Source organism: Brevibacillus sp. AF8, from assembly GCF_021270385.1.
GTDB lineage: Bacteria > Bacillota > Bacilli > Brevibacillales > Brevibacillaceae > Brevibacillus.
Map to the genome: position 1 here is coordinate 1 of NZ_JAGQDN010000020.1, position 57,102 is coordinate 57,102.

At 46.0% G+C, this 57,102-nt stretch carries 60 protein-coding genes, 2 tRNA genes, 1 other RNA gene and 1 other annotated feature (1 of these 64 only partly in view); of the genes, 47 read left to right on the forward strand and 16 right to left on the reverse strand.

The annotated features are described in order from the left end of the window. Positions 1–157 precede the first annotated feature (157 nt). Complete coding sequence (locus KB186_RS21710) at positions 158–1,171, reverse strand: YaaC family protein (protein ID WP_232774355.1); 1,014 nt, start codon at positions 1,169–1,171, stop codon at positions 158–160. Between the two features lie 166 nt (positions 1,172–1,337). On the opposite strand from KB186_RS21710, the gene guaB reads away from it, so the two are divergent. The 22 genes from guaB (at position 1,338) to KB186_RS21815 (ending at position 26,054) form a co-directional block, all read left to right on the forward strand. Next, positions 1,338–2,798, forward strand: coding sequence for an IMP dehydrogenase (guaB, locus tag KB186_RS21715; RefSeq protein WP_173612165.1), 1,461 nt, complete (start codon positions 1,338–1,340; stop codon positions 2,796–2,798). A 188-nt stretch (positions 2,799–2,986) separates the two neighbouring features. Beyond that, positions 2,987–4,303 (forward strand): D-alanyl-D-alanine carboxypeptidase family protein, encoded by a 1,317-nt coding sequence (locus KB186_RS21720; RefSeq protein WP_173612164.1) that lies wholly within the window; start codon positions 2,987–2,989, stop codon positions 4,301–4,303. A gap of 106 nt (positions 4,304–4,409) precedes the next feature. Then, positions 4,410–5,294: a pyridoxal 5'-phosphate synthase lyase subunit PdxS gene (gene pdxS, locus KB186_RS21725; protein ID WP_012683798.1), complete on the forward strand. Its 885-nt coding sequence runs from the start codon at positions 4,410–4,412 to the stop codon at positions 5,292–5,294. Positions 5,295–5,304: 10 nt separating this feature from the next. Further along, a complete protein-coding gene (pdxT, locus tag KB186_RS21730) occupies positions 5,305–5,880 on the forward strand; it encodes a pyridoxal 5'-phosphate synthase glutaminase subunit PdxT (protein WP_232774356.1) in 576 nt (191 codons plus the stop codon). Between the two features lie 126 nt (positions 5,881–6,006). Next, positions 6,007–6,232: a binding site (T-box leader), on the forward strand. Positions 6,233–6,286: 54 nt separating this feature from the next. Further along, positions 6,287–7,567 carry a serine--tRNA ligase gene (serS, locus tag KB186_RS21735; RefSeq protein WP_106785127.1) on the forward strand — a complete coding sequence of 427 codons (1,281 nt, stop codon included), beginning with the start codon at positions 6,287–6,289 and terminating at the stop codon, positions 7,565–7,567. Positions 7,568–7,758: 191 nt separating this feature from the next. Next, positions 7,759–7,926 (forward strand): hypothetical protein, encoded by a 168-nt coding sequence (locus tag KB186_RS21740; RefSeq protein WP_232774357.1) that lies wholly within the window; start codon positions 7,759–7,761, stop codon positions 7,924–7,926. A gap of 60 nt (positions 7,927–7,986) precedes the next feature. Continuing rightward, a complete protein-coding gene (gene aceB / locus KB186_RS21745; RefSeq protein WP_173612161.1) occupies positions 7,987–9,594 on the forward strand; it encodes a malate synthase A in 1,608 nt (535 codons plus the stop codon). A 27-nt stretch (positions 9,595–9,621) separates the two neighbouring features. Then, positions 9,622–10,911, forward strand: coding sequence for an isocitrate lyase (aceA, locus tag KB186_RS21750; protein ID WP_173612160.1), 1,290 nt, complete (start codon positions 9,622–9,624; stop codon positions 10,909–10,911). A 191-nt stretch (positions 10,912–11,102) separates the two neighbouring features. After that, entirely contained in the window at positions 11,103–12,200 is a 1,098-nt protein-coding gene (locus KB186_RS21755) for an ABC transporter substrate-binding protein (protein ID WP_219663364.1), read from the forward strand. Continuing rightward, on the forward strand, positions 12,190–13,023 hold the full coding sequence (locus tag KB186_RS21760; protein ID WP_232774358.1) for an alkaline phosphatase family protein: 834 nt from the start codon (positions 12,190–12,192) through the stop codon (positions 13,021–13,023). Before KB186_RS21755 ends, KB186_RS21760 begins: the two co-directional genes overlap by 11 nt. 36 nt (positions 13,024–13,059) lie before the next feature. Continuing rightward, positions 13,060–13,905, forward strand: a complete 846-nt coding sequence (locus KB186_RS21765; protein ID WP_232774359.1) for an ABC transporter permease — start codon at positions 13,060–13,062, stop codon at positions 13,903–13,905. Further along, on the forward strand, positions 13,902–14,690 hold the full coding sequence (locus tag KB186_RS21770; protein WP_221868201.1) for an ABC transporter permease: 789 nt from the start codon (positions 13,902–13,904) through the stop codon (positions 14,688–14,690). The genes KB186_RS21765 and KB186_RS21770 overlap by 4 nt, the downstream gene beginning before the upstream one ends. Further along, positions 14,690–15,709 (forward strand): ABC transporter ATP-binding protein, encoded by a 1,020-nt coding sequence (locus KB186_RS21775; protein WP_232774360.1) that lies wholly within the window; start codon positions 14,690–14,692, stop codon positions 15,707–15,709. Before KB186_RS21770 ends, KB186_RS21775 begins: the two co-directional genes overlap by 1 nt. Beyond that, positions 15,693–16,493: a DeoR/GlpR family DNA-binding transcription regulator gene (locus KB186_RS21780; RefSeq protein ID WP_232774361.1), complete on the forward strand. Its 801-nt coding sequence runs from the start codon at positions 15,693–15,695 to the stop codon at positions 16,491–16,493. Before KB186_RS21775 ends, KB186_RS21780 begins: the two co-directional genes overlap by 17 nt. After that, the gene (locus KB186_RS21785; protein ID WP_173612153.1) at positions 16,487–17,491 is read left to right on the forward strand and encodes a histidinol phosphate phosphatase domain-containing protein; all 1,005 of its coding nucleotides are present in this window, start codon (positions 16,487–16,489) and stop codon (positions 17,489–17,491) included. Before KB186_RS21780 ends, KB186_RS21785 begins: the two co-directional genes overlap by 7 nt. 212 nt (positions 17,492–17,703) lie before the next feature. After that, complete coding sequence (locus KB186_RS21790) at positions 17,704–19,221, forward strand: YcdB/YcdC domain-containing protein (protein ID WP_221868204.1); 1,518 nt, start codon at positions 17,704–17,706, stop codon at positions 19,219–19,221. 53 nt (positions 19,222–19,274) lie between these two features. Beyond that, positions 19,275–19,811, forward strand: coding sequence for an RNA polymerase sigma factor (locus tag KB186_RS21795; protein WP_173612151.1), 537 nt, complete (start codon positions 19,275–19,277; stop codon positions 19,809–19,811). After that, positions 19,798–21,450, forward strand: coding sequence for a YcdB/YcdC domain-containing protein (locus KB186_RS21800; protein ID WP_232774362.1), 1,653 nt, complete (start codon positions 19,798–19,800; stop codon positions 21,448–21,450). The genes KB186_RS21795 and KB186_RS21800 overlap by 14 nt, the downstream gene beginning before the upstream one ends. 98 nt (positions 21,451–21,548) lie before the next feature. After that, positions 21,549–21,625, forward strand: a tRNA-Arg gene (locus tag KB186_RS21805). A 623-nt stretch (positions 21,626–22,248) separates the two neighbouring features. Next, complete coding sequence (locus KB186_RS28490; protein ID WP_370646712.1) at positions 22,249–22,587, forward strand: tyrosine-type recombinase/integrase; 339 nt, start codon at positions 22,249–22,251, stop codon at positions 22,585–22,587. Positions 22,588–23,241: 654 nt separating this feature from the next. Next, positions 23,242–25,125 (forward strand): GmrSD restriction endonuclease domain-containing protein, encoded by a 1,884-nt coding sequence (locus KB186_RS21810; RefSeq protein ID WP_232774363.1) that lies wholly within the window; start codon positions 23,242–23,244, stop codon positions 25,123–25,125. A 389-nt stretch (positions 25,126–25,514) separates the two neighbouring features. Then, positions 25,515–26,054, forward strand: coding sequence for a hypothetical protein (locus KB186_RS21815; protein WP_370646710.1), 540 nt, complete (start codon positions 25,515–25,517; stop codon positions 26,052–26,054). Between the two features lie 38 nt (positions 26,055–26,092). On the opposite strand, the gene KB186_RS21820 is transcribed toward KB186_RS21815, so the two are convergent. Then, positions 26,093–26,518 carry a DUF7832 domain-containing protein gene (locus KB186_RS21820; protein ID WP_173612147.1) on the reverse strand — a complete coding sequence of 142 codons (426 nt, stop codon included), beginning with the start codon at positions 26,516–26,518 and terminating at the stop codon, positions 26,093–26,095. A 187-nt stretch (positions 26,519–26,705) separates the two neighbouring features. Here KB186_RS21820 and KB186_RS21825 point away from each other — a divergent pair, with 187 nt between their 5' ends. The 3 genes from KB186_RS21825 (at position 26,706) to KB186_RS21835 (ending at position 30,094) form a co-directional block, all read left to right on the forward strand. Continuing rightward, a complete protein-coding gene (locus KB186_RS21825; RefSeq protein ID WP_232774364.1) occupies positions 26,706–28,343 on the forward strand; it encodes a hypothetical protein in 1,638 nt (545 codons plus the stop codon). 21 nt (positions 28,344–28,364) lie between these two features. Next, the gene (locus KB186_RS21830) at positions 28,365–28,772 is read left to right on the forward strand and encodes a RidA family protein (RefSeq protein ID WP_232774365.1); all 408 of its coding nucleotides are present in this window, start codon (positions 28,365–28,367) and stop codon (positions 28,770–28,772) included. A gap of 140 nt (positions 28,773–28,912) precedes the next feature. After that, a complete protein-coding gene (locus KB186_RS21835) occupies positions 28,913–30,094 on the forward strand; it encodes a NupC/NupG family nucleoside CNT transporter (protein ID WP_221868209.1) in 1,182 nt (393 codons plus the stop codon). Positions 30,095–30,164: 70 nt separating this feature from the next. On the opposite strand, the gene KB186_RS21840 is transcribed toward KB186_RS21835, so the two are convergent. After that, complete coding sequence (locus KB186_RS21840; protein WP_173612073.1) at positions 30,165–30,344, reverse strand: hypothetical protein; 180 nt, start codon at positions 30,342–30,344, stop codon at positions 30,165–30,167. Positions 30,345–30,434: 90 nt separating this feature from the next. On the opposite strand from KB186_RS21840, the gene KB186_RS21845 reads away from it, so the two are divergent. After that, complete coding sequence (locus tag KB186_RS21845; RefSeq protein ID WP_173612144.1) at positions 30,435–31,043, forward strand: hypothetical protein; 609 nt, start codon at positions 30,435–30,437, stop codon at positions 31,041–31,043. A gap of 67 nt (positions 31,044–31,110) precedes the next feature. Here KB186_RS21845 and KB186_RS21850 read toward each other — a convergent pair whose 3' ends face one another. After that, positions 31,111–31,521, reverse strand: a complete 411-nt coding sequence (locus KB186_RS21850) for a DoxX family protein (protein WP_173612143.1) — start codon at positions 31,519–31,521, stop codon at positions 31,111–31,113. Between the two features lie 196 nt (positions 31,522–31,717). Here KB186_RS21850 and KB186_RS21855 point away from each other — a divergent pair, with 196 nt between their 5' ends. Continuing rightward, positions 31,718–32,065: a winged helix-turn-helix transcriptional regulator gene (locus tag KB186_RS21855; protein ID WP_106656985.1), complete on the forward strand. Its 348-nt coding sequence runs from the start codon at positions 31,718–31,720 to the stop codon at positions 32,063–32,065. 100 nt (positions 32,066–32,165) lie between these two features. On the opposite strand, the gene KB186_RS21860 is transcribed toward KB186_RS21855, so the two are convergent. Continuing rightward, positions 32,166–32,522 (reverse strand): helix-turn-helix domain-containing protein, encoded by a 357-nt coding sequence (locus KB186_RS21860; protein WP_229087872.1) that lies wholly within the window; start codon positions 32,520–32,522, stop codon positions 32,166–32,168. A gap of 166 nt (positions 32,523–32,688) precedes the next feature. Here KB186_RS21860 and KB186_RS21865 point away from each other — a divergent pair, with 166 nt between their 5' ends. Together KB186_RS21865 and KB186_RS21870 are read left to right on the forward strand one after the other, a co-directional pair. Then, positions 32,689–32,901, forward strand: a complete 213-nt coding sequence (locus KB186_RS21865) for a helix-turn-helix domain-containing protein (RefSeq protein WP_173612140.1) — start codon at positions 32,689–32,691, stop codon at positions 32,899–32,901. Between the two features lie 24 nt (positions 32,902–32,925). Next, positions 32,926–33,177, forward strand: a complete 252-nt coding sequence (locus KB186_RS21870) for a hypothetical protein (RefSeq protein WP_221868211.1) — start codon at positions 32,926–32,928, stop codon at positions 33,175–33,177. A gap of 18 nt (positions 33,178–33,195) precedes the next feature. Here KB186_RS21870 and nagE read toward each other — a convergent pair whose 3' ends face one another. From nagE to KB186_RS21900, 6 genes are all read right to left on the reverse strand, one after another. Next, on the reverse strand, positions 33,196–34,635 hold the full coding sequence (nagE, locus tag KB186_RS21875; protein WP_173612139.1) for an N-acetylglucosamine-specific PTS transporter subunit IIBC: 1,440 nt from the start codon (positions 34,633–34,635) through the stop codon (positions 33,196–33,198). Between the two features lie 152 nt (positions 34,636–34,787). Then, positions 34,788–36,500, reverse strand: coding sequence for a phosphoenolpyruvate--protein phosphotransferase (ptsP, locus tag KB186_RS21880; RefSeq protein WP_232774366.1), 1,713 nt, complete (start codon positions 36,498–36,500; stop codon positions 34,788–34,790). A 40-nt stretch (positions 36,501–36,540) separates the two neighbouring features. Continuing rightward, the gene (locus tag KB186_RS21885; protein WP_221868213.1) at positions 36,541–36,798 is read right to left on the reverse strand and encodes an HPr family phosphocarrier protein; all 258 of its coding nucleotides are present in this window, start codon (positions 36,796–36,798) and stop codon (positions 36,541–36,543) included. Positions 36,799–36,834: 36 nt separating this feature from the next. Then, positions 36,835–37,332, reverse strand: coding sequence for a PTS sugar transporter subunit IIA (locus KB186_RS21890; protein WP_173612137.1), 498 nt, complete (start codon positions 37,330–37,332; stop codon positions 36,835–36,837). 129 nt (positions 37,333–37,461) lie between these two features. Next, entirely contained in the window at positions 37,462–38,319 is an 858-nt protein-coding gene (gene glcT / locus KB186_RS21895) for a glucose PTS transporter transcription antiterminator GlcT (RefSeq protein WP_173612136.1), read from the reverse strand. A gap of 367 nt (positions 38,320–38,686) precedes the next feature. Further along, on the reverse strand, positions 38,687–39,184 hold the full coding sequence (locus KB186_RS21900) for a ribonuclease H-like YkuK family protein (protein ID WP_056496045.1): 498 nt from the start codon (positions 39,182–39,184) through the stop codon (positions 38,687–38,689). Positions 39,185–39,368: 184 nt separating this feature from the next. On the opposite strand from KB186_RS21900, the gene tadA reads away from it, so the two are divergent. Next, positions 39,369–39,851: a tRNA adenosine(34) deaminase TadA gene (tadA, locus tag KB186_RS21905; protein ID WP_173612134.1), complete on the forward strand. Its 483-nt coding sequence runs from the start codon at positions 39,369–39,371 to the stop codon at positions 39,849–39,851. A gap of 39 nt (positions 39,852–39,890) precedes the next feature. Here the strand turns inward: tadA and KB186_RS21910 are convergent, their stop codons facing one another. Beyond that, positions 39,891–40,610, reverse strand: coding sequence for a pseudouridine synthase (locus tag KB186_RS21910; RefSeq protein WP_048035529.1), 720 nt, complete (start codon positions 40,608–40,610; stop codon positions 39,891–39,893). 159 nt (positions 40,611–40,769) lie between these two features. On the opposite strand from KB186_RS21910, the gene KB186_RS21915 reads away from it, so the two are divergent. Both KB186_RS21915 and KB186_RS21920 read left to right on the forward strand, forming a co-directional pair. After that, positions 40,770–40,858 (forward strand) — tRNA-Ser (locus tag KB186_RS21915). Between the two features lie 430 nt (positions 40,859–41,288). Then, positions 41,289–43,037: a methyl-accepting chemotaxis protein gene (locus KB186_RS21920; protein ID WP_221868214.1), complete on the forward strand. Its 1,749-nt coding sequence runs from the start codon at positions 41,289–41,291 to the stop codon at positions 43,035–43,037. A 63-nt stretch (positions 43,038–43,100) separates the two neighbouring features. On the opposite strand, the gene KB186_RS21925 is transcribed toward KB186_RS21920, so the two are convergent. Continuing rightward, the gene (locus KB186_RS21925) at positions 43,101–43,544 is read right to left on the reverse strand and encodes a GNAT family N-acetyltransferase (RefSeq protein WP_232774367.1); all 444 of its coding nucleotides are present in this window, start codon (positions 43,542–43,544) and stop codon (positions 43,101–43,103) included. Between the two features lie 168 nt (positions 43,545–43,712). On the opposite strand from KB186_RS21925, the gene KB186_RS21930 reads away from it, so the two are divergent. Further along, entirely contained in the window at positions 43,713–44,243 is a 531-nt protein-coding gene (locus KB186_RS21930) for an RNA polymerase sigma factor (protein ID WP_221868216.1), read from the forward strand. Then, complete coding sequence (locus KB186_RS21935) at positions 44,227–45,528, forward strand: penicillin-binding transpeptidase domain-containing protein (protein WP_232774368.1); 1,302 nt, start codon at positions 44,227–44,229, stop codon at positions 45,526–45,528. Before KB186_RS21930 ends, KB186_RS21935 begins: the two co-directional genes overlap by 17 nt. An 80-nt stretch (positions 45,529–45,608) precedes the next feature. Here the strand turns inward: KB186_RS21935 and KB186_RS21940 are convergent, their stop codons facing one another. Continuing rightward, positions 45,609–46,037, reverse strand: coding sequence for a DUF4275 family protein (locus tag KB186_RS21940; protein ID WP_173612129.1), 429 nt, complete (start codon positions 46,035–46,037; stop codon positions 45,609–45,611). A 176-nt stretch (positions 46,038–46,213) separates the two neighbouring features. Between KB186_RS21940 and KB186_RS21945 the strand changes: the two genes are divergently transcribed. The 8 genes from KB186_RS21945 to KB186_RS21980 all read left to right on the forward strand — a co-directional run bounded on the left by KB186_RS21945 (position 46,214) and on the right by KB186_RS21980 (position 51,535). Next, a complete protein-coding gene (locus KB186_RS21945; protein ID WP_232774369.1) occupies positions 46,214–46,795 on the forward strand; it encodes a sulfurtransferase TusA family protein in 582 nt (193 codons plus the stop codon). A gap of 13 nt (positions 46,796–46,808) precedes the next feature. Beyond that, positions 46,809–47,960 (forward strand): MBL fold metallo-hydrolase, encoded by a 1,152-nt coding sequence (locus KB186_RS21950; protein WP_232774370.1) that lies wholly within the window; start codon positions 46,809–46,811, stop codon positions 47,958–47,960. A gap of 62 nt (positions 47,961–48,022) precedes the next feature. Continuing rightward, on the forward strand, positions 48,023–48,247 hold the full coding sequence (locus KB186_RS21955) for a sulfurtransferase TusA family protein (protein WP_173612126.1): 225 nt from the start codon (positions 48,023–48,025) through the stop codon (positions 48,245–48,247). Positions 48,248–48,586: 339 nt separating this feature from the next. Further along, positions 48,587–49,375: a sulfite exporter TauE/SafE family protein gene (locus tag KB186_RS21960; RefSeq protein WP_232774371.1), complete on the forward strand. Its 789-nt coding sequence runs from the start codon at positions 48,587–48,589 to the stop codon at positions 49,373–49,375. Between the two features lie 84 nt (positions 49,376–49,459). After that, positions 49,460–49,942 (forward strand): DsrE/DsrF/DrsH-like family protein, encoded by a 483-nt coding sequence (locus KB186_RS21965; RefSeq protein ID WP_232774372.1) that lies wholly within the window; start codon positions 49,460–49,462, stop codon positions 49,940–49,942. Positions 49,943–50,031: 89 nt separating this feature from the next. Next, positions 50,032–50,298: a metal-sensitive transcriptional regulator gene (locus tag KB186_RS21970; protein ID WP_173612124.1), complete on the forward strand. Its 267-nt coding sequence runs from the start codon at positions 50,032–50,034 to the stop codon at positions 50,296–50,298. A gap of 24 nt (positions 50,299–50,322) precedes the next feature. Beyond that, positions 50,323–50,712 carry a rhodanese-like domain-containing protein gene (locus KB186_RS21975; protein WP_221868221.1) on the forward strand — a complete coding sequence of 130 codons (390 nt, stop codon included), beginning with the start codon at positions 50,323–50,325 and terminating at the stop codon, positions 50,710–50,712. A 190-nt stretch (positions 50,713–50,902) separates the two neighbouring features. Continuing rightward, positions 50,903–51,535 carry an NAD(P)-dependent oxidoreductase gene (locus KB186_RS21980; protein ID WP_232774373.1) on the forward strand — a complete coding sequence of 211 codons (633 nt, stop codon included), beginning with the start codon at positions 50,903–50,905 and terminating at the stop codon, positions 51,533–51,535. Between the two features lie 81 nt (positions 51,536–51,616). Here KB186_RS21980 and KB186_RS21985 read toward each other — a convergent pair whose 3' ends face one another. Further along, complete coding sequence (locus tag KB186_RS21985) at positions 51,617–51,925, reverse strand: DUF4870 domain-containing protein (protein WP_221868222.1); 309 nt, start codon at positions 51,923–51,925, stop codon at positions 51,617–51,619. Positions 51,926–52,162: 237 nt separating this feature from the next. On the opposite strand from KB186_RS21985, the gene KB186_RS21990 reads away from it, so the two are divergent. Both KB186_RS21990 and KB186_RS21995 read left to right on the forward strand, forming a co-directional pair. Next, a complete protein-coding gene (locus KB186_RS21990; protein WP_221868223.1) occupies positions 52,163–52,762 on the forward strand; it encodes a class I SAM-dependent methyltransferase in 600 nt (199 codons plus the stop codon). A gap of 12 nt (positions 52,763–52,774) precedes the next feature. After that, positions 52,775–53,434, forward strand: a complete 660-nt coding sequence (locus tag KB186_RS21995; protein ID WP_173612119.1) for a DedA family protein — start codon at positions 52,775–52,777, stop codon at positions 53,432–53,434. Between the two features lie 119 nt (positions 53,435–53,553). On the opposite strand, the gene KB186_RS22000 is transcribed toward KB186_RS21995, so the two are convergent. Further along, positions 53,554–54,444, reverse strand: coding sequence for an EamA family transporter (locus tag KB186_RS22000; protein ID WP_232774374.1), 891 nt, complete (start codon positions 54,442–54,444; stop codon positions 53,554–53,556). Positions 54,445–54,657: 213 nt separating this feature from the next. Here KB186_RS22000 and KB186_RS22005 point away from each other — a divergent pair, with 213 nt between their 5' ends. The 3 genes from KB186_RS22005 to KB186_RS22015 form a co-directional block, all read left to right on the forward strand. Further along, complete coding sequence (locus KB186_RS22005; protein WP_173612117.1) at positions 54,658–56,421, forward strand: HD-GYP domain-containing protein; 1,764 nt, start codon at positions 54,658–54,660, stop codon at positions 56,419–56,421. Between the two features lie 55 nt (positions 56,422–56,476). After that, an RNA gene (gene ffs / locus KB186_RS22010) (signal recognition particle sRNA large type) lies at positions 56,477–56,741 on the forward strand. A 238-nt stretch (positions 56,742–56,979) separates the two neighbouring features. Continuing rightward, positions 56,980–57,102: the start of a PAS domain-containing sensor histidine kinase gene (locus KB186_RS22015; protein WP_173612116.1), read on the forward strand. The gene runs 1,311 nt beyond the window's last position; only the first 123 of its 1,434 coding nucleotides appear in the window; it begins with the start codon at positions 56,980–56,982; its stop codon lies off the right edge, out of view.

Genomic DNA, 57,102 nt, shown 5'->3' on the forward strand with positions numbered 1-57,102 from the left:
GCGCGGTAACGCGTGGAGCTGACGAATACTAATCGGTCGAGGACTTATCCACACACTTAGCAATCATGCAGATCCAGTTTTCAGGGAATAAAAGAGAACCTTCTTGCTGATGATGGCAGGAAGGTTTTTTGGTGTAGATAAAGCAGTGACATGAAATTTAATACGGATCGGAGGGAAAAGGGGGAAGGGGCATCCGGTGATTTCGGTAAAATTGCTTTCGAATAACCGAGGGAAAGGTATCCATATGATGTTCCAAAAAATGTTCCACCACATATCGCTCAACAAGTCCGTGAGACATCGTTAGCTCTCCCCACCACTCCGTTTCATAGCGGCAAAGCATGCCGAGTACATAAAGCAGCAAGTAATGAATCGCCCATTCAGGAAGAGGTAGAGAAGAAGCCGAACCATTCCAAAAGAACAGGACGTTCTGATGTAAACGAAATAACGGGTGTTGATCCAGTTCAGACAGGGCACACTGAGGAAGGGTCAGTTCCTTTCTGATTTTATTATTTCCCCAGGAGAGCTTTTCCAAGATGCATGAAGATGGAGCCAGCCTGTGAATGTACTGGATGAAGGTCTCAGTTGAATAGGATAATGGCCCTTCGGTTTTTTCAGGAAAGGTAATGCGAATCAAATCATCCTGACTTATATGCTCAATCTTTGGCGTTATCCAGTTACGTGGTTGATCCGTAGCAATTCCGTAACTATCGCTCACGCTAGGGATGGATGAAAATAAATCATGGACTGAATAGCGCTCTTGTAACGGCGCAAGCTGGAACACGTGAGTTAATTGCGCAAAAAACCCCTCCTTTTGTGGACGAACCTCGTCCTCCATTAGGATATAGGCGTTTCTTTTAAGCTTTCTGGTCGTGACACCATGTTGCAGAACACGACTGTTTTGGGGATAATACGGATCACGAGTCAATAACATCGCCTTCAACAAGTGAGAGCAACCATAAAACAGCAGCAATGGCTGGATGGACAAGTCGGCAACAGCGGAAGTGGAATAAAAATGTCTGGCTTGTCTCCAGAGATAAAGGAAACGCGAGCTTTGTTGAAAGGCTAGTCGCTCGGCATGCTCAGTACCCATGTCATGATAGCAGGAAGCCAAATATTTACGTGCAGTTGGTTCGGTCTCAAAATAGCGTAATGTTTTCCAAGCGTTATCCATGTTACCCACCTTTGGTAATTTTCGTAATATGGTTATGTTTCCCTAAATATTTTTTGATTTATCTGTATAATCGATTCTATAACCGAACGATATACTCATTTCTTGACAGTAAATTAAGCCGTTTGTTAAACTGTCTTAAACAATTCGCCGAGAGGAGCTTTCAACTGTGCGGGAAGATAAATTTGTTAAAGAGGGCTTAACGTTTGATGATGTATTGCTCATTCCAGCAAAATCTGAAGTTTTGCCAAGGGATGTTGATCTGCGAGTACAATTGAGTGAGAATGTGAAGCTGAATATTCCTCTGATCAGTGCTGGGATGGACACCGTAACGGAGTCTGGACTTGCAATCGCCATGGCTCGCCAAGGTGGTATCGGGATTATCCATAAAAACATGTCCATCGAGCAACAAGCAAGCGAGGTAGATCGTGTAAAACGCTCTGAAAGTGGCGTTATTACCAATCCATTCTCTTTGACTCAAGAACATACCGTAGAAGAAGCGAATGCTCTCATGGGTAAATATCGTATCTCCGGTGTTCCGATTGTCGATGCGAATCAAAAACTGATCGGGATTCTTACCAACCGCGATCTGCGCTTTGTGCATGACTTCTCCATCAAGATCAAAGACGTGATGACCAAAGAAAACCTGGTGACGGCTCCTGTCGGTACTACACTGCAACAGGCAGAATTGATTTTGCAACAACATAAAATCGAAAAGCTCCCGTTGGTGGATGAGAACAACATCCTGCGTGGACTCATTACGATTAAAGATATTGAAAAAGCAATCCAATACCCAAATGCAGCAAAAGATAACCAAGGCCGCTTGCTGTGTGGTGCTGCTGTTGGGGTATCAGCAGACACGTTTGAGCGTGCCGCAGCACTTGTACAAGCTGGCGTAGACGTTTTGGTAATCGATACGGCTCATGGGCATTCCAAAGGCGTAATTGAAACGGTAAAAGCAGTTCGCAAAGAATACCCAACGCTCACCATCGTCGCAGGAAACGTTGCAACTGGACAAGCTACTCGCGATCTGATCGAAGCTGGCGCATCTGTGGTGAAGGTTGGTATCGGTCCTGGATCCATTTGTACAACTCGTGTTGTAGCAGGTATCGGGGTTCCGCAAATTACAGCGATCCATGATTGTGCACAGGTAGCACGAGAGTACAATATTCCAATTATTGCCGACGGAGGCATTAAATACTCCGGTGATTTGCCAAAAGCAATTGGTGCAGGTGCTTCAGTGATCATGATTGGAAGCCTGTTCGCTGGTACAGAAGAAAGCCCGGGCGAATTCGAGATTTTCCAAGGGCGTCGTTTCAAGGTATATCGCGGAATGGGATCGATTGGCGCGATGAAAGCCGGCAGTAAGGACCGTTACTTCCAAGAGAACGCACAAAAGCTCGTTCCGGAAGGGATAGAAGGCCGTGTTCCTTACAAAGGCCCATTGGCGGATGTCACGTATCAGTTGATTGGTGGACTGCGTGCAGGTATGGGATACTGCGGAGCGAAGACCATCGAAGATTTGATTCAAAACTCCCAGTTCGTTCGCATTACCGGTGCTGGCTTGCGTGAGAGCCACCCACACGATGTACAAATTACAAAAGAATCACCTAACTACTCGATTTCTTAAGCGAAAAAGTGGTAAAGAAGACCTACGTCCCCTTTCTTTTATAAAGAGAGGGGATTTTTACTAGCCACTAACATGTGGAAATAGGAGGAATCTCGCTTCAAGCCACCCTGCAACCTATGGTACACTTACAATTGTGTGCTTGTTTCATGAAAAAAGAAATCGACAGAAATAGGAGAGTGAGAGATTACATGAAGCGAAAGACATGGACAAAGCGATTGACAGGTCTGTTCCTTTCTGTCGCTGTTTTTGCTACAGCAATGGGAGGATCGGTTTCAAAGGTGGAAGCTGCCCCTGTAGCATCTCAAGCGAATTTACAATTGGAAGCGAAGTCTGCCATTCTTGTTGAGGCATCGACGGGAAAGGTTCTCTATAGTAAAGATCCTGATGTAGCACTTCCGCCTGCGAGTATGAGTAAAATGATGAGCGAATATCTGGTTCATGATGCCATCAAGCAAAAGAAAATGAAATGGGATGATGTCGTCCCTGTAAGTGAATATGCGTTTTATATTGCTAAAATTTCTGATTCGTCTGGTGTGTATTTGAATTTAGGCGAATCCTTTACAGTTAAACAATTGTATGAAGCGATGGCAATCGTATCAGCCAATGACGCTACTGTACTTTTGGCTGAGAAGATCGCAGGCAGTGAGGCAGCCTTTGTTGAATTGATGAACAAAAAGGCAGCAGAGCTTGGTATGAAAAATACTTCGTTCGTCACTTCAACTGGATTACCAGCCAATGAGTTGGGTCCATACTCTGTTCAGACCGATCAAACAGAAAACCTGATGTCTGCTCGTGATGCAGCGATCCTTGCCCGTGCGCTGATTCACGATTTCCCGGATGCGTTGGAGACCTCCAAAAAACCAATCTTCACCTTCCGTACAGGTACACCAAAAGAGTGGAGCAAGAAAAACTATAACTGGATGCTGCCTAGCCTGATTAGCTATTACCCAGGTGTAGACGGATTAAAAACGGGGCATACAAATGCAGCAGGTTATTGTTTTACAGGTACGGCTGTTCGCGACAACATGCGTTTGATTAGCGTCGTGATGAAAACTAGCTCCGAGTCAAAGCGTTTTGCTGAGACGAGAAAACTGTTTGACTACGGTTTTGCCAATTTCAAGCTCACAAAACAAATGGACAAGAATGTACCAGTCAAAGGATTTGAAACAGCTCCTGTGAAAAACGGTGTAGAGGTAACTGTGCCAGTTGTTACAGGCAGTGAAGTAAACATGATCACCAAAACCGGTACGGAAGCAAAATACACGCCAACAGTTACCTTCCAGGAGCTAACCGCACCGATCCAGCAAGGACAAGTTGTCGGTAAGATTGTTTTGAAAGAAGAAGGTATGAAGGAATCGGATTACTTGCAGCCTGAAGACGCAGCAAAAGCAGGCGTGGATATCGTAGCAGGACAGGCAGTAGAGGAAGCCAGCTGGATTCGTCTGTTCTTCCGCAGCATCATTGAGTTTTTCAGCAATTTGTTTAGCAGTGGAACAGGAAATTAAATAACTATTGTTTTCCCCTACATCTATCGTTTACAATGACGGTAACAGGAACCATAACACCGCATAACAGTTTCGGTTCTGACTCATGATGTAGGGGGTATTTTTAATGGTACAAGTAGGAACATCCCGCGTTAAAAGAGGTATGGCTGAAATGCAAAAAGGCGGCGTCATTATGGACGTCGTGAATGCTGAACAAGCGAAAATTGCAGAAGCAGCGGGTGCTGTTGCTGTAATGGCTTTGGAGCGTGTACCGTCTGACATTCGTGCAGCAGGTGGAGTTGCTCGCATGGCGGACCTTAGCATTGTAGAGGAAGTACTGAATGCTGTTTCGATCCCTGTTATGGCAAAAGCTCGTATCGGTCATTTTGTTGAAGCGCGTGTTCTCGAGTCTCTGGGTGTAGATTATCTCGATGAGAGTGAAGTGCTCACTCCGGCAGATGACTTGTACCATATCAATAAAAAAGAGTTCACTGTACCGTTTGTATGTGGCGCCCGTGATCTGGGTGAAGCTCTCCGCCGTATCGGGGAAGGTGCATCCATGATCCGCACAAAAGGTGAGCCAGGAACCGGAAACATTGTAGAGGCTGTTCGTCACATGCGCACGATGATGTCCCAAATCCGCAAAGTGCAAGCTATGTCCTACGATGAACTGATGGCAGAAGCCAAAAACCTGGGTGCTCCATACGAACTGCTTGAAGAGGTACACAAAACAGGTAAGCTGCCAGTCGTAAACTTCGCAGCAGGCGGAGTAGCAACACCAGCGGATGCTGCCCTGATGATGCAACTCGGCTCGGATGGCGTGTTTGTTGGCTCTGGTATCTTTAAATCAGAGAATCCAGAGAAGTTTGCTCGCGCGATTGTGGAAGCGACCACCCACTACACAGATTACGAACTGATTGCTCGCGTATCCAAAGGCTTGGGAACAGCAATGCCAGGAATCGAAATCTCCAAAATTCGTGAAGCTGATCGCATGCAAGAGCGCGGCTGGTAAGGTGAGTAGCATGAAAATCGGCGTACTCGCTCTACAAGGAGCTGTAGCAGAACATCTGCGAATGCTAGAAGAGGTTGGTGCGACAGCTGTCCCGGTCAAAAAAGTAGAAGAACTGGATGACCTAGATGGACTGGTCATTCCCGGCGGAGAAAGCACCACGATTAGCAAGCTGATGCACAAGTATGGATTCATGGAGGCTGTTCAAGAATTCGGTAAGGCGAACAAGCCGATCTTCGGAACTTGCGCAGGAGCGATTCTTCTGGCGAAACGGATTCAAGGACAAGACGATTACCATTTAGGCTTGATGGATATCAAAGTCGAGCGGAATGCTTTTGGTCGCCAAAAGGAGAGCTTTGAAGTCTTGATGCCTGTTGCGGGTGTAGCGGCAGATTACCCGGCAGTGTTCATCCGGGCTCCGTATATTATGGAAGTGGGAGAGAACGGTCAAGTCTTGGCCAAGCATGAAGACAAGATTGTTGTCGCCCGAAGCGGTCATTATTTGGCAGCAGCCTTTCACCCAGAATTGACCGAAGATACAAGACTGCACAAATACTTCCTCGACATGGTCAAGGAATACAGAAGCTAGCTGTCATACCGGAAGATCGGCCGTAAAAAGGTGCCGATCTTCTTTTTTCTGTACAGATCAGGATGGGCTGCTCTTTACATACGTATAGAACCTGTAGTACAGTTAACAATAATAGTATTCATGAATGAGAATGCGATGATGAGAACAAGTACTTCACAAGAGCCAGGCCTAGAGAGTCGGTGGTAGGTGCAAACCGATCCGGTTATGTGAGGGAATCCATCTCGGAGTGGCAAAGGAACAACAACTTTGCCCGGAACCGTCCCGTTATGACGGAAGAGTGGGCATATGCATGAAGGATTGCTGCATATGTCAACGAGGGTGGCAACGCGGGTATACAACACTCGTCCCTTACCAGGGGACGGGTGTTTTTTGTTTTTTTTTCAATACGATTCGGAGGGATTTACACATGTTGGACGTAAAAGTATTACGCCAGGATTTAGAAGAAGTAAAACGCCGTTTGGCTCACCGCAATGAAGATATTTCTGCGTTGGATCAATTCGTAGAAGTAGATGAAAAGCGTCGCGAAGTCATCCAAGAGGCAGAAGCGCTGAAAAATAAGCGTAACACGGTATCCGAGCAAGTAGCTGTCATGAAACGCAATAAGGAAAATGCAGACCATCTGATCGCTGAAATGAAAGAAGTAAATGAGCGCATCAAGGCTTTGGATGAAGAGCTGCGCCAACTGGATGAACAGCTGGAGTTCATTTTGCTGAGCCTGCCAAACCTTCCGCATGAAAGCACGCCGATCGGTACGACTGAAGACGATAACGTGATCGCCTGGACATGGGGAGAGCCACGTGCGTTTGACTTCGAGATTAAGCCTCACTGGGAGCTGGCTAGCCAAGCAGGCATCCTCGATTTTGAAACCGCGGCAAAAGTAACAGGAAGCCGTTTTGTTTTCTATAAAGGCTTGGGCGCACGTCTGGAGCGCGCATTGATGAACTTCATGATGGATTTGCACTCGAATGAGCATGGCTATGAAGAAGTGATCCCACCGTATATCGTCAACCGTACGAGCATGACGGGAACGGGGCAATTGCCTAAGTTTGAAGAGGATGCATTCAAAATCGAGGGACCAGATTACTTCCTGATTCCAACAGCAGAGGTGCCCGTCACCAATATGCATCGTGATGAGATCATGGATGGAGCGGATCTCCCTCGCTACTACACTGCTTTCAGCGCATGTTTCCGTTCGGAAGCGGGCTCTGCTGGCCGTGATACGCGTGGGTTGATTCGTCAGCATCAATTCAACAAAGTTGAGCTGGTGAAATTCGTGAAACCAGAAGAGTCTTATGACGAACTCGACAAACTGGTGAAAAACGCTGAAAAGGTGCTTCAGCTGCTTGGATTGCCATACCGTGTCCTGAGCATGTGCACAGGCGATCTTGGTTTTACGGCTGCGAAGAAATTCGACCTGGAAGTTTGGATTCCAAGCGGCGGCACATACCGTGAAATCTCGTCTTGCTCGAACTTTGAAGATTTCCAAGCACGCCGTGCCAATATCCGTTTCCGTCGCGATACGAAATCAAAGCCAGAATTTGTGCATACATTGAATGGTTCCGGTTTGGCGATTGGACGTACAGTAGCAGCAATCTTGGAAAACTACCAAGAGGCAGACGGAACAATCGTAATTCCAGAAGCTCTTCGTCCGTACATGGGCGGAGTAGATAAGATCGCACCGAAGTAATAAGCGAGAGATTTGGAAAACAGCTCTTGATCCATAACGGGTCAAGGGCTGTTTTATATTGTGTACTAATACAGATATATTTTTTTAAAAACGTGTTGCACTGTACCAATCTCTGTTATATAATAAAAACAAATTTTAAGAATATTGTTTTAATACAGAAATGGAGGAATGGAGAATGGACTGCTATCGGTGTGAAGGTAACGGAGAACAAAATTGCCCAAGATGTGGAGGCGTTGGTCGTGATGCCAACGGAGCGGCTTGCCACAATTGCTTGGGAGACGGGCATGTATGTTGCAGCCATTGCAGTGGCAGCGGGTATCAGGAGTAAGGACATTTTTTTTGCTACCTCTGTTATATAATAAAAAACATTTTATCGATCTGTACCATAATAACTTTCAAGTGAGGGAGGAGGAGCTGTTTTGACTACTGTACCAACGAATCCATATCCGCTGGAGGTGCAGATTTCCGGTGAGATGCACCCTGGTTATCAAGATATCCTGACACCAGAAGCGATTCAATTCGTGATGAAGCTGGAGCAAAGGTTTGGCGACAGACGCCAACAATTGTTGGCGAAGCGCGTGGAGCGCCAATTGCAGATTGATGCAGGTCAACTACCCGATTTTTTAGAGGAAACAGCGGACATTCGCAAAGGAGATTGGACTGTTGCTCCATTGCCCAAAGATTTGCAGGACAGACGGGTGGAGATTACAGGACCTTCGGGTGACCGGAAAATGGTCATCAATGCACTGAACTCGGGTGCTCGGCTTTTCATGGCTGACTTTGAGGACGCGAACTCACCGACCTGGGAGAACACCATCCAAGGCCAAATCAACATGAAGGATGCGGTACGCCGCAATATCTCTTACATCAGTCCGGAGGGCAAATCATACACCCTCAATGAAAAAACAGCGGTTTTGATCGTGCGTCCTCGTGGCTGGCATCTTGAAGAAAAGCACATCCTCCTCGATCAAAAACCGATCTCCGGCAGCCTGCTTGACTTCGGACTTTATTTTTACCACAACGTAGATGCTCTTGTCGCGAATCAAACAGCACCGTATTTCTACTTACCGAAACTGGAGAGCCATTTGGAAGCTCGACTCTGGAACGACGTCTTCCTTTTCGCGCAGGATGAATTGAATATTCCACGCGGCACGATTCGCGCGACAGTATTGATCGAAACGATTCTCGCGGCTTTTGAGATGGATGAGATTTTGTATGAGCTTCGCGAGCATAGTGCAGGACTGAATTGCGGACGTTGGGATTACATTTTCAGCTATATCAAAAAGCTGCGGAATCAGCCTGATGTGATTACACCGGATCGTGCCCAAGTAACCATGACCGTTCCGTTCATGAAAGCTTACACAACGCTAGCCGTGAAGACTTGCCATAAACGGATGGCACCCTGCATCGGCGGAATGGCTGCACAAATTCCGGTGAAAAATGACCCGGTACAAAACGCAGAAGCCATTGCCAAAGTGCGCGCTGACAAAGAGCGGGAAGCGTACGATGGACATGATGGGACTTGGGTTGCTCACCCGGGGCTAGTGCCGGTAGCTATGGAAGTGTTCGATCGCCTGATGAGAGAGCCGAACCAAATTTGGTACAAACGTGAAGACGTAGACGTATCTGCTAGTCAACTGCTGGCAGTCCCAGAGGGCACGATTACAGAAGCGGGTGTCCGTACGAACATAAGCGTAGGTTTGCAGTACATCGAGGCTTGGTTGCGAGGCTCTGGGGCTGTGCCGATCAACAATCTGATGGAGGATGCGGCTACAGCAGAAATTTCGCGGGCACAAGTCTGGCAATGGATGCGTCATCGTCACGGAGTCTTGCAGGATGGTAGAAAGGTGACGGAAGGCTTGGTGAAGCAGTGGCTGAGTGAGGAGCTGCAAGCGATCAAGCAAGCAATTGGCCAGGAGAGATACGACAAAAGCAAGTATCCGACTGCTGGAGATCTGTTCTTGCAATTGGTAACGACAGAAGATTTTGAAGACTTCCTAACGGTACCGGGTTATCGCTATTTGTAAAAATAAAAATGAGTGGGGGAAATGAAAATGAAAAAAGTAAACAAACAGGAAGCGATTCAACAGGTGGAGCAAAGCTGGCAGGGTGAGCGTTTTAAAGGAATTACACGTCCGTATACAGCAGAAGATGTCGTTCGTCTGCGCGGTTCCGTACAAATCGAACATACACTGGCTCGTCTGGGAGCAGAGCGTCTATGGAATCTGTTGCATACCGAGCACCATATTAAAGCGTTGGGGGCTTTGACCGGGAATCAAGCGATTCAGCAGGTAAAGGCAGGATTAAAAGCGATTTATTTGAGTGGCTGGCAGGTAGCGGCCGATGCTAATCTGTCTGGTCAGATGTATCCTGATCAAAGCCTCTACCCGGCAAACAGTGTTCCTCAAGTCGTAAAAAGAATTAATCAGGCATTGCAACGCGCTGACCAGATCGATCAATCAGAAGGTGGTACCGATACGAATTGGTTTGCTCCGATCGTGGCAGACGCAGAAGCGGGCTTTGGTGGGCCATTGAACGTCTTTGAATTGATGAAGGGCATGATTGAAGCGGGCGCAGCAGGTGTGCATTTTGAAGACCAGCTGGCTTCCGAGAAAAAATGCGGCCATATGGGCGGAAAGGTACTGATTCCAACGCAGGCGGCTGTACGTAATCTGATTTCCGCTCGATTTGCGGCAGATGTGATGGGAGTCCCAACAATTATCGTGGCACGTACCGATGCCAATGGCGCTTTCCTGATCACCAGCGACATCGACGAGCAGGATAAACCATTCCTGACGGGTGAACGAACAGCAGAAGGGTTCTTCCGTCTACGCGGCGGATTGGATGCAGCGATTGCCCGTGGCCTTGCGTACGCTCCTTATGCAGATTTGATCTGGTGCGAGACTTCTGAGCCGAATTTGGAGGAAGCACGCCGTTTTGCCGAAGCGATCCATGCCAAATACCCGGGCAAGCTGTTAGCGTACAATTGCTCTCCTTCTTTCAACTGGAAAAAGAAGCTGGATGAACAGACTATCGCTCGCTTCCAGGAAGAGATCGGCGAGATGGGCTACAAGTTCCAATTTGTCACGCTCGCTGGCTTCCACTCCCTGAATTACAGCATGTTTGAATTGGCGCGCGGCTATCGTGACCGCGGAATGGCTGCCTATTCTGAATTGCAGCAGGCTGAGTTTGCTAGCGAAGTACATGGCTATACCGCCACTCGTCATCAGCGTGAAGTGGGTACCGGGTATTTCGATGAGGTTGCGCAGGTCATCTCTGGCGGCAATTCCTCTACGACTGCACTCAGCGGATCGACGGAAGAGGAGCAATTCGCGCATAATTAAACAGGAAAAACGAAGGACTAGGTGGTTCTCTGGTATTCAGAGGACCACTTTTTGCGTTCACTTCTATTTTTCATAGAGTCTTAATAGCTTTTTAACAACGCATTTATATCAGTTTCATTTTGATTGTTTACGATTGGGTTAGAAAAAAGCAAGAGATCAAACACAAATAAAAACGAAAAGGGGCCTTAAAGATGAGAGGGAACCAGTTAAGCTGGAAACGAACCGTTGTTGTCATGACTTCCGTTTTTCTGCTTGCGGGATGTGCCACCGAGACGAAATCAGGCACTTCTCTGGATACGTCGCAATTGACCCTGGATCAAATCGTGGAAAAAGCGAAGCAGGAGGGAGAAGTCAACTCCGTGGGAATGCCGGACACGTGGGCAAACTGGGGGGAGACCTGGAGCAATCTTGCAAAGGAATATGGCTTGAAGCATACGGACACCGACATGTCGAGCGCAGAAGAATTGGCTAAGTTTGAAGCGGAAAAAGAAGACGCCACAGCAGACATCGGTGACGTAGGCATCGCTTTTGGACCGTTAGCCAAGCAAAAAGGGCTGACGCTGCCTTACAAAACCTCTTACTGGAACGACATTCCCGACTGGGCAAAAGATGATGAAGGACATTGGCTGCTGGGCTATACGGGAACACTGGCTTTTATCACTGACAAGACAAAGGTGCAAAATCCTCCCAAGTCCTGGGCAGATTTGAAAAACGGAAGCTACAAGGTCGCGATTGGCGATGTCATGAAAGCGAATCAGGCGCAATTTGCCGTTCTGGCCGCCGCCTATGCAAATGGGGGAGATGAGAAAAATATTCAGCCCGGCATTGACTTTTTCGCTGAGCTGGCAAAGAACAAGCGGCTCAGTACGAGCGATCCGAGTCTTGCCAATCTAGAAAAGGGTGAGGTCGAAGTTGCTATCTTGTGGGATTTCAACGCGCTCGGGTATCGGGACAAAATCGACAAAAACCGCTTTGATGTCCTTATCCCGGAAGAAGCATCGGTCAGCAGCGGATACGCTACGGTTATCAACAAGTACGCCAAGCACCCACACGCTGCCATGCTGGCTCGTGAATACATCCTCTCCGACGCTGGACAGTCCAATTTGGCTCGCGGCTATGCACGACCGATTCGCGCTAACGCCAAGCTGGATGAATCCGCTAAAGCCATGCTGCTCCCGGATGACATGTACAAAAACGCACGTCCGGTGGGCGATTTGACTGCTTGGGAAGAGACGGCTAAAAAGTTGCCGCAGTTATGGCAAGAGAAGGTGTTAATCCATGTGCGCTAGCAAGCTCGCGATGATTGTGCTCGACGGATTGAGATTTGACACAGCCGTCACGCACATGGGGTACCTGCATCATTTGGTCGAGTACGGCATTGCGGCCCGCTTTCAGGTGCGATCAGAATTGCCCAGTCTCTCTCGCCCTTTGTATGAGGTTCTTTTAACGGGAACCCCTGTTTGGAAGAACGGCATTTCCAGCAATCAGACGGTTCGGCTTTCGCACCAGGAGAGTCTCTTTCACCTGACGCAGAAAAACGGAATGTCCAACGCTGCTGCGGCTTATTGCTGGGTAAGTGAGCTTTATAACAAGGCTCCGTTCAATCCGTTTTACGACCGAATCCAATTGAATACCGACAAGCCGATACAAAACGGGATGTTCTACTGGGAAGATCACTATCCGGATACACACCTATTTGCTGACGCCAACTTTTTGTTGAATGGATACAATCCGGATTTTCTTTACGTCCACTCCATGAATATCGATGATGACGGACATAAGCATACGGCCGATTCCGCGCGATATCGAAATCGCGTTCTGGCGGCAGATTCGATACTGGCTAATGTGCTTCCTGCGTGGATCGATGCGGGTTATCAAATCATTGTAACAGCCGATCACGGGATGACAGCCGATGGAAATCATGGTGGCACTTCTAGCGCTGACCGGGACGTCCCCTTGTTTGTCATCAGCGACCTGATATCTCCCGGTATTCGCGAGGAGGAAATTCCGCAATTGCAGGTGGCTCCGCTTGCCTGCCATTTGCTCGGCATCTCCCCCTCGAAAGAGATGCAGCCATTGAACGTAGGAGGGCTGAGTAAGACGTCTCCCTAAGGGGGCGTCTTTTCCTCTAAGAAAGGAGTTTTTGCGATGAAACGATTTGTCAGTATGCTTTGGGTCACGACGATTCCGTTCTTTGCAATGATCGCCCTGTTTCTCCTCGTCCCATTGCTTTCTATGATTGGAGGGAGCTTTCAGGCCGAGGGGGGCGGAGGTTTTACCGTTAGTCATTATCGTGAGATTTTTTCAAATTCGTATTACTTGCAAGCTTTTGAGAACAGCGTGCTCATCTCGTTCCTGTCTGCTCTCATTGGAATCGTCGTTGCTGTTTTCGCCACCTATGCGATTACCCGTTTCCCGCAATCTCTGCAACAGCGAGTGCTTGTTATTACCAATCTAACCTCCAATTTTGCAGGAATTCCGCTCGCATTTGCCTTCATTGTCCTGTTGGGAAACAGTGGATTGTTTGTTTTGCTCGCGAAGCAACTGGGGATTGATTTTGGTGAGTCCTTTACTCTGTATTCGTGGAGCGGCTTGACGCTTGTTTATATTTATTTTCAACTGCCCCTGGCGGTAATGCTTTTGTATCCCCTGTACAATGCCATTCAAAAACAATGGATGGAAGCGGCCGAGCTGCTTGGGGCAAGTCCATGGAAGTTTTGGCTGAGAATCGGTTTTCCGGTACTGCTTCCAGGCATCGTCGGCACATTCAGCATTCTGTTTGCCAATGCAATGGGTGCCTATGCTTCTGCCTATGCGCTCACTGGGAGCAACTACAATCTGGTACCCATTCGGATTGGCGCGCTTGTCTCTGGCGACATTTTTGCCAGACCCGAGCTGGGTAGCGCACTCGCTGTACTGCTCGGCCTTACGCTTGCAGGAGCCTTACTCGTGAACGAGTGGCTGACGCGGAAGATTCGGAGGGATTTGTCTTGAAGCGGATCAGTTTGCCATCCTTGTCGTTTGCGTTGGTCATGTTGTATTTGTTTTTGCCAGTAGCGGCTACCATCCTTTACTCACTGGCAACCGAGTGGAACAGTACGATTTTGCCGGAAGGACTCACAGGAAAATGGTTCGCAGAGCTGTATTCTGATCCTCGATTCTTGCAAGCATTCGGGCGTTCTTTTCTGCTCAGCTTTCTGACGACAGTCGTTGCCGTTATCATTATTGTTCCTGCTGTATTCTCCATTATCGTCTACGCTCCCCGGATGGAGAGGCTGGTTCAGATTTTGGTGATGCTGACCTATGCTGTTCCGGGTGTTATTATGGCCGTCGGATTGATCCGTACTTATTCAGGAAACGGAATTCCAATGGTCATCATCACCGCCGGGGCGTATTTGGTCGGTTTGCTTCCGTATCTTTATCAGGGAACGCGCAATAGTCTGCTTGCGATGCAGGCACGTTCGTTGATGGAGGCAGCCGAGCTATTGGGTGCGAGCCACTGGCAGGCGTTCGTACGGATTATCGTTCCGAATATCATGTCTGGAATTTTCGTGTCCTCGCTCTTGTCGTTCTCCATTTTGTTTGGTGAATTCGTTCTGATTAACATCCTGGTGGGAGGAAGATACGAAACTCTGCAGATGTATCTGTACGCCAAGCTATCGTCAAGCGGACATGTCGCCAGCGCGATTACTGTCACTTATTTTGTCCTGATGGCTATCATCACTGGCCTGGTTGTAAAATTCACGCGCCGAAGCTTCGCACGCAAGGAGGTCCCCTAATGAGCTACGTCAAAATCGAACACTTGTCCAAAACCTTTCACGGTCAACACGTGTTGCAGCAACTCGATCTTGCGATTGAAAAAGGCGAGCTAGTCACTTTACTTGGCCCTAGCGGGTGTGGAAAAAGTACGCTATTACGCATCCTCAGTGGTTTGACGGCTCGGGATACAGGCATGATCTACATCGACGGCAAAGACGTGACGGACGTGTCGCCGAAAAATAGGCAAATCGGCATGGTGTTCCAATCGTACGCACTCTTTCCCAATCTTACGGTCAGTCAAAACATTGCCTTCGGTCTGGAAATGAACAAAATCTCGAAAACGGAGATTCGGCTGCGTGTCCAAGAAATGATTGAGCTGGTGGGATTGGTGGGAAAGGAGCAGGCTTACCCGCGTGAATTGTCTGGCGGCCAGCAGCAGCGTGTGGCACTCGCCCGTTCTCTCGTTACCCGGCCAAAAGTGCTTCTGCTGGATGAGCCACTTAGTGCACTCGATGCCCAGATTCGCAAAAATTTGCAAAAGCAGCTACGCACAATCCAACGTGAGTTAAACATGACGACTGTGCTGGTTACTCACGATCAGGAAGAAGCCATGGCTGTCAGTGACCGCATCTACATCATGAATGGTGGACGAATCGTTCAGCACGGCAGTCCCCAAGAGATTTACACGCGACCTCGCTCTGAATTTGTTGCTCGCTTCATCGGCAATTACAACGTGCTGACTGCCGAGCAGCTTAACCGAATCGCGCCTAATCTGTCTCATCCAGCAGTTGAACGATTCGCAATCCGTCCTGAGACGTTTCGCGAACAGCGGTTGGCTGGGGAGGACATCTGTTTGACCGGGAATATCGCTCAGGTAACCATGCTCGGCAACATTACCCGTTACGAGCTGAACATGCGGGATGTTTCTGTACTGGTGGACACACTTCACCTGTCCTTCGAGCAGGAGCAGATCGGCACAACAAAAACATTGTATGTAAGTCCCAAGGATGTGATTCCGCTTTATGACACTATTGCCTGAAGAACGACAGCAAGTGATTCTGGACGAATTGAACCGCCACGGTAAAATTCAGGTGATGAGCCTGGCAAAAAACCTGGCAGTAACACCGGAGACAATCCGACGTGATCTTGACCATTTGGAACAGCAACGTTTGTTAAAGCGAGTGTACGGAGGAGCAATCCCTTTTCATTTGGCGAAACGTGAGCCGCACTTTGAAAAGAAACAGGCGATCCAACAGACGGCAAAAACGAAAATCGGGCAAATCGCGGCAGAACTTTTGTCTGACGGGGATACTATCGCGCTCGATGTCGGGACGACAACACTGGAATTGGCACGTGCGATAAAGGGCCTCAATCAATTAACGATTGTCACGAATTCGCTCCCCGCCGCTTCTTTACTAAACGAGCTGTTGGAAGCCAATCAATTCAACGGTCAGGTCATTATGCTGGGGGGGGTGACCCATCCGGCCCAAAAATCGGTTGCTGGGGCGTTTACCTGCGAGCTGCTCTCCCGCTTTCATTTTGATAAAGCTTTTATTTCCTGTGGAGGAATGACGGCTGATGGCTTCACCGATTATGACATGGAAGAAACGCTGTGCTCGATCATGATGGTACAGCGGTCGGAGCAAGTCTATGTATTAGGAGATACATCCAAGATTGATCAAACGCAATTTTTTCGTATTTGCGGCTGGCAGGATGTCAGCGCGGTTGTTTGTGACCAGCCGATGCCGGATGAATGGCTATCGTCTGGCATACAAACTACCTGGATATGCGAACATCCGGGAAGGAGAGACTTCACATGCTGATCGACTATCATCTTCATCTGGAAGAAGGGCCTTTTTCATTGCGTTGGCTCAACCGTACCAATATAGCCCTCGACCACTTTTATCCGTTAACTGAACCTCGACATACCCGCGCCTGGCTGCTGGACAGTCTTGCGCGATTAAATAACCGGATGTCTTTGGGAGCATACGACCCGTCTTGGATCGATCTGTATTTGCGTGAAGCGTTAAACAAAGGCTTGAAGGAAGTGGGGATTGTCGATCATTTATACCGCTTTCGTGAAGCCCGTCCCTACTTTGAACGGTATATGGACCTGGGTGACACCGATTTGGGTCGCTTGCAGCGAACGTGGCTTGATCAAGTATGCACCGAGAGCCTCAGTGACTTTTGTGTCGCCATTGAAGCAGCAAAGCAGCGTTGGTCCGCAAGCGGTGTGGAGTTGCGGCTGGGGATCGAAGCGGATTACTTTATCGGCGGGGAAGCAGAATTGGAAAGCTTGCTCGAAGGCGCTTCGTGGGATTATGTGATCGGTTCTGTTCATTTTTTACAAGGATGGGGCTTTGACAATCCCGAGACTCGCCATCTGTTTGAGCAGCACGACTTGAAACAGTTATACGGGGACTTTTTCCATACAGTTGAATCTATGATTAGGAGCAACTTGTTTGATTTTGTTGCTCATCTGGACAATCTGAAAGTGTTCTCCCATCGCCCAGAGGAATCGGAGCTTGTTCCCTATTACCATCGAATCGCAACTGCTTTGAAAGAAACGGATACAGCGACCGAAATCAATGCGGGCCTGTACTACCGCTATCCCGTTCAGGAAATGTGCCCCAGTCCTGCTTTCCTCGACGTTTTGGTGGCGCATGGCGTTCCACTGACACTCTCGTCCGACGCGCACTTTCCCGACGATATTGGGAGATACGTGGCGGAGAACCTGGAAGTCCTTCGTTCAAAAGAGGTAGCGGAGATTGCTACTTTTTCCGGTCGTCAACGGATCATGAAGCCAATCCGTTATGCTTGACTGTGAAAAACAGCATGTCTTGAGCAAAATATGATTTGAGATGCAAAAAACCTTGGATTGCCAAGGTTTTTTTAGTTCTGTCTGCTTGACAGGGGTAAGACCACCGCAGCAGGGTTTTTATGCTTTTTCTGGAAAGTGTAACCTTTTGTTCGTTTCTACGAATAAGTCAATGTACACAAACATCCAAGTAACCAATACAAAGGAGAGAACCTATGAAGAAAACAATTTCGCAAGCTGTATGTCTGATGGGAGCCATGTGTGTCCTGGCCTCCACACCTGTAGCTTTAGCCACCCAAGGAGAGTACCAGCAAGCAACGTTATCAGCAGGAAATCAAGCAAGTGTAGCGGATGATGTCATGAAAACAGTAGACGAAGCTCTGGTCAAAGCGGGGAAACTATTGCCGTATCTCAAGGAGTTTACGTTCAAGACGGTAACGCTTGATAAAAAGAGACCGAACATTATCTTTGTTCAGCTGAGAAAAGAAAAAGACCAAAATGAGCCGAGAGTAGACATCGAATTTGAAGCGAAAACCGGGAAATTAATAAGTTTCAGGCTAGCAGCAGAGGAACCGGAAGATGAAAAGAAACCGACCTGGCAGGAGTCCAAAGAAAAGGCAACCGCTTTTCTAAAAGAGTGGTACGGTCCAGATATGGATGGTTATCAGCTTAATCAGCTCTTCACTGAAGAGGGTGGATACGGTATTGTGTTTTCCAAATCCGTAAATGGTTTACTCTATCCGAATTTGAGTACACGCCTAGAGTTGAATGCTAAAGGTGAGGTTGTCTCCGGCGGACCAAATGGGGGCTTTCCCTATGAGATCCCTTCAATCGAAAAGACCTCTTTCCCCGATCCCAAAGAAGCATTGGCAAAGGAACAAATGACAAAAACAGTAGCTTCCCACATGAAATTGTCCTATTGGGCCGATCGGAAGCTGCTTGCGTATGAGCCCATGTTTTCCGGATATCTGGATGCAACGACAGGGAAGTCCTTGTACGTGTCGGAACAGAAGTACTACCTGCCCGGAGAAATCGTGAAAGTTGCGCCGAAAACGAATAAACTGACAGCCAAAACGAAAGAGGAAGTGTCCTCATATGTGAAACAGGAATTTAACGTAGACATAAAAGCAGAGGAATGGAAGGAAGAGAGTTTTCCGAAAACGGGGATCAAGGTATTTACATGGAAAGAAGAAACTGACGATGAAACGGTAGTAACTGTTGTGGAGAAAACAGGAGAGATTCTGTCTTTTTCTAAAGAAGTGACAATCATAAAGAAAGATAGTAAGACGAGGGAAGAAGCACGCGCGCTAGCAATCAAGGAAATGGAAAAATACCTACCCATTGATACGAAAGAAATGATGGAAATCGGTAATTCAAAGCATATCAAAGGCGAAGAAGATGGGAGCTTCGAATTTGAGTTCGTCAAGGTGCATCAGGGGATACCCGTACGGGACAGAAGCTTCTATGTCTACATCGTTAACGGAAAGGTCATGAGATTAGACACGGCTAGCAAAGCGAAATTCACCGAACAGTTACCTGATTTGAAGGCTGGGATAACGGCGGAACAGGCTGCGCAGGAATTCCTCAAGCAATTTCAACTGGAGTATTTTTATCCTGAAAATAACGGGAATAAGGCACTTTTGGTATACAAACTGGCCACAGTTTATCAAACGGTAAATGAACAAATTGATGCGTTAACGGGAAAGATTGTTCAGGAGGATGAGGACCAATAAGCCGATTGATCCTGACCAAGGGATAGAAGACACACGGGGAAAGGAGGGCGCGCATGTATGACGACCTCAATGAGAAAATGGGGAGCATCTATGAACAGCACTACATGGCTGTTTACTGCTTCTTGCTGCATTTCACGGGCAATCAGAATGAAACCGAAGATTTGACACAAGAGGTGTTTACCCGTGTCGTGAAAGCATTGCCGACTTACGACGGACGAGTAGCAGTAAAGACTTGGCTATTCTCCATCGCAAAGCATATTGCTATCGACCATTATCGCAAGCAGAAGCTGTATGAGTTGGTTTCTGAAAACTGGCTGATGCGGCTAACAGCAAAGCAAGGGATACCAGAAGTAGAGCTGGATAACAAGGAAGAAATGCGGGAGATCAAGGATGCGTTGCAAAGACTGAAACCATCTTATCGTATGGTCGTCATCTTGCGCAGTGTGGAAGGGTACAGCATCAGGGAGACGGCGGAACTTCTGGCTATTTCGGAGGCCAAGGTCAAGGTGGTTTATCATCGGGCGCTGAAAAAGCTTCAGCACTTCCTGAAGGATTCGGTGAAAGGGGGGATTCCACATGAGCTGGCATGAAGAAGAGCTGGAAAAACAACTGAGACGGCTAAAGGAAACGGAATCGCCACCTCGCCCGGAATACGTCAGGGAGACTCAACGGCGTTTACAATTACGTACAAATCAACTGAAGCGTCGTTTGCATTTTCAACGTGTGGCAAATCGGGTTGCTGGCGTTGCAGCAATTGTTTTGTTGGGAGGATGGGCGTCCACAGAGAGTGGGCAGCAGAGTCTTCAAACTCTTTGGGAGCATACAATGAAGCACGAGCAACCATCTGCAACCATTGTTCCTGCACCCACTCCGGAATCCATAAAACCGCCGCCGCTTCCTCCTTCAGCAAGCACGCCAAGAGAGAATAAAGTCGTGAATCGTCCTCCCGAAATGAATCGGTCAGAGACGACTACTGTACGTACAGAGCACAAAAAACAGCCAGAAAAGGCTTTACCACCAGTAGCTACCTCCCCGCTCAAGCAGACTGATGCCGTGACCGATCCAATCTCAATCCCTCCCTTGGTGAAAAAAGCACAAACATACATGCTGGAGTTGTTGGGAGAACAGGGAAAGGATTACCGATATAATCCTGCCCAGTCTGATCTAAAACGAGGAACCATTGGGTTTAGTCGGGTTGTTCATGGCATACCTTTTTATGAAGCAAGCTACACTGTTAAAATGAATGACGATCAGGTATCCAATTTTCAAATCCTTCAGGACTCCGATCAACTTCATTCTCTTGCGCAGATTCCCAAACCAACGGCCGTACTATCCAAAGAAAAGGCGGAAGAAGCGCTTGCTTCGACATTGCGGTTGGTTTACCGGGAAAACGAAGGGGAAGTAGCTTCCTTACACTACGAGACTGACATTTCTGGGTTCATTGATGCCAATACAGGAGCTTTGGTCAATAGCAAAGGCGTTCCCATACAGAGAGATGAGGGAAAACGCATCATACAAATAGTTGCTGAAGGGAGAACGTTAAAAGCTGGTTCAAGTGAAGAGACGCTTTCCTTGCTCGCAAAGGAATTCGGTTTGCCAGTTGCTGTGGACAATTGGCAAGGGACGACATCTGTAGGGAGAGACGGGATACGGGAGTACCAGTGGGAAGAGAAAGAAAAAGAACTGACGGCTCGGGTACATGAAAATGGGCAATTGCTATCTTATCGGTTGAATAACAAACAAGAGGCAAGGTCCTCTTTTAGCAAAAATCGGGAACCTTCGCCGGAAGCCTTGTTGCAGCCTGCGATTGAGCATTTGCAGCGTTACTTGGACAAGACAATCGAAGAGATGGAGCTGACAGGCATCAGCAGAGAAGCAGCAGAGGTTCGCTTTCGATTTACCAAGCTGTATCAGGGCATTCCCGTAGTGGATCGCTCCTATGAAGTGATTGTGGATACGAACACAGGAGAAGTTGTCGGCATGTCAGGTGCATTTGGACAGGGGGCCACGAGCTTTCCCGATCCTGCAAAGGTGATTTCCAAGCAAGCTGCTGAGGCAACACTAAGAAGAAATCACCCTCTGGAGCTTACGTATATTTTGACGGGTAAAAAGGATACATTTGACAAGCAAGCGCTTCTTGTCTACCGTGTGTACAAAGAAAAAGGAATCGAAACATCCATTGATGCGATCACCGGAGCTGTACTGGAACGGGCACAGGAAGAATCATGATCAAATGACAAATAAATAAAGGAGGACCGGGCATGGTCACCCTGGTCCTCAATTGCCAAAATCGAGCGATTTCACTATAATGGAAGTGAATGTAAAATGTCCCCGTAGCTCAGCAGGATAGAGCGTCAGTTTCCTAAACTGTAGGTCGGAGGTTCGAATCCTCTCGGGGACGCCATAACTTCTTAAACCTTGTTATTGCAAGGTTTTTAGTTTTTTTACAGGGCAAATCGGACTCACAGTTTCTTCTGGGAAAATGGGTAGACTGTTGTTCCAAACCTTGCGAGACTTTTGCTCCTCCCTACACAGAACCGCTTCCTCCACAGTCATCTTAGGAGGACATGAAGATGGCAACTGTAAAAAGCACAGAAGGTTGTAAAGGAAAACGTATTGTACTTGGACGGAATGAATCGTCTGCAGAGCGTCCGATAACTACTCCGTTTCAAATGAGCATCGCAGAAGCATTTAAGCTATTCGTAAGTGAAAGAAGCAGAAAATGTAAAACCTCGAACAAAAGCGGAATACCATGTTCAGTTTGGATACTTCCAAGAATGGCTGAATGCGAACAATTCAAATCTTCTACATGTGCAAGACATTAGCCCTACAATCATCCCCTCATACATCAATTACTTGTCATATGAAAAGGTTCGCTATGAAGGCGTTGACTACAGAGTTAACAATGATGTAAGTGGATTATCTCCGTATACAGTCAATATTCGCATACGATTTCTGAAAGTTTGGTTCAGCGTTCTAGTCAAAGAGGAGGTACTTGTAAAAAGTCCTACGAGTAGCATCAAATTGATGAAGGTCGAATTAGATACAAAGCAAACTTTGAGCGAAGAAGAAATCCAGCTTCTATTGCAACAACCAAATCAAAGATCATACGCTCGGTTTAGGGACTACGTAATGATTTTGCTATTCGTAGATAGCGGAATGAGGGTGCAAGAGGTATGTTCTTTGGATATATTGGATATTGATTTCATTTCTCGCTGCATCAATTTGCCCGCAATTAAGAATAAAAATCGCAAAAATCGAATTATTCCTCTGTCAAACGAAGTAAGCCGAAGACTCCATGAATTGTATAACGAAACTAAGCTGCACTTTGACACCAAAGCCGTATTTGTCAGCAATTTTGGTTAACGATTAACCACAGATGGTATTCGCACGAATCTACGCAAGTATGTAAAACGAGCAGGGATTAATAGATCAATTTCTTTTCGTATCGTAGATTTTTCGCCAAACAATCTGCGTTAAATGGTATGGACATTTTCTCATTTCAAAGGATTCTCGGACACGCCGATATTACGACAACACATCTTTACGTACAAATGGACAGGGATGATTTGATTTACCAACATAATCAATTCAGTCCATTAGGCAATGTTATTCAAAACAGAAAAGCACTGCTCCCCATTAGAAAAAGATCAGGACCATAATAATACTTTTTGAAAAAATTGGGATAGAGTTGATTGGATTAAAATGAGACGGTCATTGAGATAAGTGCCTACGGCAGAATGTTATCCTGAAGGTTGCATAGAAAATATGAGAGCCTTACCTAATTTGATAGGCTCTCACTTCCGTTTATATTTCTAAACCATTATATAAACACTCATCCCCTTTCGTATCGCCATCGAAAGATGTTGAGTCTCTGCTTGTAAGTGATCTTGCGAACTAATTCGCCTCAGTATCAAGTCAGACTGTTAAATCATCCCGGGGTGCATCGCAACTCAAAAAAGTGTCAAATTTCATTTGAATATTATTTTCAGAATGAGTGCAATAATGGGAGTGAAATTTATGGGAGCTATAAATAATATCGTAGTAAACAGAACTATGACACCTGACGAAAGGCAGGCTTATAAAAACTTAAAAGATTATGATGGTGGAGAATATAAAGTAAAAAGTATAGAGAGGATTACAGAAGTATTATCGAAAGACTTTAAATATCCAATTAAGCAAAATAGGGTTCTAGAATCCAATCAAGATGAAATTGATGATTTTTTAAATTATGCACAATTGGTAAACTTTAGGCACGCTGACTTTCACCCTGGATTATTTGTAGATAAGAACTCCTATGAATCCTCTTATGCAAAGAAGGTCTATTTCAGTTCTGAGTTAGAATTTATTATTGAATTATTTATTTCACATCATAATATCCATGGGTTTGCAGATGGTAATAAAAGAACGGCATTAAATGTATTGATTGATTTAACAAATAAATTAACCAAGTTTTATTTGAAAGATATATTGTTGATTCAGGATGCTCAAATCCTTTATCTAGAGAAAAGGCTTACAAAACAAGAGTTTTTGATACTAATATATAATGAGGTGAAAGTAAAATTGTCTATTTCAACGATGAAATGTAATTTAGAACACTTGATTCCAAGAAGAAACATAGAAGAGAATGATAATAATCAGATAGCTTTACAGTCTGATAGACGAAGTGGATTTAATTTAACAGAATTAGAAAAAGGTCAGTTTTTCTACGATCAATTGAGAAAACCTGTATTTCAACGAGATACTAATCAATGGACCGTAGAACGTTTAGAAAAATTGATAATAACATTTTTAGATGATGGCTTAATACCTGCAATAATACTATGGGAGAGTTCAGACGGAGAAATATACGTTATTGATGGTTCTCACAGAATAAGTTCTCTAATAGCATGGGTTAATTCCGATTATGGAAAAGAAAACCAATTATCTGATAGTAACCATAATGCAATCGAAGAATATATTAATGATAAAGTCGGTAGCTACAACGAAATAAAAGCATCAAAAGAAGAAAAGTACAAGCAAGTAAAACAAATTATTGCCAAAAGATCAATAGCTGTTCAATGGGTAACAGGGAATTATGAAAAGGTTAAGGAATCATTTATAAGAATTAATGAGCAAGGTGTCGTGATTTCCGAAGATGAAAAAGAGCTGATTGAAAATGATAGCTTAGATACATCTAAATTAAGTAGGGCAATTCTGTCTCATGGACTTGGACAAACTTCCAGAGATCAAAGCGAGAAAAGTCTAGAACTTTTTAACAGGCTTTTTATTCCTTATTTTTCTTTCCACTTAAAAAACTTTCCACTCGCTGGTTCGTTAAATGAAGACTTCGTAATATCAAGAATATATAATTTTGTGAAGATAGTTGATAATGGTGAGAAATTGGGATTGAAGGATTTGGAAGAAAAAGCACTGAATGTACTGCGCTTTGTTCAAGATGAACTTAATATTAATCAGCAAGTTTATTTTTATGGCGCCACACAAAAATTTAAAACTAATTCATTCTATGGTTTTATGCGATTTATGATTTTATTAATCGAGAAACAGGATTTGTTAAGTCAATTTGTTAATAATCGAAGAAAATTTGAGGATTATCTAGTAGAAAATGAAAGACATGTACAAGAAATAGCCAGGAAGAAAAGACAAGCAAAGAAAGCGTATGATGAAGTTGCAGATTATTATAAGGCTGTTTTAGAAGCTTGTAGTAATGAAGAATTTATGAATATTCAGTTGAGATTTCCATATATAGATTTTAGGGAAAATAAACATGTTTCGACTAAGGGGCAAAATATTTTAAGAAAGTATGAAGATAATATTTCGAAAATCCCACGATGTGTAAGATGCGGTGGATTTATTGATGGAAGAGAAGATGAAACCAAGTTACATTCCATATGCACAAAATAAAACTTTGATGATTCTCGTTCTACTCAATTTTATTCTAATGATTGAAAACAGTGGCTCTAAGGTTGGCAAACCGCTCTATTCGTCCTCAAACTAACGGGAAACGAGAGTTCAATGAACCGCTCAACAAGAGCGGTTTTTCTTTTGGTCGAAACTTAACATCAAGCGAGAACTGATTTGCCCTGTACGTCCATAAAGGTACACCTTTTTGGAATCAATAATCAGTGTCCATAAAACATTGATTTCGTATTTAATGAACGTCCATAAATGTTCATAATACATGGCATCTTGAACATTTTATGCATCCCCCCTCATCTTTTATTTGGAAAATACTGAGACATAGATCATGTCTCACACGTATAACTTGTAGCAAAAAACGATGGAGATAAGGGGTGTTTCCTTTGAAAAAAGTGGTCGTAAGCATGGTATTGGCTATTTTCTTTAGTGGTTGCAGCTCAGACGCGGTCGTACAAAATCCGACTGCTACGCCACCTCCAAAAGAGGTAACGAACACTGGCACAGACCAGAAACAATCCGTAGACAGCTCTTCAAGCTTTGACAAAATTGCGGGCTATTTGCAAGAAGAGAGCAACAAAGCTTTCTCCTCCCACTATGAGCTGCTCGAGTTTACCCTGTCAGATTATGAAGAGAAAACCGTTGACGGAAAAGTAGAAGCGACATTCGGATATCAAGTGAAATACAAAAACTTTGAGAAAGACCCTGACACCGTGGACTACATCAAAGCGGCAAAAGAAAAGAACGATCCCAACTACCAACAGCTGTATGATGAATATTTGCAGCCCAAGGACATGAATTTTCATTTGAAAGCGGTAATTGAAGATTCGGACTCCATATCGCTTTACACCAATGTGAGTCCAAAAGGAGTTCAATGGGAAAAGGCAGTTATGTCTGATTTCATCCTGAAGAAGTAAAATAGCGACTTGATTGTAGGCCGCGTACTCACGCGGTCTTATTCATTTTTCTCGCACCAGTACTCGTACTCATTGTCGATCCAATTTTTGATATGATCATAATTCTCCCAAGTATCTTCCACGTGATACACACTTGGCTCGCAATCAAACGCTTCTAGATAATGATACCGATACTCCCCCGTATCGAAATCGAAGTAAAACATCGCGAACTGGTTTCCTTCTTCATTCAACATGTCTTTTGCAAATACCCCACCCGTCTTCTCATAAACTTCAGGACCAGTAATCTGCCTTTGTTTAAAATCAGCGATTAGGTTTTCGAAACTCTTTTTAAAATCCTCGCTAACCATATCCTTTTCAATCAACCAGCCAATGAAAAAGCCTGTATGTACGTATGCCTGTTTTTGAGGAAGGTCCTCCTCAAAGTTTTCGTAATGATATTTCGCTTTATCGTATACCGTTGTCATTAGCAAAACCTCTCTTTCTATTTCCCTATTTCCCAAAAATTATACAGGATAGATTTTTTGGTAAAAAGCAATAAGAGGGTGAAGAAGGAAGGGTAGGAATTTTGTAGCATTTTCATGATACGAGGTGGTAGTATTTAACTGTTAGAAAGAGAGAACCATTGATTGGTTCATAGAGGGGTCATATTTCATGCGGAACTTGCTTGCCTATTTTCTTAGCGCTGTAATGATTAGTCTAGTTATCCTTCCAGTAGAACCTGCGTCATCTAGAGGCTCAAGTTCATCTAGCTCCAGTAGTTCAGGCAGAAGCTCGGGGTCGTCTAGTACCAGCTCCTATTCGTCCGGCAAAAGTTCAGGGTCATCTAGTACCAGCTCCTATTCATCGGGCAGAAGCTCGGGATCATCTAGTACAGGCTCATCCTCCTCAAGCAAAAGCTCATATTCTTCAGGAAAAAGCTCAGCCTCAACCAGTAAAAGCTCAAGCTCCACGATAAAAAGGGCCAAACCGTCAAGCGGTTTCCAATCATCCAAGCCGGTTAAAATCAAGAAGCATGACGATGACGACGATGATGAAGAGCAATTCGAGGAAGAAGAGGCTAGTCAAGAAGAGGAGACGAGCGAAGAAGCCGCTGCGGAAGAGGAAAGAATCAAACGGGACGAAATCTTATTTCAAATTGATGGAGGTATTGGACCATACCATTTACGACCCAATCAATTTTATCAAACTACGATATGGGGGGAATCCACTCATGACGGTTCCCTATACTTTACCGTACATAATAACGGACAGATAGAAGAGGTAGATGAGAGTGAGATAAATGGGTCAACAGTATTTAACATCCCATACAATTTCGATCCAACACCATTTGAAAAAGAGTTTTATCTTCATAACCTACCAACGGATCAAATCTATGTGACATCCTTTCAATATCAGGATATTTACTTGTTTTTGCGCTCGGATGGTACCATTCAATGGCTCCCCAAATATGAAGCCATTGAGACAAACCTTCCCATCATAGAAGCAGAAGAGGTACTGCTGTCAGAGCAGACACTTGAAATGCATAGCAACGAAATGGCCTTGCATCATTTCCCGAAAAACAAAGTCTATCGGAAGAATATCAATAAGATTCCGAGGTATTTTCTGTTTAACAATGAAGAAAATGTTCAGTTAATAGGAAAAACAGAAAGTAAGAACTATGAAGTTTTGGAATATGACCAAATGATTGATCCGACTGCTGCTGATCTTCTGGATGAGATAGAAGAAAAAATCCAAAATTCAGGGGTCCCCACAGGATTCATATACCAGCTCACAGTAAATAACGTTCCGCGAAATTTTATTTACGATGGAAGCCGTTCCGTTGGGTTTGTGAAGGATCTATCTTCTGTTAAAGAAGACTATAAGGTTCGCGACTTCGAACAGGTTGTCCAAAAGATACGGAAAGAAAAACAGGAGGAAGAGAAAAGGCAATCCATCTGGAAGCTGTATTTGATTACAGCCGGTGCGATCATGCTCGGTATTTTTCCTTTATCCTATTGGTATATGACCAGAAGAAGAAAGAAGAAGAAGCAAACCCCTAACAAGATCATTACGAAAAACACGAAAAGTACGAGAAAGAAAAAGAATGTAGAGCCCATAAAGCCTGTAAAGCCAGAAAGAACACCAATTCAACAACCCCTACCCAAAAAGAAAGAAATAAGAGTAGAAGAAAAAAAGAAGAATGACGGCGGACTTTTTCAGCAATTTGAAGCCGCAAACAAAAAAGAACAGCCAAGAAGCTCTGGAAGCGGACTATTTAATCAATTTAATTCCTCCAATAGAAATCAGTAAAAAAGCAAGGAGCGTGTCGTGATGCAAAATGATAAGCGAATCAAATTCATTAACCCTGAAACAATGCCACCTACGTTTGGCTATACCCATGCGGTAGAGGTTCGGAACGCCCGGACGATTTACGTATCGGGTCAGGTGGCTCTCAACAAAGAAGGCCAGGTGGTCGGCACAGGTGATTTAGCGGCACAGACCAAGCAAGTTTTCGCAAATATCCAATTCGCGTTAGAAGCGGCAGGAGTCAGCTTTGATCATGTAGTGAAATTGACTTTTTTCGTGACCGACATCTCCAAGATTCACATTGTCCGAGAGATTCGAGATCAGTACGTGAATACAGAAACCCCGCCAGTGAGCTCTGCAGTTGAAGTGAGCAGACTCATCAGGGACGAGCTGCTAATTGAGATTGAGGCCATCGCCGTGGCAGATGTATAGTTGTTCCATCCCCCTTCTGTTCGATTATTCATCGTTCAGGAGGGTTTTTTTATGCTCTTTTGGGAAGATTATGGAGCAAGACAAGCAGATCGGTAATAGTACGTGTCGGCTCTAAATCTTTTGCTATTGGAGTTGGTTGCATGAATTATATCATCGCAGGAATAGGTTTGATTACCGTATTTTTGCTTGCTTGGCTGGCAAGTAGTGATAAAAAGCACATTCGGTATCGTCCTATCCTTATCATGATTCTGATTCAGATCGTGTTTGGCTTGCTGCTGTTGCGAACCAGTATTGGACTTATTTTCATATCAGGCATTGCCAGCAGTTTTTCCATACTCCTGAAGTATGCCTACGAGGGGATTAATTTTGTTTTCGGTGGCATTGCGAATCCGGGTGCGACGCCGTTTTTCTTGCAAGTTTTGCTACCGATTGTTTTCATATCTGCACTGATTGGCATTTTGCAGTACACGAGGATCCTCCCATTATTCATTCAGTATGTAGGGCTCGTATTGAGCAAAGTGAATGGCATGGGAAAATTGGAGTCGTATAATGCGATTGCCTCGGCGATTGTCGGGCAATCCGAAGTGTTTATTACGGTGAAAAAACAGCTCGGTGCCATTCCGGAAAACAGGTTGTACACGCTGTGCGCCTCTGCAATGTCCACCGTGTCTATGTCGATCGTGGGCTCCTTCATGACCATGCTCAAACCGGAGTATGTGGTAGCTGCATTGGTACTCAACTTATTTGGTGGTTTTATCATTGCTTCCATTATTACGCCGTATGAAGTAAAGCCGGAAGATGATTTGCTCGATCAAGAAAAAGAAGAGAAACAGGCCTTCTTTGAAATGCTCGGAGAGTACATTCTGGATGGGTTTAAAGTAGCCGTGGTCGTGGCCGCGATGTTGCTCGGATTTATTGCACTCATTGCGATGGTGAACGGGTTATTCAGTGCAGTATTCGGTATTTCGTTCCAAGCGTTATTAGGGTACGTCTTTGCCCCGCTCGCCTTTCTTATGGGGGTTCCCTGGCACGAAGCTGTACAAGCAGGAAGTATCATGGCCACCAAAATAGTAGCGAACGAGTTTGTCGCCATTCTCGACTTTACGAAGATTCAAGGTCAGTTGAGCGAAAGAACAATTGCCATCGTGTCTGTGTTTTTGATCTCGTTCGCGAACTTTGGCTCGATCGGGACGATTGTTGGCGCGGTAAAAGGTTTGAATGAAAGACAAGGAAATGTCGTCGCCCGGTTTGGATTGAGGCTGTTATATGGGGCAACACTTGTCAGCATTTTGTCAGGAATTATCATCAGCATTGTGGTGTGAAGGGGGACCCTTTTTGGGGTCTTTTTTGTTAGGTTCGGTCTGGTAACCAAATGATGGTAAGCTGCGTCTATCAATTGAGATATTCGTCTTTGTTTCTCGGATCGTATCCTTCATTAAAGGAATGGGAATCACGATTGTTACGCTCTATGAGGATTCTCTGCTTCCGGCGCTTGGCAATCCAATCGATGATGGCTCCAATCAGCAAGAGACCTCCGAAAATAAATACGACGAGTAACCAGAGTGGCATCATACAACACCTCACTTTTTACTAAAAGATACGTCATACCCGTGATGAAGTTGCGATGAAACCATTCAAGAGGAAGAAAAGGAGCGAATTCGGATGAGAAAATGGGTGTGTATGACCGTAATGGCAGGCTTGATTGCAGGAGGCTGTTCACCTGACACGAACGTATCAACAGATACAAAACCACAGCCTGTAACCGAGCAGAAGCAAGAGGCGGGAAACAGCGGTGGCGACCAAAAGCAAGAGAAGCAAACCGCTACCGCACGTCAAATGATTCTCAATGAGCAATTTTTGCAGCTGCTCGCCAAAAACGAAATCAGTGGATTCGATATCCACATCGGGATGAAGCGGGATGAAGTTTCTGCGCTATACGGCAAGGTAACGAAACAGGATTATTGGGATGGCGGGCGCTATGAAGTCTTTGAGAAGCTAGAGACGGCACTCATTTATTTTGATGGGCAAGATCGCGTATATGGAATTGATTTGGCCGGCCTTCATCTTAATGAAACGAATCTGGACACAATCCGTAAAAATCTGGGAGCGCCTGTCAGTGAAGAGAAGAGTATGGCCGATCAGGATTATGTCATGTTTTTTGAAGCGGGAGATAACTCCGTATTTATTAGTGCAAAGGACGAGAAATCACCAGCAGATAAAATAAGGATCATCAATAAAAAAATGATCGAGGAATCACCGCAAAAAGAATAAAAAAAGCCAAGTCAGAAGGGGCTCAAATGTGACCTTCAGGCTTGGCTTTTATATGTGAAACAATGGATTATTCAACCGATCTTTTTCCAAACAGGATAGTGTCCAGTGCGAACTTGGTGCTGCCACTAATTCCAAGAGAAACCAACATCGCAAGCAAGGCCAGATCCAATTCATAACCAGCCCCACCTTCACCGCCCAGGAAGCCGACAGCGAGCTTGGCTGTAAAGATTGCACCAATCATGACAACAGACAACGCACCTGCGAACACGCGAGTACCCAGACCAAGAATCAAGGCAATACCGCCTACTACCTCCAAGAAGGTTACGAGGTAAGCAATGAATGCAGGGAGTCCCATGGTCCCGAAGAAACCAGCGACATTCTCCAGCCCCATTTGGAATTTGGCCACTCCGTGAATGGCAAAAGTAAGTCCAGCTATCACACGTAGAATAAGTGCGCTCCATTCAAAACGATTAGACATGTATGAATCCCTCCGAAATTTAAATGCGTAACAAAGTTACTTTTCGTTAGTAAGTATACAATAATAAATTCCTAAGTCAAGTGATTCAATAAAATCCCAACAGTTGGCAAGTGTATTTTTCAAGGGTGATTCGCATCATTGGTTTTGATGGATTGAACAAAGAGCGGTATACTGGAAGGAGAATGAGGTGATACCTATGAAACAGTCTACCCTCTGTCCCAAGTTCGAAAAAGGTATGCAGTTGTTGGGGAAGCGATGGACAGGTCTAATCCTATACCAGTTGTTGTCGGGACCACAGCGATTTTGTGCATTGGAAGGGGCCCTGCCAGTAAGCGGAAGGCTACTTTCTGAGCGTTTGAAGGATTTGGAGAAGGAAGGACTCGTGCATCGGCAGGTGTTTACTGATTCTGCTCCTGTCCGCGTAGAGTATTCCTTAACGGAGATGGGGAAAGCTCTGACTCCAGTGCTCAAGGGAATTGAGTCTTGGTCGCAGAGCTGGATCGAGTTGAATGCAGACGAAATGGCTAACGACAGCGAAGAATAACACAGCCTATATAAAAAAAGCATCAGGAGAGTACGCCTGACGCTTGCCACGATGAAAACCCCTGGAGACAGGGGTTTTTCTGTTATTCGTTAATGAATCTTCAAGAAGGGTCTTCGTTCTTTTCCTGCAAAGCCTTCCATTTTAAAAATTCAATATGGCGCTTGACCTCAATCAGATCTTTCTCTGTCAGGCCATCGACATCCAAAAAGGTCGCTGGTGTTTCCCGGACAGAACCGCGTTTCCAAGATGGTTCTTCCGTGCGACCGTGGAGAAAATCGGTGGATACTTCAAATAAATCTGCGACTTTGGAAATCAGATGAAAATCGACGCCCTTCTTTTCGCCTGACTCGATCCTCGAAAGTACCGTATTATGTATGCCCAGCTTTTCAGCTAATTGAAGTTGTGACCATTGTTTTTGTTCGCGCAGCCATTTTATGCGTTGACCAACTATGGACATCGTGAGACCACCTTTATCGTTTTGGCAATTCCATTCTAACAATTTTCCATTACGGAAAAAACAAGATTGCTAATATGACAAAATCTGTATTGACTTTGCTAAAATTGAAAGGATATGATGTAACTATAAATATTTGCCATTTTTGCAAATCAGGAGGGGATAACTGGTGGAACGGCTCAACCTCCCGTTTATCGCGCAACGACGTAATGAGTGCAAGCTGACCTTGCAAGAAATGGCGGAAGCACTCGGGTTTCGAAATGCTTCGACATACTTGAAGTACGAGAAGGGAGAATATGACTTCAAGGCCAATCATTTGCCAGTGTTGGCTAAAAAACTACGATGCAGCATGCTTGATCTTTTTATCCGAATTGTTTGCTGATTTGGCAAAAAGGGGTGGGATGGGTTGAACGCTTGGGAGGCAAATAGAAGGCAGCTGGAAATATGGAGAAAGACCGTCGCTTACGAAATTGAAATGATGGCGCCACAGAGTATGCCGGCTTGCGAGGGATTTCTCGAGCGCTTGGTCATGTTTGAAAAGGAGTTGGAAAACAACGCGCGATGCCCATATAGTACGACACATGATGGGAATGATGCCGGGTCGCGTCCGTTACCCATTCAGGAAACAGAAAAAAGCCCGGTACGGATTTCACCGTGACCGGGCTTTCGTTTTCCTTTATAGCTTGGTTATCTCTTCTTTTAGCAGCTCTGAATGGGTTCCGAAGACGACTTGCACGCTTCCTTGACCCAGTCGCATAACACCTGCTGCACCGAGGTCCTTTAAGGCTTTGTCATTGACCTTCTTGTCGTCCTTCAAGACGAGACGCAAACGAGTGATGCAGGCGTCTACGCTAACGACGTTTTCTTTTCCACCAATGTGAGTGAGCACTTGGATCGCTTTATCCTGCATCGAATTGTTCCTTCCCGTAGCTGTAGTTGTCATTTCTTCATCATCCTCACGTCCCGGTGTCTTGAGGTTCAGCTTCACAATCAGGAAACGGAACAGGACGTAGTAGACCACGGCGAATGCCAGACCAATCGGGATGATCATCCAGGCATTCGTAGAGAGGTGGTAGTTGATACCGTAGTCGATCAGACCCGCTGAAAATCCAAAGCCGTGCTTGATGCCGAGAGAGGTCACGATATACCCGGACACACCCGTCAATATCGCGTGGACAAAATACAGGAGTGGGGCAGCGAACATAAACGCAAATTCCACTACCTCAGTAATCCCGGTCAGGAACGAAGCGAGAGCCGCACCAATAAACATAGAAGCAACTACTTTGCGTTTTTCAGGACGCGCTGAGTGAATAATAGCGAATGCCGCTCCAGGAAGTGCGAACATCATGATCGGATAGAAACCAGTCATAAACATTCCTGCTGACGGGTCTCCCGCAAAGAAACGATGCAGGTCGCCGTGTACCACTTTTCCTGTCGCATCGGTAAAGTCACCGATTTGGAACCAGGCAATCGCATTGAGTACGTGGTGCAGACCAAATGGAACGAGCAATCGGTTGAAGAATCCGAACAAGAAAGAACCTGTTGCGCCGAGACCTACGATCCAAGAGCCCAATGAGTCAAGGGCAATCTGGATCGGTCCCCAAATAATCCCAAAAATCAAGCCGATGACAACCATGGAGAGAGAAGTGACGATCGGGACGAAGCGTTTTCCACCGAAGAAGCCCAGCCATTCTGGCAGCTTGATTGAATGGTAGCGGTTGTAGAAAAATGCTGCAATACCACCGGCCATAATACCGCCGATGACACCCATGTTCAGTTTTAAATCATCCGCGATGAAAGGCATGGCAGCAGGAACAGCAGCAAGTACTTTCGTCAATACGACGTAGGCAATGACAGCGGCTAAAGCAGCAACAGCATCTCCAGCCAAGCCAATGGCAACACCGACAGCAAAGATTAATGCCAGGTTGTCAAAAATAGCTGCACCGCCAGCAGCCAAAAGCGGAGCGATGTACGAGTCCATGAAGGCACCAAAGGCACCGAGATTGAGGTCCTTCTCGAATTTGAGAAGACCAAAGCTTTGCAAAATCGCTGCGGCTGGCAACGTTGCGACTGGGAGCATCAGGGCTCTCCCAATCTTTTGCAGAAAAGCGAGCATAGGATAAAACCTCCTTGGAATGGGATGAATTTATCAGGGAAGCCGCTCTCCGGATAAATGCAAAATGATGAGGGCACAAGGAATAAACCGGAGAGAGACCATTCTGATCGATATATTGGAAGCGCTTACACTACTCGGGCGACAAAACCTTTCTATAAGGCTTTGTCTTTCAGATACTGAACGACCTCGTCTACAGTAGAGAGTGTAAGGACGTGTTCAGCCAATCTTTTCGCTTCCTCTAAGCTGGTGGAGCGGATGCGTTCTTTGACTTTTGGCATGACCGAAGCGGCACCGCTGAACTCATCGAGCCCCAATCCGAGCAAGAGCTTGGTTGCCAACGGATCTCCCGCCATTTCCCCACACAGCCCGGTCCAAATACCTGCCCGATGGGAAGCTTCGATAACTTGGGAAATCAGTCGTAATACGGCTGGATGGTAGTAGCTGTACAGCTCGGCGATATTGGCATTCATCCGGTCTACTGCCAGCGTGTATTGAACGAGATCATTGGTGCCGATGCTGAAAAAGTCTACCTCTTTCGAAAACGCATCTGCTTGCAGGCAAGCGCCTGGAATCTCCATCATCATGCCTACGGCGATTTTCTCGTCAAAAGCGATCCCTTCTGCTCGCAGCTCTGCTTTTGCTTGCTCCAGCAATCGTTTGGCTTCACGCAGTTGCTCCATATGGGAAATCATCGGGAACATAATCAGCAGGCGACCGAATGCACTGGCACGCAAGAGTGCGCGTAATTGCACCAGGAACAATTCCGGTCTGGCTAAGGAGATGCGCATGGCGCGGAAGCCAAGGAACGGGTTTTCCTCCTGCGGAAGCGCGAGTGCTGGCAAATGCTTGTCGCCGCCAACATCCAAGGTACGAATGATGACCGGCTTGTCGCCAAAAGCAACGGCTACATGCTTGTATGCAGCAAATTGTTCGGCCTCATCGGGAAGGGTGGTGCGATCCATGAACAAAAACTCGGAGCGGAATAACCCGATTCCTGCTACACCAGATGCGATCAGTGCATCAGATTCTTCTGGCACAGCCATGTTTGCCATCAGGTGAACACGATGTCCATCGGTGGTTTCGGCAGGCAGTTCCTTTATGGCTTCGTACAATTGGCGCTCCTTTTCTTCCTGCGCGGCTTTTTCCTGATAGGCAGCCAGTGTATCCGCATCAGGCGAAACAATCAGCTGTCCAGAGGTTCCATCGATAATCAGCAAACTTCCGGAGTCTACTTTTTCCATCAAGGTATCGCCTGCACCCATGACAGCGGGAATTCCGAGAGAGCGTGCCAATATGGCTGCATGAGAGGTAGCGCCACCTTTTGCCGTAACAATTCCTCGTACATGCTGGAGTGGAAGCTGAAGCGTCTCGGATGGGGTGACGTCCCATGCAACCAGGATAAAAGGCTCTTCCGGGTAGGAGATGACGGTGTCACCACCCGAAATATTTCGAATCAGACGGCGGCTCACATCACGAATATCATCCGCGCGCTCTTTCATGTAGGCATCGTCCATACTCTCAAAGAGGGCAATGAATTGATCGGCTACTTGCGAGACGGCGGTAGATGCCGCCAGTTGTTGATTTTCAATGAGCGCACTCATCTCCCCGACAAATGCCGGGTCATCCAGAAAGGCAATATGAGCAGAGAGGATCGCCGCTTTTTCCGAACCTAATTGTTCCTCTGTCTGTTCCTTTAGCTTTTCCAGTTGTTCGCGTGCTTGCTCTACGCTTTTGCTAAGTAGTCCTAGCTCCTGAGCTGCATCCACTGGAGTGGTGGACTCTGCCTGCGTGATGGCAGTTTCGTGTGTGAGGCGTAAAACAGGGGCAATCGAAATGCCAGCGGAAACCGGGATTCCTTTTAACATACGTCCTTCACCTTCCTGTCCGTCGTTTACACGGTATGATTTACGAGGATTGCTCCAATAGCTGCTGAATCGCAGTGGCTACGTTTTGTTCATCCGCTCCATCGATCTGAACGGTCAGGGTGTCACCTTGGGTGACACCCAGTGTCATGATGCCGAGAATGCTTTTGCCATCTGCGTGTTTTGTCCCTTTGCTCAGCGTAATCTTTGACTGAGATTGCGACGAACAATTCACGAGTAGAGCTGCTGGCCTCGCGTGGAGCCCGCCCTCTACATTGACGGTTACTTCAAATTGAACCATGTTGTACCTCTACCTCCCTCAACCATGCGCTTCGCTTTATTTTAAGACGACAGTCATCAGTGGCTCTTGACCTGCTTGCACAGTTGCTTTTGCCACTACGTTTTTTTCAGCAACCATTTCACCGTTTGTAATAACGATCGGTGTTACGATCGGACAACCCGCATCCTCCAGTACACTCTTGTCGAATTGGATGAGCTTGTCGCCAGCTTTTACTTGATCGCCAACAGAGACAAATGGGGTAAAGCCTTTCCCGTTTAATTTCACGGTGTCGATTCCAATATGCATCAATATCTCAAGACCACTTTCAGACGACAGCCCGATAGCATGGTGAGTAGGGAAAAGATGCGTTACCTTTCCATCGACAGGGGAGACGAGAGTGTCTGCGCTTGGCAGAATCGCTACACCATCACCGACGACTTTACCTGCGAACACAGGATCAGGAACCTCGGACAGAGGGAGTACGGTACCTGTTAATGGTGCAAGAAAGGTTACCTCTTGTTGTTGTTTTTTCCGGGAAAAAAGACTGCGTAGCATAGTATCCTCCTTTTGCGTCTGAACCAAAAAAGGCATGAGACGGTTGAATTCATACGACGACATACTTACTATGTCCGTATGATCTCACCGCTCATGCCTAGTCGAGCTAGTAACACGCAGGATTATGATTTAATTTTGTTGTAATAAGCGATAAAGGTGCAGAGCCATGTAACCAACCTCGTCTTCCGGTACAGCAATCTCGAGACGGGTGGAGATGTATTGAGCCAGCTCTGTTGCCAATTGATAGGCTTCTGGCATGGTCGTTTTGACTCGGTCCAGAAGCGGGTTCTTGATGAATTTTTGTTGACGGATGCGCTCAACGGCAAAGCGCAAATGGGTGATGAGACGAACGTAATCAATGGTACTGCGTTCAATCGTAATGGCTGTTCGCTCTTCAATCAGGCTTACCAACTCGGTGATGATGTTGGTGAATTGGACTGCCTTTTTTACTGGGACGTAGCTAATCGCGGAATGAATGTGCAAGGCCAGAAATCCGATTTCACTATCGGGAATGTCCAGGTCGAATGCGTTTTTGATCATATCCGCTGCCCGGTTCGCCAGTGCGTACTCCTTCGTGTACAGCGTCTGGATTTCGAACAAGAACGGATTCACGATCTCCATCCCGTTATTGAGCCGATAGATGGCAAACTGGATATGGTCAGGCAAGGCAACGTGGACGTGTTCGTTCAATTCTGGCGTGATCTCACTCGCAATGAGAGCGATGATTTCTTCCGCAATTCCTACGACAGCAGGATCTACTTGGCTCAGGATGTTCTGATACTGCTTCTGATGATTTTCATTTTCGAGCCTGAAGCGCTTTTCCACTCGCAAATCATGGGCGGGGATGGTATTCCCTGTTTTTGCACCAAATCCGATTCCTTTTCCGAACAGGACAATTTCTTGTCCAGATCCGGGTTCTTCCACGAGTACGACGTTATGGTTCAACACACGCGTAATAGCGTACGTTTTTTCCTTTTCACGGGACAATCCATTCCACCACCTTTAGATAGACAAAAACGGTCCATGACCGTTTTTGCTTACCGCAAGCGGTCACATCCAATTTAATGAAAAACGCCGATGAACCATGACGTTAATCAGAAAAAAGAGCCGAAAAAACCTTTTTAACAAGAAAAAGATCTTCTCGGCTCATGCCTGCATTACCAGTAACACGCCTTGTGAAAACGCTTCAATTAAAGCTTATAATAGCTCACGTCTCGTACATTGTCAATCACTCTGTGAACGGGAAAAACACGGCGGGCAGGAGAACCAGCAGCCTGTCCCGAATTGTTTGAACCGACAGGATAAGGGCAAAACAAAGCCAAGCGGACGCCTCATTAGCAATCCGCTCGCTTTGTCACTTGGTGTACTTGTCGGCAATCGTAGATGCACAGAAGGAGTTCGGTTTGATCTCGGCACGAAAGTGATTGGTTTCTGCTAAGCTCAACAAAGACTGGATAAACTTACGGGTAGGACCATTCGTGCCGATATCAAAATGCAGGCGGATGGGAGTATCTAAGTGGTGGTCCCGCAAATATTGGCGTACTTCTGTGGCAAGTCCGACTGCGTACATCGCTTCCTGAAATATACGCTGTTGCAAGGATGAGTACCGGCGTTCCTGAAATTTGTGATAAAAGAAGGTACCCCCATGCCCGGGACGGATCACTGTGATAACAAGGGCAAAAAAAGTCCCGCGGCTTTTTAATTGAGAGTCGGCCCCCACAATAATTTCAAATGGACCACCTATTGATGAGATGGTATGTTCGATGTGGGAAAACACTTCTTCTTTTGCCAGTAGACCTCTAGTCGGACTGTGAAAGCGATCAAATAACGTATTTGCAGAGGTTAAGCCCACTCACATCCCTCCAGAAAGAGGCTAACAATGATTTGCATACTTCTTCCTTACATCATTAATGTATGTAATCTCTCAGATAGTATGTGAACGGGTAGGGACAAAAACTTCTTGAATCCACTTTTTTGAGTAAAAGGGTCCGTTTGTTCGGGACGAAAGACTGTTTTTGAAGGAGCTTTAGGGAAACGTGATACAAGCAAATGAACATGATTATTATATGAAACAAGCCATGGAAGAGGCCCGGAAAGCGGCTGCGATTGGCGAGGTTCCGATCGGTGCGGTCATCGTGCGCGAAGGGGAAATCGTCGGTCGCGGCTACAACTTGCGGGAAACACAAAAAGACCCTACCTTGCACGCGGAATTGATCGCGATACGGGAGGCAAGTGAACGTTTGGGTGGATGGCGCTTGATTGGGTGTACGCTGTACGTGACGTTGGAGCCGTGTCCAATGTGTGCGGGTGCAATCGTTCAAAGCCGCATCGAACAGGTCGTGTATGGCGCTCGCGATCCGAAGGCGGGCTGTGCCGGGACATTAATGAACCTGCTTGAAGAACCGCGCTTCAACCATCAGGTGCCAGTCATAGAGGGCGTTCTTGCAGAGGAATGCGGGCAGATGCTCAAGGACTTCTTTCGTGGATTGCGCAAAAAAAGACAGCCGGTACAGGAATGACCGGGCTGTCTGGACAAACCGTCTGCATGCAGGCGGTTTTTATTTGTTTACATTTTGCAGCATGTGCAGCTCTTCCTCGGTCAGTTCGCGATACTCACCAGGGGCGAGTGACGGGTCAAGATGAAGGGGGCCCATACGAATCCGTTGCAGATAGGTGACCTGCAGGTCGAAGGCAGCAAACATCCGCTTTACCTGATGGAACTTTCCTTCCATGATGGTGACGCGAATCTCTGATGTTTCTCCCGAAGAGATAATTTCCAGCTTGGCCGGCAGGGTAGTGAAGTCCTCTAATTCCACGCCTTTGGCAAACTCCTGTACATGGTGCTCAGTGACCCGGCCATCGATGCGGGCAAAGTACTCCTTGTCCACTTTCTTTTTCGGGGACAAGAGGCTATGGGAGAGCTGACCGTCATTGGTCAAGAGCAAGAGACCCTCTGTGTCAATATCCAGTCGGCCCACCGGGTGCACCTTGATTGCCCACTCGTACGGGAGCAAGTCCACTACGGTTTCATGGACATTGTCCTCTGTAGCAGAAACGACTCCAGGCGGTTTGTTCAGCAAAACGTATACCCAGCGCTTAAAGTTTAGCGGTTCTCCATCCACAAGAATTTCTTGTTCCTCGGCAATGACATGCATCCCCGGGTCTGTTGCGACAACGCCGTCTACGACGATCAGTCGCTGTTTCACTAATGCTTTCACTTCCTTGCGCGTGCCGATTGCCATATTGGCCAGCACCTTGTCCAAACGTTCACGTTTCATATATGTTCCTCGCTTTTCTTCTGATCGGATACCAATCGTGTGTGCTGTTATTAGTTTGGCCTAATGAGCCGCGCAAATCAAGGGGCATGCAAAGGAATGACTCTTGCATTTTTGACTGTATTTTGCTATAGTAAGTAATGTTTCTGACAAACCAAATATGGAGAGATACCCAAGTGGTCATAAGGGGACGCACTCGAAATGCGTTAGGCGTCGTGAGGCGTGCGTGGGTTCGAATCCCACTCTCTCCGCTTAGATTCTTCGATAGAAGAGAATGAAGCATATTTTTGCCGATGAGGCGGAGATATGCTTCCATTTTTTTTTGGCAAGAATATACTTCAACATCAGCTCTGCCTGTATATAATGTTTCACAGAAAAAGGGGGTGTCTCTAAGTCGGAAAATCGACTTTTGAGATACCCTCTTTTTCATTCCAAAACCCTTGATCAATTCTTGAGTATACTGGTCTACATGGCTGAGCAGGAGGGTTTAACAATAATTACCCCTTACAGCCGTGTTGCAAAAGCATGAAGCAATTTTTAGTCGTACTTAAAGCCGTAGATTTTGTTAATGTATAAACAATAAAATTCGGTTTTCACTCTATACTTCATTGTGTTATATGACGATATATTAATTAGATATATTATATATTTTATTTATTTGTAGCTGGGGGAGTGGGGATTATGAGCGGCAAGTTGGGAAATGCAACAGGAAAAACAGGGCTTACACTTCGCACCAAATTACTGGCGGGGTTTCTTACAGTTGTTGCGCTCCTAGCATTTGTGAGTACATTTGCATTAAGCCAGATCAGAGATTTGACCATGATATCCGGGGATATCGATAAGTCATGGATGCCAGCGGTAACCCTGCTTGGCACGGTGAATGGAGACATTTCCGACGTGGAGCGTCTTGCGCTCAACATTATCGTTGAACAGAACGAGGAGGAGCTCACGAAGCAGAAGGAGGCTCTGGATCAACTGCTTGCCAAGATTGAGGATGAACGGAAACAACTGAAGACGCTTGTGTATGCCAGCAATGCGGAAGGCAGTGAGATTGTCAATCTGTTTGAAGAGTTTAACACCAAATACGATGCTTATTTGGAAAAAATGCCTGCGTTCGTGAAGTTGGGCAGAGAAAACAAATATGATGAGGCAAGTAAGTTACATAGCGCGGCCTACCCTTTGTGGTACACGGCCAATGATAATATTGTCAAATTAATCGATATATACAATGAGGGGGCCGGAAAGGTTAGTCAAAGCGCTTCGGAGCTTTCCCAGCAAGCGTTTGTCATCATTCTTGTGACTACTTTCGTAGCGGCGGCCATTGCGCTGCTTATCGCCTTCTTCATGGCACATATCATCTCAAAGCCAATCCAGCAAATAAATCAGGCCGCTGTCCGGATTGCGAGTGGCGATCTAACGGGCGAGACGATTGTGCTGCGTAACAAGGACGAGCTGGGCACCTTGGCGGCATCCTTCAACACGATGACGGCGAATCTGCGCGCTATGATTGAATCAGTAGCTACGACTTCTGAGCAAGTAGCAGCTTCGTCGGAAGAACTGTTAGCCAGCGCAGAGCAAAATGCGAAGGCATCCGAGCAAATTACCCTAACAGTGGAGGAATTGGCTACGGGTACCTCCGAGCAGGTGGATATTGTCAAGCGTTCCTCTCAGGCCATGGGCGAAATGGCTTTGGGTTCGGAACAGATCGCACAGTTGGCACAGAGCGTATCGATATCGGCCGTTGACGCAGCCAACCAGTCTGCGGAAGGAAATATGATCATCAAGTCAGCGGTCGAACAGATGAATACTGTCCGTAATTCTATCACATCCCTATCGGAGCTGGTTACGGGACTGGGAGAACGTTCGGCAGAGATCGGAACGATCACCGAGGTCATTAATAATTTGGCGAGTCAGACGAACCTGCTAGCACTGAATGCGGCGATTGAGGCCGCAAGAGCTGGAGAGCATGGCCGCGGCTTCGCTGTCGTTGCCGAAGAGGTTCGGAAACTGGCCGAGGAATCCTCATTGTCTGCGCAGCGCATTACTGACCTGGTGCAGCTGATCCAGAATGATACAAGGCAGGCGGTTGAGGCAGTCAAAATGAACAGCGACGAAACGCAAAGCGGCATGGAGATTGTCACAGCAGCTGGACAGGCATTTGAGAACATCTCGAATGCGGTCAACAAGGTCGCGGGCGAGATTCAGGAAGTATCCGCAGGCGCGGAACAGATGGCGGCAAGCACGGACGAGGTCGTCCATTACGTGGAGAAGATTTCAGCGATTGCGGAAGAAGCATCGGGCGGCGTGAATAACGTCTCTGCCGCTACGGAGCAGCAGCTGGCTTCCACGGAGGAGATCGCTTCGTCTGCGGGTTCCCTCTCCAAGATGGCTGAGGAGCTTCAGGAGCAGATTAACAAGTTCAAAGTATAGATTAAAACATTAGACTGCTTCTTCTGCTGCCCTGGGCGGCAGGAGAAGCGTTTTTTCATTAGCTTAGAACTTTTTTATAAAATTTTTCTGATCCTTTGTAAATCGATAGCCACGTCGTTCATAGAACCTGTGAGCATGTATGCGACTCGGGTGGGACAACAGTTTCATCCCAGAAAATCCATTCTTCTTTCCCCACTCTTCAAGATGTTCAATCAACATGCTACCTACACCTTGATTCCTATCCTTTTCTTTCACAACAAACCCTAGGACGTTTACGAAAGAGTCGGAAAAAAGCAATTCATAGGGACTTCCATGGATATATCCGATTACTTCGTTGTTTTGCTCACACACAAAGATGATGTCGTTTGTTTTCTTTGTGATGATTTCAATCTTCTCTTTTACTTTTTCTTCAGTAAATAGATGCAGATTCGGGTTAAAGTCTAGGTTTAACAAATAAATACCATGATAATCCGTGACCCTAATTTCTCGAATACTCTTTTCTTCCATTTTTGAACGCCTCCACTTGTTTGATAGCCAATTTCTATCGCCAAAAGGTGCTGTCCCCCGAGATAATAGCTCAAGTGGGCCGGCATTTTCTTTTTTATATCACAAAAACTGTAAGCAAATTTTAATTTTGCGTCTAATAAGATACAAACTTCATAAAGGAGCGTACGAATGGATTCCGATGACCGAATAGAGCGATGGTTCCAGCAATACGGAAATGATATTTACAATTACCTCGCGTATTTTACCGGACGTAGAGATGTCGAGGATTTAGTCCAGGAGGTTTTTACAAAGGCGCTTAAAGCCTTATCTGGCTATGAAGGAAGGGCACAGCCCAAGACATGGCTTCTGACTATCGCACGCCATGCAGCGATTGATTATAGGCGAAAGCAAAAAATGATGGACTGGTTCCCCGAAAACGTCCTCCGACTCCTCACTTCCAAAGAACGCACACCTGAGAAGGCATTGGTGTTAAAGGAACAATTGAAAGAAGTTTATGAAGCGATGAATCACCTCAAAAGCACGTATCGGGAGGTTCTCATCCTGCGGCTGATAGAGGGAATACCTACATCAGAGACAGCAGAAATCTTGGGCTGGAGTGAAGCAAAAGTCAGCACGACGCTCCATCGAGCTATCAAGGAATTGCAAAAACAAATGGGCAATAGCGGCAGGGAGGTCAATCTACATGACGCCATCTTTTGAAGAAAAAGAGATAAGCACAGTGCTGCAAGCATTTCCGTCGCTTCAGCTGGACGAGGACAAACGACGTGATATCGCGAGTCATATCCGTCGAGAAAGGGAGCTACTCGTACAAATGAAAAAGCGCAAAAAATATGCCAAGGTAATTGGAGGCGCATTTGCTTCCTTTGCTTTATTGTTTATCGCGTATCAGTGGATGCCCTCGGAGGCCGTGCCGAGCGCACAGCAGATGAATATAGAGGAGGATCAAAAGGCACAAGCCGCAGGACCGACATCCCAAACAGATAAGGTTCTGACCCTCGATTCACAAATTCAGGAGTATATAGAAGAAGCGATACATAAGACCAACAAAGCTTATCAGCCCGAAAATATGACGGTAATCGTTACCGATCCAAATACCGGAGAAATTCTTGGGATGAATCTGAAAAAACAGGATGCCAATGACCGGGTTCCAGACATAGTAAAAGCGAAACCAGATCCTGTGGCCGCATTTCCGATCGTGACGTTGGCGGCTGCTATTGAAGAGGGGAAGTATGAGGACAACGAGACTTACGAGTCTGGCACCTACGAGATTACCCCGGGCAAGTTTATAAAAGACCACAATAATGGTGCAGGGTGGGGGCAGATTACGTATTTAGAAGGTATCCAACGTTCTTCCAATGTTGCTTTTGCCAAGCTCAGTGAACAGATATCCAATCATTCGTTGCAGCAATATTATGAACGGTTCGGTTTTGGAGCGAAAACCGGCATCGAACAAATCAATGAACAGCCTGGAAAGATACCTAACATGGATACTCCCTATGATAAGGCAATGGCAGCTTATGGACTTGGGGGCTCTGCCTCTGCCATTCAACAAGTAGCTGCTGTCGGGGCCATCGCCAACGGGGGTGAATTGATGAAACCCCATGTCACGAGGGAGGAGCGGAATCACATTGACAAAGGGCGTCGAGTCATATCAGAAGAAACAGCCAAACAGGTTCGAGAAGTTTTAGAAGTGATAGTAAAAAACAAACCAGGCTCAGATACAGCCTTTTCCATAAAAGAATATGCAGTCGCTGGGCGCACAGGAATAGCAGAGAAACGCGACCAGCAAGGAAACATTATCGAAGGAAAATATACGTATTCGTTTATCGGATTTGCACCAAGCGATGATCCAAAGCTATTGGTTTACATAGCTGTTGATAACCCGAATACAGACCTCTGGGTAAAATTATGGGGACAAGAAATTGTTGCTCCCCCTTTCAAAGAGATCATGGTAAACAGTTTGCAGTATCTCCAACAACGATAATCAGCTCATCCATCCAAAAAGGAAGCATAACGCATACCCCTAAAGGTATCCGAATGCTTCCTCTCTTTGTTTCCCTCATCCTATTTCCTACAAAAATAAGGCCCACACCACTTGGTTTCATGGGTCTTCACATACGTCCACGTAAAGTCCTTATCCACGACGTACACATCGTATTCCTTTTCCAAGTCCGCGACAGAAAACCTCGCAGCATTTTCCAAGATCAGCACTTCGTTAGCAAGCTGGTAAAACACATAGTACGACTCATGGGCTACCTGCTGAAAGGCCTCATCCGCTTCCTCTCGTTCAAGACAATCCCTCAGCTTATTGCTGAATAAATGCCACAGATACCCCTGGTAGCCGTCTTTATTTTTGAGAAAAATCCTCTCTTTATCCTCTTCGGTCAGATGGCTCGCAAAATGCTTTTCCCATTCTTCCCGTAAGTATGGTCCCCAAATTGACAGCTCTGTTGTCTTCGTGTTCTTTTCCTTCATCCGGTCAGCTAGTTTCATTGGGCGCCTCCATGTTGGTACAAGTTCGTTTGTAAGAAGATACGTATGAAAGAGTGGGTCGGTCACGTTTCGACTATTGACAAAGAGAAACGAGGGGCATATTATAATACCCATAGGGGTATACGTATAAAATTGATCGATCACATTTCCATTCAAAAACGTAGGAGGTAGACAGCATGTCTGTACAATCGAATTTTTCTGCTGATAAAACAGTAGATTGCAAAGGGGTGGCATGTCCAATGCCTGTCGTACGCACAAAAAAAGCGATGGAAGAGATGTTACCGGGTCAAGTGATGGAGGTACAGGCGACGGATAAAGGGTCATTGGTTGACCTGAAGAGCTGGGCAACTAATACCGGGCATGAATTTTTGGGTACGGTTCAGGAAGGGAAAGTGTGGAAGCATTTCCTGCGAAAAGCGAGTACCCATGAGGTGAAAGAGGAGACGAATTTCTTGCGGACCATTTCTAATGAAGAACTGCAAAAAAAGCTGGAAGCCAACGAGAAGCTGACGCTCATTGATGTGCGAGAACCGGCGGAGTACGCTTTTCACCGCATTCCTATAGCCATTTCAATACCCCTGGGAGTATTAGAGCAGCGCTTGGATGAATTACAGCCCGATGACGACATTTACATCATCTGCCGATCTGGCAAGCGCAGCGACATGGCTTGTCAGTTGCTGGCCGAAAAAGGTTTTACCAATATCACCAATGTAGTACCGGGTATGTCTGGCTGGAATGGCCCGGCAGAAAAACAATAAGGGGGAGAGAAAGATGATGGAACAACAAACAGGCGTAAAGGCGATGACAGCACACGAGCTAACGCAGCTTCTTTTTGCGCAGGAGGAATTGTTTATTCTCGACGTTCGCAATACGAGCGATTACGAGAATTGGAGAATCGAAGGGCATCGAGTAGTGAGCATGAACATCCCTTACTTTGATTTGCTGGATGGGGTGGAGAGTGTTCTGGAGAAAATCCCTGTGAATCAAAAAGTGTTGGTCGTCTGTGCAAAAGAGGGCTCGTCCATTTTTGTCGCAGAGATGCTAGCAGAAGCGGGCATTGCAGACGTTTCTTACCTGCAAGGTGGAATGAAAGCGTGGAGTGAGCATCTGGAGCCAGTGAAGGTGGGAGACCTCCGTGATGGCGGTGCGATTTATCAGTTTGTCCGCATTGGAAAAGGCTGCTTGTCTTACATGGTCGTATCAGGAGGAGAAGCGGCTGTCGTCGATACATTGCGAATGACGGATGTGTACGAAGCATTTGCAGCCAAGCATCAATGGACGATCAAGCACACCATCGATACCCATCTGCATGCCGACCATATTTCCGGTGGAAAGAAGCTGGCAGATCAGCTCGATGCGTCGTATTGGCTTCCAGAAAAAGATGCGGAAGAAGTTACGTATTCCTATCGTAAGCTAGAGGAAGGGCAAGAAATCCAAGTGGGGGCAACCAAAATCGCGATCCTGCCGATCTATTCCCCCGGACATACCATCGGGAGTACGTCACTGATTGTCGATGATACGTTTTTTCTCACGGGAGACAGTTTGTTTGTCGCTTCGATCGGGCGCCCGGATTTGGCCGGGAAAGCAGAAGATTGGGTGGGAGACCTGCACAACACCTTGTATAATCGATATAAAGAGCTTCCCGAGCATTTACTCGTGTTGCCTGCTCATTTTGGCAGCTACACGGAGATTGGTTCGATGGGTGTCGTATCCGCCCGTTTGGGTGATTTGTATCGCAACAATCCAGGGCTAACGATTGGGGATGAAAGTGAATTCCGGCATATCGTTACGCATCATTTGCCGCCGCAGCCGAATGCGTATCAAGAGATTCGTCAAGTGAACATGGGGAAATTAAAACCGAGCGAAGAGGAACAACAAGAGATGGAAGTAGGGCCAAATCGCTGCGCCATTCACGATAAATAACGAAAAGGTAATTCAAAAAATCGTCTTTTGATCACGCGCTTATATAACAGGAGGAATGAAAAATGGCGGATCTTGTGGTAGATACAAAAGGTCTGGCTTGCCCGATGCCAATCGTCAAAGCCAAAAAAGCAATGGACGGAATGCAATCCGGTCAAACCATGGAAGTACTCTCGACAGACAAAGGCTCTTTGAACGACTTCACCGCTTGGGTCAAGCAAACCGGGAATGAGCTGGTTTCCCATGAGGTTGAGAACGGTGTGTACAAATTTTTGGTGAAAAAGCTGTAGGGAGACAGAAGCGAGCACTTTTGGACCAAGCCGCTAACGTTCGTTTAGTGCTCGCTTACTCCTGATTTTCATAAACGATACGTACGCCAAGGTGCGTATAGATTTCTTCTTTGTAGTGGCCATTTGGGCATTGCTTTTCACTGAACAAGGCATTTTTGTGTGAGCGCAAAGGTTCTTGGCAGGTGGGGCACCGATGCTGAAAAATGGATTTGAAAAAGCGGACCATTTAAATCACCTTATTCACAGTTATTTACTTGGGATTAATTTTACTTGATGCTGACTCGTTTGAAAAGAGGGTTGAGCATTCCGATGTGTTAGGTAGGAATGCGAGGAGGATATATGGACGTTTTGCTGCTTCTGCTCATGGTCTCTCTCGGTTTTGTCGGCTCCTTTTTTTCCGGATTGCTCGGGATTGGCGGAGCGATCATCAGCTATCCGATGCTTCTGTTTATCCCACCGGCACTAGGGGTGGCTCAGTTTTCCGCCCAGGAAGTTTCGGTGATATCGATGTTTCAAGTGTTTTTCGCGTCGCTGTCTGGCGTACTGGCTTTCCGCAAAAGAAACGGGAAAAACTCGCCCCTGATTCATAAAGGACTCGTCAGAGATATGGGGGGAAGCATCTTGGGGGGCAGCCTGATTGGTGCAGCTCTCTCCCAATACTTGTCGAATGAAAGCATCAATGTGGTGTACGGGATACTGGCGATCATCGCCGTGATTTTGATGCTCGTGAAAAATAGAGGGACAGAAGAGGCAGCAGGGGAAGTTGCGTATAACCGCTTCATTGCTGCTGGTGCAGCGTTTGCCGTAGGAATCGTATCTGGGATTGTCGGTGCAGGGGGAGCGTTCATCCTCATTCCGATCATGCTGACCGTGCTGAAAATACCTACGCGGGTGACGATTGCCTCATCTTTGGCTATTGTATTCATCTCCGCAATAGGTGGTGTGATCGGGAAGCTGTCGGGTGGGCAAATTCCGCTCTTGCCCGTTTTGTATACGGTCATCGGAAGTGTTTTGGGGGCGCCGGTGGGCAGTATGGTCAGCGCCAAGAGCGATGTGAGATATTTGCGTTATGGCCTGATTGTGCTGATCTGTGGAACGGCGATCAAGATTTGGAGTGACATTCTATAAGGAAAGATGCTTTTCTTGGCAAAAGCTTCTTTCGCTTATTTTTATACCTATACAAGTATAAGTATTTCTAAGGAGTGTTCTTACATGGAAAAACAAAAAGAAAAAACGACAATTGTGTTGTTTAGCGGTGACTTGGATAAAGCGATTGCGGCCTTTATTATTGCGAACGGAGCTGCGGCTTACGATCATGATGTCACGATCTTTTTCACCTTCTGGGGACTAAATACCATGCGCAAAGACGAGATCGTGAAGGTAGAAAAGGGTTTGCTTGAAAAAGCATTCGGTTGGATGATGCCAAGAGGCGCCAAGAAGCTCGGACTGTCTAAAATGAACATGATGGGCATGGGGCCAGAGATGATCAAGCATGTCATGAAAAAGCACAATGCCCTGACGCTTCCGCAACTCATCGAGCTGGCTCAGGAGCAGGGGGTGAAGCTGGTCGCTTGTACGATGACGATGGACTTGCTCGGCCTCAAGCAGGAAGAATTGCTGGACGGAATGGAGTATGCAGGTGTAGCTGCTTATTTGGGGGATGCGACACAGGCAAAAGTAAACCTGTTTATTTAAAACAGCTCACGTAGGCGCTTCGCTTGACATTGCCTGTATTTCGCATAAGATACCTGTATGTAAAGTAGTTCCAAGCAGGAGGAATTCATATGGATTACAACTACAGTGACGATATCAAAAGACGATTAAAACGAATCGAAGGACAAGTCCGCGGTGTACTGAAAATGATGGACGACCAGAAAAACTGCAAAGACGTAGTAGCACAGCTCTCTGCCGTTCGCAACGCTTCAGACAAGGCGATTGCCCAGATTGTAGCGGAAAACCTGCAACGCTGTTTGCTAGAGGAGCAGGCTACTGGGGGAGACACGAGCAAGCTGGTGAAAGAAGCCGTAGAGCTTTTGGTCAAGAGTCGCTAAACCGATTTTGGAGAGGAGCTTCCTATGAGTTTCACTACGATTCTTTTGCTGATCGCCTATGCGGTCATTATTTGGTATATCATCTCTCGCTTCGTTCCTGTGAAGGGATTGGAAAATCTCAAGTCAGATCAGTTCAAGGAACGGGTCAACCAAAAAAGCAGGGTACTCCTCATCGACGTACGTGAGCCGCACGAATACAAAGCGGGTCACATTCCATCAGCGGTGAACATCCCTTTGTCTCAGCTCGACCAACGTGCAAAAGAAATTTCCAGCAAAAACGATATATTGCTGTACTGCAGGAGCGGGATGCGTAGCAAGCAGGCAGCAAAAATTTTAAAGAAACACGGCATTCCGCAGATGGCCCATCTGCAAGGCGGGTTCATTACCTGGAATGGTCCGACGAAAAAGAAGTAACAGCTAGCACCTGGTGTAGGTTTGAATACCCAGGTGCTTTTTTACTGCGATAAAAAAACAGGGTTGACATTTCTTTTTGTTGTAACTAAAATGATTACAACAGGGCGATGCGACAAACGCCTATACTTTTTGAGAGTGTTGTAACTAATTAAGTTACATCAACAACATACAAAACGGAGGGAATATTATCATGAAAATTGCAATTGTAGCAGCAAGCGGTAAAGCAGGTAAGGTGATTATGAAAGAGGCGTTGGATCGTGGTCATCAAGTGACAGCGATTGTGCGTGATGCATCCAAAATCGAGCAAAAAGATGTAGCTGTGATTCAGAAAGATGTGTTTGACCTGACAGCCGCAGATTTGAACGGCTTTGACGTAGTCGTGAACGCTTTTGGCGCACCAGCAGGTCAAGAGCATCTGCACGTCGAGTCAGGGAAGGCACTGATTGAAGCGTTGAAGGGTGCTCCTTCTACACGTTTGCTCGTTGTAGGTGGTGCAGGCAGTTTGTTTGTTGATGAAGCCAAAACACTGCGCCTTGTAGAAACTCCTGATTTCCCTAAGGCTTACTTGGCAACTGCACAAAAGCATGGTGAGTACTTGCGTGTATTGGAAGAGTCAAACGGCATTCAATGGACGTATATCAGTCCATCTGCCTTTTTTGACCCAGCAGGGGAGAGAACAGGCGCGTACAGACTCGGAAAAGACCATCTGTTAGTGAACGCTAGCGGACAGAGCTATGTGAGCTATGCTGACTACGCAGTGGCGATGCTCGATGAAATCGAAAATCCGAAGCATCAAAATGAGCGCTTCACAGTAGGCTCCTAATCTCAATTGGAATTAGGCCCTACCTGAATACAAAGACCAGCTTCCTATTAAAGGATAGCTGGTCTTTGTTGTGTATCGAGATTATCGGCCAATCCCACCGACGAATGGGTAGGAAAACGGGCGTCCATTTAAGGAATAAATGATACCTTTAACCGGGTAGTAGATCGCCATCAGTCCAAACACAATTAGGAACGGAATCCCAATCAACAAGAAGGCGAAGAACCAGGAAATAGCGATAAGCACCGTCATAATGATGTGGAACACCAAAGCTTGCAGCGCCATATTTTTGGCGTCACGATTTTGTACGAGTAGCCAGACAAGAATGGGCACAAGGATCGGTGCAAAAAATGTGCTAGCGTGCGTGATGACTTTTACACCTCTATAATCCATAAATAAGTCCTCCTTGATTAGATGTAAAACTTGATCTACTGTCATTGTAACGTATAGAAATCACTCAAAAAACCATCATGAGCGTGATTATATACTCCGACTATAGACGGAGGAATTTTTATTTCCATTCGTTTACTGTTATAGTAGTAAGAAAATCTTTCGTTTTTGGTAGATAATTCGTAATGTTTTTTGGATATGATATTGGATAAGTAAGAACTGAGAAGGGAGTATATAGACATGATGATCGATTGCCATCATCCATCTAGCATGAAGGATCGGATGATGTTCTTCTATAATTTTTTGCGGTCACCTGGCCAAGTAGGCAGTATTACTCCTAGCTCCCGTGCGCTTTGTAAACAAATGGTTGCACCCATCGACTGGGAGCAAGCACATACAATTGTGGAATTAGGAGCGGGAACGGGGATTTTTACGAAGTGGATCGAGCAAAAGAAAAAAACCGAAGCCGTACTGGTATCCTTTGAAAAGGAGACCAAGATGCGCAAAAGGTTGGAACCACTATTTCCCGATGTACGATTCCACGAAGATGCGGTAGATTTGAATCGGGTTCTTACGGAAGCGGGGTTAGGTAAAGCCGACTGTATTTTGTCGGGATTGCCGTTTGCCAACTTCCCACAAGAGCTGCGCGATCAAATCATGGATCAGGTATATCATGCGCTAAAACCAGGCGGAGTATTTGTCGCCTTTCAATATTCGCTGCAAATGAAAAAGCAGCTTTCCTCTGTATTTGAGCAAGTATCGGTGAAAATGGTTCCATTGAATCTGCCACCTGCCTTTGTCTACATTTGCCGGAAGGATGATGGCAAGGGTGTCGGCTAGGAGGATTTTTAAATGATTGTCGATATGCTGTCCGAGTCTGTGGGTCAGTTTGGCTATTTTGCTCTTTTCTTTATGTTATGGCTAGGGATTGTTGGTATGCCGATTCCAGACGAGGTAATCGTGCTGTCTGCGGGAGTGCTGACCTCGATGGGGATTCTGCATGTTTTTCCTGCATTTATTGCGACCTATTTGGGGGTTGTGTCTGGGTTGTCATTGGGGTATGTGCTCGGGAGATGGCTAGGTGCACCTGCATTGAACTGGATTAGTCGAAAAAAAGGAATGAACAAGTACGTAGATCAAGCGCAGTCGCTGCTCGATCGTTACGGAAGCTACGCTCTCTGTATCAGCTATTTCTTTCCTGTCGTCAGGCATGTGGTTCCTTACTTGGTCGGGATCGGGAAAATGACGTTTCCACGGTACGCCCTGTTTTCGTACACAACCGGCTTTGTATGGACATTGATCTTGTTTTTGCTCGGTCATTTTATGGGAAACAAAGTGGAGATGCTTACTTCCTATGTGGCCTTATTGAATAATCGAACCGTCATTTTTTCTGTCTTAGGCGTACTGGTTCTCATTGCTGCTGCTTATTATGGATTTACTGTTTGGAGAAAACAAAAAAGCATGGCAACTGCGCCACAGCCTCTGATGATCGAGCGTGATCGAAAAGAGTAACCCGAATGGAATAATGATTGAAGTTAACAACCCTCTGCGTGGAGCAGAGGTTTTTTGCTTTTTATCATAAAAAACCCGTCCATATGTACGAGGCACAATGGATGGGCTTTGGACAACAATTATGAGGTAACCCTGTTTCTTCGAATGTTTCGCTGGCGCAGCCATTCCGGGAAGATGATTCCGAGTAAAATGATCACGACACCGCTCACTTGGAGTATAGAGACAGATTCATTCAGAATGACATAAGAGGAGAGCACAGCCATAGGTAGCTCAGCTGCTCCTAATATAGCTCCCATCCCCGGTCCGATGTGCGGCATACCATAATTGAAAAAAACCGTCGGGATGAAAATACCGAAGAAGGCGAGCAAAAATACGTATGGAAACAACCCGTCCAACAATGCTCCGTTGAATAGAAAAACGGGTGGGTAAATCAGGCTGGCCAACAAAACAGAGCCAGTCGCCATGCTGGAACTACGAATCCACGGATTAACAGCAATGGCGGTTTTCCCGCTGAACAAAATAAACAACGTAAAAGAGACGGCAGAGAGAAGACCGAATATGACACCCATGATATGAAATTGGGCCAATCCACCACTCTCAAAAATTCCCCCTGCAAGAAGGGTTCCTGTCAACAGCAAGAGGAGGGAAAAAATCGTCTCCTTTCCAGGCATCCTGTGAGTCATCACAGCTTCAACCAGTACGCCCATCCATGTGAACTGAAACAAAAGGACAATGGCGATCGAGGCTGGGATATATTGCAGGGCATTGTAGTACATAATTCCCGTCGAACCGACTGTCAGACCTACGACGATCAATAGTAGCAACTGGCGAAGGGGAGGCTTGGTCCGCAGGAAGAAAAGCGCGGGTATCCAGGTCAGCACAAAGCCCAAAAACATTTGCCCACCAATTACTTCTGCGGGGGAATAGCCTTGCTTGTAGGCAAGCTTTACGATGGTTGATAGTATGCCGTAACTACATGCTCCGAGAAAAACCAGGAGGATGTATCTCATCTGATGCATCTCCTCACATACGATAATAATTCTTAGCTAGAATATTACGACAGCGTCCGTTTGTCTATGGATGAAAAAGATTCCATTTTTGGTTCGAACAAAGGTTTACGATTGATCCCAGCGGGAAATAGTGAAGTGACACTATATAATCGTACCCACTACAAATGGTGTAGCTATAGGTTTGGTGAACAGCTTAGAAAAAGGGGGAGGCTTGTGTACCTAAAGTGGAGGGATCGATTGTTTTCCACATTTTTACTATTGATTCTGGGGCCTACTATTTTTATTTGCTTCCTTTTTTATGATCAAGCCAAAGAGGCAGTATTTGAGCTGTACAAGACGAATATGGATGCGAATATAGGGCTCGTCGATGAACGACTTCTGTCTCTTTTTCAGTCTATCCAAAAGGATACCGATGAATTGGCGATTAGGCTGACTGTGCGTGTAACAGATGGACCATCTTTTGTCGAAGGAAATAAAAATGGTATCCGGCGTGAATGGCCATCGCAGGAACAAGCCGTCCAAAATCTATTTGAGCGTTTCTCCCGCAATCAAAACGTGGTAGGCAATATTGTTTTTCTCGGTGAGGATGGAAGAGTTTTCTCCTTACACGAAGATAAGAGCTGGAGTGCGGATAATCAATTTATGGAACGAGAGCAATGGGGAACCGGAGAAAGCAGGGTAGATTTTCTTACCAAAAGGGAGCAAGAAAAGTATCCAAGATCATTTTTTCTCGAGAAGCGCCTGGAGAGTTCGAATCCAGAAGCTACGGGACTTTTATTGGTGGAAATCGATCTGGATAAACTGACTGACTGGATCCGTACCTACGTCGTTCCAAAAGAGTATGGCATGATGGTCCTTTCCCCCTCCCGAACCATTATGGTTCACACCGATAAAGCTATGATTGGAAATCATGTTTCGGGGCTTCCTCATTATGAAATGGTACGCAATCAGTGGGAACAATCCAATGAAAAAGGACTCTTTTCTTTGCTCATCGAAGGAAAAGACATTTACGTATACCGTCAAGTATCTGAAAAAAGCGGTGCTGCTTATTTTGAGTGGTTGCCGAGAGAGGGGATTAATGAACGATTACAACGATTGAACCTCATCTTTTTTTTCACCATTTTTATCGTTGTTTTATTTGCCTGTTATGTGGCTCATCGTTTATCAAAATGGATTGGTGAGCCGATCTATAGCTTGGTATCCGCTACTGACTCCTTGTTGAAAGGTGATTTTTCCATACGCGTCCCGATACAAGGGATGAAAGAAATAACGCTACTGGAGAATAAGTTCAACACTATGGCAGAACAAATGCATTCGTTAATTACCCGGGAGCGGGAGTATTCGCAACAGAGCCTGGATCAAATCGTTCGCAGCTTTTACTTAGCCGTAGAGATGAAGGACCCTTATACAGCAGGACATTCAGAACGAGTTACACACTATGCCCTTATCATTTACGATTATTTACAGCAACAGGAGCAGCTTGCCGTTTCACGAGATGATTTACGTTATGCTGGATTAATGCATGATATCGGTAAAGTAGCCATTCCTGATCACGTCCTTTTAAAAACAGGAAAGCTATCGCCTGACGAGTATGAATGCATGAAAACTCATTCCATCATCAGTGGAAAAATTGTGGAGCAGATAGAAAACCTGTCTCATATCAGTTCAGGAGTAAGGCATCATCATGAGCGATGGGATGGAAAAGGTTACCCGGATCAGCTCAAAGGAGAAGAAATCCCGCTGATCGGGCGTATTCTTGCCGTTGCAGATACGTTTGATGCGATGACATCTACACGTTCCTATCGCAAAGCCATATCAGCAAATGACGCATACGAAGAAATTCTGCGATGCCAAGAAACACAGTTCGACCCATCTATTGTTTCGATTTTTAAGAAGGCTTTTGAGGATGGAGCTATTCAGATAACACAATCGGCGGATTGCAAGGGAAGAGTTAGTAAGGATAGAGAGATTTCCTAGCACTGGATAGGTTTACTCCTTGCTATCGGCTACTAACTTTGGTATTCTAGTTCTACCGTGCTAGACGGGGAGGTTGCGGTGCCCTGTAACCTGCAATCCGCAATAGCAGGGTTGAATTCCTATCCTAGGTTTTCTTATGTGAGGCTGCCTTATGGCGGCGGTGTTGAGGAGCGGGTCCTGTGCAACGCGAACCCATGAATCTGGTCAGGTCCGGAAGGAAGCAGCCATAAGTGGATCATCGCGTGTGCCGCAGGGTAGCCTGTTCTGAGCTGCTACCATAAGTAACGCTCGGATAAGAATTATCGAAGATAGGTGCACGGTACTTATCACGAATGACAGGTAGCATGTTTCCGAAGGGAAGCATGCTATTTTTATTTATGTTTATTTTACGATCCAATTATTTTTTGTTGGAATTTGACGATAACTAGCGAAACATTTCCATGCTTTTCGTGTAGATAGAATGAAGGTTTTACGGGTATTTTCACGAATTTTCATAATAGGCGGAAAGGATTTCTTTCTTTCCTTTCAAAATACGTCATAGGCCAGGAGGGACAAGCTATGGGTGCACTTTCTTCGTTACATCTCGTTGGCTCGTCCGGTCGATTGCAGCGGTTCATGCATCAACTGCCTACTGCCGTTTTATTGGTGAATCAAGCGGGTAGTATCGTGGAGGTCAACGAA

Excerpts from the sequence above, each read along its gene's own strand:
- KB186_RS21965 (WP_232774372.1), top strand. The coding sequence starts at position 49,460 with ATGGAAAAACAAAAAGAAAAAACGACAATTGTGTTGTTTAGCGGTGAC.
- KB186_RS21795 (WP_173612151.1), top strand. The coding sequence starts at position 19,275 with ATGTATGACGACCTCAATGAGAAAATGGGGAGCATCTATGAACAGCAC.
- KB186_RS21775 (WP_232774360.1), top strand. The coding sequence starts at position 14,690 with ATGAGCTACGTCAAAATCGAACACTTGTCCAAAACCTTTCACGGTCAA.
- KB186_RS21950 (WP_232774370.1), top strand. The coding sequence starts at position 46,809 with ATGATGGAACAACAAACAGGCGTAAAGGCGATGACAGCACACGAGCTA.
- ptsP (WP_232774366.1), bottom strand. The coding sequence starts at position 36,500 with ATGTTAAAAGGAATCCCGGTTTCCGCTGGCATTTCGATTGCCCCTGTT.
- KB186_RS21885 (WP_221868213.1), bottom strand. The coding sequence starts at position 36,798 with ATGGTTCAATTTGAAGTAACCGTCAATGTAGAGGGCGGGCTCCACGCG.
- KB186_RS21890 (WP_173612137.1), bottom strand. The coding sequence starts at position 37,332 with ATGCTACGCAGTCTTTTTTCCCGGAAAAAACAACAACAAGAGGTAACC.
- KB186_RS21755 (WP_219663364.1), top strand. The coding sequence starts at position 11,103 with ATGAGAGGGAACCAGTTAAGCTGGAAACGAACCGTTGTTGTCATGACT.
- KB186_RS21765 (WP_232774359.1), top strand. The coding sequence starts at position 13,060 with ATGAAACGATTTGTCAGTATGCTTTGGGTCACGACGATTCCGTTCTTT.
- KB186_RS22000 (WP_232774374.1), bottom strand. The coding sequence starts at position 54,444 with ATGAGATACATCCTCCTGGTTTTTCTCGGAGCATGTAGTTACGGCATA.
- KB186_RS21990 (WP_221868223.1), top strand. The coding sequence starts at position 52,163 with ATGATGATCGATTGCCATCATCCATCTAGCATGAAGGATCGGATGATG.
- KB186_RS21860 (WP_229087872.1), bottom strand. The coding sequence starts at position 32,522 with ATGTCCATAGTTGGTCAACGCATAAAATGGCTGCGCGAACAAAAACAA.
- pdxS (WP_012683798.1), top strand. The coding sequence starts at position 4,410 with ATGGTACAAGTAGGAACATCCCGCGTTAAAAGAGGTATGGCTGAAATG.
- KB186_RS21985 (WP_221868222.1), bottom strand. The coding sequence starts at position 51,925 with ATGGATTATAGAGGTGTAAAAGTCATCACGCACGCTAGCACATTTTTT.
- KB186_RS21940 (WP_173612129.1), bottom strand. The coding sequence starts at position 46,037 with ATGAAACTAGCTGACCGGATGAAGGAAAAGAACACGAAGACAACAGAG.
- KB186_RS21720 (WP_173612164.1), top strand. The coding sequence starts at position 2,987 with ATGAAGCGAAAGACATGGACAAAGCGATTGACAGGTCTGTTCCTTTCT.
- KB186_RS21800 (WP_232774362.1), top strand. The coding sequence starts at position 19,798 with ATGAGCTGGCATGAAGAAGAGCTGGAAAAACAACTGAGACGGCTAAAG.
- KB186_RS21790 (WP_221868204.1), top strand. The coding sequence starts at position 17,704 with ATGAAGAAAACAATTTCGCAAGCTGTATGTCTGATGGGAGCCATGTGT.
- KB186_RS28490 (WP_370646712.1), top strand. The coding sequence starts at position 22,249 with ATGAAGGTCGAATTAGATACAAAGCAAACTTTGAGCGAAGAAGAAATC.
- KB186_RS21785 (WP_173612153.1), top strand. The coding sequence starts at position 16,487 with ATGCTGATCGACTATCATCTTCATCTGGAAGAAGGGCCTTTTTCATTG.
- KB186_RS21810 (WP_232774363.1), top strand. The coding sequence starts at position 23,242 with ATGGGAGCTATAAATAATATCGTAGTAAACAGAACTATGACACCTGAC.
- KB186_RS21995 (WP_173612119.1), top strand. The coding sequence starts at position 52,775 with ATGATTGTCGATATGCTGTCCGAGTCTGTGGGTCAGTTTGGCTATTTT.
- KB186_RS21980 (WP_232774373.1), top strand. The coding sequence starts at position 50,903 with ATGAAAATTGCAATTGTAGCAGCAAGCGGTAAAGCAGGTAAGGTGATT.
- KB186_RS21855 (WP_106656985.1), top strand. The coding sequence starts at position 31,718 with ATGAAACAGTCTACCCTCTGTCCCAAGTTCGAAAAAGGTATGCAGTTG.
- KB186_RS21955 (WP_173612126.1), top strand. The coding sequence starts at position 48,023 with ATGGCGGATCTTGTGGTAGATACAAAAGGTCTGGCTTGCCCGATGCCA.
- nagE (WP_173612139.1), bottom strand. The coding sequence starts at position 34,635 with ATGCTCGCTTTTCTGCAAAAGATTGGGAGAGCCCTGATGCTCCCAGTC.
- KB186_RS21850 (WP_173612143.1), bottom strand. The coding sequence starts at position 31,521 with ATGTCTAATCGTTTTGAATGGAGCGCACTTATTCTACGTGTGATAGCT.
- KB186_RS21820 (WP_173612147.1), bottom strand. The coding sequence starts at position 26,518 with ATGACAACGGTATACGATAAAGCGAAATATCATTACGAAAACTTTGAG.
- KB186_RS21710 (WP_232774355.1), bottom strand. The coding sequence starts at position 1,171 with ATGGATAACGCTTGGAAAACATTACGCTATTTTGAGACCGAACCAACT.
- KB186_RS21970 (WP_173612124.1), top strand. The coding sequence starts at position 50,032 with ATGGATTACAACTACAGTGACGATATCAAAAGACGATTAAAACGAATC.
- KB186_RS21935 (WP_232774368.1), top strand. The coding sequence starts at position 44,227 with ATGACGCCATCTTTTGAAGAAAAAGAGATAAGCACAGTGCTGCAAGCA.
- KB186_RS21925 (WP_232774367.1), bottom strand. The coding sequence starts at position 43,544 with ATGGAAGAAAAGAGTATTCGAGAAATTAGGGTCACGGATTATCATGGT.
- KB186_RS21840 (WP_173612073.1), bottom strand. The coding sequence starts at position 30,344 with ATGATGCCACTCTGGTTACTCGTCGTATTTATTTTCGGAGGTCTCTTG.
- KB186_RS21760 (WP_232774358.1), top strand. The coding sequence starts at position 12,190 with ATGTGCGCTAGCAAGCTCGCGATGATTGTGCTCGACGGATTGAGATTT.
- pdxT (WP_232774356.1), top strand. The coding sequence starts at position 5,305 with ATGAAAATCGGCGTACTCGCTCTACAAGGAGCTGTAGCAGAACATCTG.
- KB186_RS21835 (WP_221868209.1), top strand. The coding sequence starts at position 28,913 with ATGAATTATATCATCGCAGGAATAGGTTTGATTACCGTATTTTTGCTT.
- KB186_RS21780 (WP_232774361.1), top strand. The coding sequence starts at position 15,693 with ATGACACTATTGCCTGAAGAACGACAGCAAGTGATTCTGGACGAATTG.
- KB186_RS21825 (WP_232774364.1), top strand. The coding sequence starts at position 26,706 with ATGCGGAACTTGCTTGCCTATTTTCTTAGCGCTGTAATGATTAGTCTA.
- KB186_RS21930 (WP_221868216.1), top strand. The coding sequence starts at position 43,713 with ATGGATTCCGATGACCGAATAGAGCGATGGTTCCAGCAATACGGAAAT.
- KB186_RS21830 (WP_232774365.1), top strand. The coding sequence starts at position 28,365 with ATGCAAAATGATAAGCGAATCAAATTCATTAACCCTGAAACAATGCCA.
- KB186_RS21920 (WP_221868214.1), top strand. The coding sequence starts at position 41,289 with ATGAGCGGCAAGTTGGGAAATGCAACAGGAAAAACAGGGCTTACACTT.
- KB186_RS21960 (WP_232774371.1), top strand. The coding sequence starts at position 48,587 with ATGGACGTTTTGCTGCTTCTGCTCATGGTCTCTCTCGGTTTTGTCGGC.
- KB186_RS21945 (WP_232774369.1), top strand. The coding sequence starts at position 46,214 with ATGTCTGTACAATCGAATTTTTCTGCTGATAAAACAGTAGATTGCAAA.
- aceA (WP_173612160.1), top strand. The coding sequence starts at position 9,622 with ATGAAAAAAGTAAACAAACAGGAAGCGATTCAACAGGTGGAGCAAAGC.
- serS (WP_106785127.1), top strand. The coding sequence starts at position 6,287 with ATGTTGGACGTAAAAGTATTACGCCAGGATTTAGAAGAAGTAAAACGC.
- KB186_RS21975 (WP_221868221.1), top strand. The coding sequence starts at position 50,323 with ATGAGTTTCACTACGATTCTTTTGCTGATCGCCTATGCGGTCATTATT.
- KB186_RS21910 (WP_048035529.1), bottom strand. The coding sequence starts at position 40,610 with ATGAAACGTGAACGTTTGGACAAGGTGCTGGCCAATATGGCAATCGGC.
- KB186_RS21845 (WP_173612144.1), top strand. The coding sequence starts at position 30,435 with ATGAGAAAATGGGTGTGTATGACCGTAATGGCAGGCTTGATTGCAGGA.